Annotated in this window: 31 protein-coding genes and 1 pseudogene (1 of these 32 cut by a window edge); 10 read left to right on the forward strand and 22 right to left on the reverse strand. The window is 73.5% G+C overall.

Features of this window, described 5'->3' with window-relative positions; all coding sequences use genetic code 11:
* Both AB0B33_RS41145 and AB0B33_RS41150 read right to left on the reverse strand, forming a co-directional pair.
* A protein-coding gene (locus AB0B33_RS41145; RefSeq protein WP_360782194.1) for a type I polyketide synthase crosses the window boundary here: on the reverse strand, positions 1-10,416 show its start. The gene continues 16,251 nt to the left of window position 1, outside the view; 10,416 of the gene's 26,667 nt are visible here — the first part of the coding sequence; its start codon is at positions 10,414-10,416; the stop codon falls past the left edge of the window.
* A gap of 136 nt (positions 10,417-10,552) precedes the next feature.
* The gene (locus AB0B33_RS41150; protein WP_247024814.1) at positions 10,553-11,584 is read right to left on the reverse strand and encodes a GDP-mannose 4,6-dehydratase; all 1,032 of its coding nucleotides are present in this window, start codon (positions 11,582-11,584) and stop codon (positions 10,553-10,555) included.
* Between the two features lie 196 nt (positions 11,585-11,780).
* On the opposite strand from AB0B33_RS41150, the gene AB0B33_RS41155 reads away from it, so the two are divergent.
* Positions 11,781-12,836 carry a DegT/DnrJ/EryC1/StrS aminotransferase family protein gene (locus tag AB0B33_RS41155; protein ID WP_360782196.1) on the forward strand — a complete coding sequence of 352 codons (1,056 nt, stop codon included), beginning with the start codon at positions 11,781-11,783 and terminating at the stop codon, positions 12,834-12,836.
* A gap of 261 nt (positions 12,837-13,097) precedes the next feature.
* Here the strand turns inward: AB0B33_RS41155 and AB0B33_RS41160 are convergent, their stop codons facing one another.
* The 11 genes from AB0B33_RS41160 to AB0B33_RS41210 all read right to left on the reverse strand — a co-directional run bounded on the left by AB0B33_RS41160 (position 13,098) and on the right by AB0B33_RS41210 (position 26,299).
* Positions 13,098-13,382: an HPr family phosphocarrier protein gene (locus AB0B33_RS41160; RefSeq protein WP_247024818.1), complete on the reverse strand. Its 285-nt coding sequence runs from the start codon at positions 13,380-13,382 to the stop codon at positions 13,098-13,100.
* Between the two features lie 24 nt (positions 13,383-13,406).
* On the reverse strand, positions 13,407-15,074 hold the full coding sequence (gene ptsP / locus AB0B33_RS41165; protein ID WP_360782198.1) for a phosphoenolpyruvate--protein phosphotransferase: 1,668 nt from the start codon (positions 15,072-15,074) through the stop codon (positions 13,407-13,409).
* 33 nt (positions 15,075-15,107) lie between these two features.
* Entirely contained in the window at positions 15,108-16,163 is a 1,056-nt protein-coding gene (locus AB0B33_RS41170; RefSeq protein ID WP_360782200.1) for a zinc-dependent dehydrogenase, read from the reverse strand.
* Complete coding sequence (locus AB0B33_RS41175) at positions 16,160-16,615, reverse strand: PTS sugar transporter subunit IIA (protein ID WP_360782202.1); 456 nt, start codon at positions 16,613-16,615, stop codon at positions 16,160-16,162. Before AB0B33_RS41175 ends, AB0B33_RS41170 begins: the two co-directional genes overlap by 4 nt.
* Positions 16,605-16,913 (reverse strand): PTS lactose transporter subunit IIB, encoded by a 309-nt coding sequence (locus tag AB0B33_RS41180; protein WP_360782204.1) that lies wholly within the window; start codon positions 16,911-16,913, stop codon positions 16,605-16,607. Before AB0B33_RS41180 ends, AB0B33_RS41175 begins: the two co-directional genes overlap by 11 nt.
* Positions 16,914-16,947: 34 nt before the next feature.
* A complete protein-coding gene (locus tag AB0B33_RS41185; RefSeq protein ID WP_360782206.1) occupies positions 16,948-18,060 on the reverse strand; it encodes a PTS mannitol transporter subunit IICB in 1,113 nt (370 codons plus the stop codon).
* A gap of 79 nt (positions 18,061-18,139) precedes the next feature.
* Positions 18,140-19,075 carry a 1-phosphofructokinase gene (gene pfkB / locus AB0B33_RS41190; RefSeq protein ID WP_247024828.1) on the reverse strand — a complete coding sequence of 312 codons (936 nt, stop codon included), beginning with the start codon at positions 19,073-19,075 and terminating at the stop codon, positions 18,140-18,142.
* A gap of 272 nt (positions 19,076-19,347) precedes the next feature.
* On the reverse strand, positions 19,348-19,617 hold the full coding sequence (locus AB0B33_RS41195; RefSeq protein WP_360782208.1) for a hypothetical protein: 270 nt from the start codon (positions 19,615-19,617) through the stop codon (positions 19,348-19,350).
* A 14-nt stretch (positions 19,618-19,631) separates the two neighbouring features.
* Positions 19,632-20,324 carry a helix-turn-helix transcriptional regulator gene (locus AB0B33_RS41200; RefSeq protein WP_247024832.1) on the reverse strand — a complete coding sequence of 231 codons (693 nt, stop codon included), beginning with the start codon at positions 20,322-20,324 and terminating at the stop codon, positions 19,632-19,634.
* Positions 20,325-20,695: 371 nt separating this feature from the next.
* Entirely contained in the window at positions 20,696-23,506 is a 2,811-nt protein-coding gene (locus AB0B33_RS41205; RefSeq protein WP_360782209.1) for a LuxR family transcriptional regulator, read from the reverse strand.
* Positions 23,507-23,512: 6 nt separating this feature from the next.
* A complete protein-coding gene (locus AB0B33_RS41210; protein ID WP_360782211.1) occupies positions 23,513-26,299 on the reverse strand; it encodes an AAA family ATPase in 2,787 nt (928 codons plus the stop codon).
* Positions 26,300-26,669: 370 nt separating this feature from the next.
* Here AB0B33_RS41210 and AB0B33_RS41215 point away from each other — a divergent pair, with 370 nt between their 5' ends.
* Together AB0B33_RS41215 and AB0B33_RS41220 are read left to right on the forward strand one after the other, a co-directional pair.
* Positions 26,670-28,184, forward strand: coding sequence for a DUF742 domain-containing protein (locus tag AB0B33_RS41215; RefSeq protein ID WP_360782213.1), 1,515 nt, complete (start codon positions 26,670-26,672; stop codon positions 28,182-28,184).
* 40 nt (positions 28,185-28,224) lie between these two features.
* A complete protein-coding gene (locus AB0B33_RS41220) occupies positions 28,225-28,890 on the forward strand; it encodes a class I SAM-dependent methyltransferase (protein WP_247024840.1) in 666 nt (221 codons plus the stop codon).
* Positions 28,891-29,001: 111 nt separating this feature from the next.
* Here the strand turns inward: AB0B33_RS41220 and AB0B33_RS41225 are convergent, their stop codons facing one another.
* The 7 genes from AB0B33_RS41225 to AB0B33_RS41255 form a co-directional block, all read right to left on the reverse strand.
* Positions 29,002-30,072: an HAD-IIIC family phosphatase gene (locus tag AB0B33_RS41225; RefSeq protein WP_360782235.1), complete on the reverse strand. Its 1,071-nt coding sequence runs from the start codon at positions 30,070-30,072 to the stop codon at positions 29,002-29,004.
* Between the two features lie 26 nt (positions 30,073-30,098).
* Positions 30,099-31,220, reverse strand: a complete 1,122-nt coding sequence (locus AB0B33_RS41230; protein ID WP_360782215.1) for an acyl-CoA dehydrogenase family protein — start codon at positions 31,218-31,220, stop codon at positions 30,099-30,101.
* Entirely contained in the window at positions 31,213-31,488 is a 276-nt protein-coding gene (locus tag AB0B33_RS41235; RefSeq protein WP_247024843.1) for an acyl carrier protein, read from the reverse strand. Before AB0B33_RS41235 ends, AB0B33_RS41230 begins: the two co-directional genes overlap by 8 nt.
* Positions 31,489-32,346 carry a 3-hydroxyacyl-CoA dehydrogenase family protein gene (locus AB0B33_RS41240; RefSeq protein WP_360782217.1) on the reverse strand — a complete coding sequence of 286 codons (858 nt, stop codon included), beginning with the start codon at positions 32,344-32,346 and terminating at the stop codon, positions 31,489-31,491.
* Between the two features lie 90 nt (positions 32,347-32,436).
* On the reverse strand, positions 32,437-32,715 hold the full coding sequence (locus AB0B33_RS41245; protein WP_360782218.1) for a hypothetical protein: 279 nt from the start codon (positions 32,713-32,715) through the stop codon (positions 32,437-32,439).
* 32 nt (positions 32,716-32,747) lie between these two features.
* Positions 32,748-35,504 (reverse strand): AAA family ATPase, encoded by a 2,757-nt coding sequence (locus AB0B33_RS41250; RefSeq protein ID WP_360782220.1) that lies wholly within the window; start codon positions 35,502-35,504, stop codon positions 32,748-32,750.
* Between the two features lie 13 nt (positions 35,505-35,517).
* Entirely contained in the window at positions 35,518-35,781 is a 264-nt protein-coding gene (locus tag AB0B33_RS41255; RefSeq protein ID WP_247024850.1) for a hypothetical protein, read from the reverse strand.
* A gap of 196 nt (positions 35,782-35,977) precedes the next feature.
* Between AB0B33_RS41255 and AB0B33_RS41260 the strand changes: the two genes are divergently transcribed.
* Entirely contained in the window at positions 35,978-36,775 is a 798-nt protein-coding gene (locus AB0B33_RS41260) for an alpha/beta fold hydrolase (RefSeq protein ID WP_247024852.1), read from the forward strand.
* A gap of 44 nt (positions 36,776-36,819) precedes the next feature.
* The gene (locus AB0B33_RS41265; RefSeq protein WP_086865209.1) at positions 36,820-37,581 is read left to right on the forward strand and encodes a DeoR/GlpR family DNA-binding transcription regulator; all 762 of its coding nucleotides are present in this window, start codon (positions 36,820-36,822) and stop codon (positions 37,579-37,581) included.
* Between the two features lies 1 nt (position 37,582).
* Here the strand turns inward: AB0B33_RS41265 and AB0B33_RS41270 are convergent, their stop codons facing one another.
* Positions 37,583-38,743, reverse strand: coding sequence for a cytochrome P450 (locus AB0B33_RS41270; protein ID WP_360782223.1), 1,161 nt, complete (start codon positions 38,741-38,743; stop codon positions 37,583-37,585).
* A gap of 81 nt (positions 38,744-38,824) precedes the next feature.
* On the opposite strand from AB0B33_RS41270, the gene AB0B33_RS41275 reads away from it, so the two are divergent.
* Positions 38,825-39,229 carry a hypothetical protein gene (locus AB0B33_RS41275; protein ID WP_360782225.1) on the forward strand — a complete coding sequence of 135 codons (405 nt, stop codon included), beginning with the start codon at positions 38,825-38,827 and terminating at the stop codon, positions 39,227-39,229.
* 61 nt (positions 39,230-39,290) lie between these two features.
* Here the strand turns inward: AB0B33_RS41275 and AB0B33_RS41280 are convergent, their stop codons facing one another.
* Complete coding sequence (locus AB0B33_RS41280) at positions 39,291-41,165, reverse strand: Calx-beta domain-containing protein (protein WP_360782227.1); 1,875 nt, start codon at positions 41,163-41,165, stop codon at positions 39,291-39,293.
* 674 nt (positions 41,166-41,839) lie between these two features.
* Here AB0B33_RS41280 and AB0B33_RS41285 point away from each other — a divergent pair.
* From AB0B33_RS41285 to AB0B33_RS41300, 4 genes and pseudogenes are all read left to right on the forward strand, one after another.
* A complete protein-coding gene (locus tag AB0B33_RS41285) occupies positions 41,840-44,506 on the forward strand; it encodes a BTAD domain-containing putative transcriptional regulator (protein WP_360782229.1) in 2,667 nt (888 codons plus the stop codon).
* A gap of 511 nt (positions 44,507-45,017) precedes the next feature.
* On the forward strand, positions 45,018-46,598 hold the full coding sequence (locus tag AB0B33_RS41290) for a fatty acid--CoA ligase family protein (protein WP_360782231.1): 1,581 nt from the start codon (positions 45,018-45,020) through the stop codon (positions 46,596-46,598).
* Positions 46,585-47,937, forward strand: a complete 1,353-nt coding sequence (locus AB0B33_RS41295; protein WP_360782233.1) for an aldehyde dehydrogenase family protein — start codon at positions 46,585-46,587, stop codon at positions 47,935-47,937. The genes AB0B33_RS41290 and AB0B33_RS41295 overlap by 14 nt, the downstream gene beginning before the upstream one ends.
* 30 nt (positions 47,938-47,967) lie before the next feature.
* Positions 47,968-48,063, forward strand: a pseudogene (locus AB0B33_RS41300) (VOC family protein); the annotation flags it as partial.

The raw sequence follows: 48,063 nt of genomic DNA on the forward strand, positions 1-48,063 counted from the left end.
GGCGTGCACCATCTTGATCAGGCTCGCGACCCCGGCGGCCGACTGCGTGTGCCCGATGTTGGACTTCACCGAGCCGATCAGCAGCGGGCGTTCGCGGTCGCGGCCGTAAGTCGCCTGCAGTGCCTGGACTTCGATGGGGTCGCCGAGCGCGGTGCCGGTGCCGTGCGCGTCGAGCGTGTCCACTTCGGACGGTGCGAGACCGGCGTTGGCCAGCGCCTGGCGGATCACGCGCTGCTGCGACGGGCCGTTGGGCGCGGTGAGGCCGTTGGACGCGCCGTCGGAGTTGACCGCCGTGCCGCGCACGACGGCCAGGATCGGGTGCCCGTGGCGCTGGGCCTCGGAAAGCCGTTCCAGCACGAGCATCCCGGCGCCCTCGGCGAGGGACATGCCGTCGCCTTCGTCGGAGAACGCCTTGCAGCGGCCGTCGAAGGCCAGCGCGCGCTGGCGGCTGAACGCGACGAACGGGTCGGGCGAGGCCATCACCGTGACACCGCCCGCGATGGCGAGTTCGGACTCGCCGGAGCGCAGCGACTGGCAGGCCAGGTGCAGCGCGACCAGCGACGACGAGCACGCCGTGTCGACGGTGACCGACGGGCCCTCGAACCCGAACAGGTACGACAACCGTCCGGAAAGGACACTCGGGATGGTGCCGGTGACGAGGTGGCCTTCGGTGCCGTCGCCGGTGGCGACGCCGTAGTCCTGGAAGCTGGAGCCGACGAACACGCCGGTCCGGCTGCCGCGCACGGCCGCCGGGTCGACGCCCGCGCGTTCGAAGGCCTCCCAGGACACTTCGAGCAGCAGCCGCTGCTGGGGGTCCATCGACAGGGCCTCGCGCGGCGAAATGCCGAAGAAGCCGGCGTCGAACTCGGCGGCGTTCTCGAGGAACCCGCCGAGCGTCGAGTAGGTCTTGCCACCGCGTTCGGGATCGGGGTCGAACAGGCCGGCGGCGTCCCAGCCGCGGTCGCCGGGGAACGCCGAGATCGCGTCGACGCCGCCGGTGACCAGGGCCCAGAGCTCTTCGGGCGTGGTGACGCCGCCGGGGAAGCGGCAGCCCATGCCGACGATGGCGATCGGCTCGTCGGTGGCCCCGGTCGCGGCGGCCACGGCGTCGGCGGCGCCCGGGCCGTCGATCTCGGCGCGCAGGAACGCGACCAGCGCGAGCGGGGTCGGGTGGTCGAAGACGAGCGTCGCGGGCAGGGCGAGCCCGGTGGCGTCGGCGAGGTGACGGCGGAATTCGACGGCGGTGAGCGAGTCGAACCCGAGGTCGCGGAAAGCGCGTTCTTCGGCGACGGCGCCGGCGGTGACGTGCCCGAGCACGGCGGCGGCCTCGGTGCGGACGAGGTCGAGCAGCGCGCGGTCGCGTTCGTCCTCGGACATCCCGGCGAAGCGGGCGGCGAAGGCGCTGACGACGGCGCTCACCGGCTCGGCCCGGGTCTCGGCGAAGGCGTCGAAGAGCCGGGTGGCGCGGGTGGCGGTGAAGACGGGCAGGAAGGTGTCCCAGGCGACGTCCGCGACGACGACGGCGGTGTCGTCGCGCACCAGGGCGCGTTCGAGTTCGGCGAGAGCGCTTCCGGTCGGCAGGAAGCCGAGCCCGCGCCGGCTCAGCTGGCCGGCGACGTGCTCGTCGGTGGCCATGCCCTCTTCGGCCCAGGCGCCCCAGGCGATGGAGGTGGCCCGGCGCCCCTTGCCGCGGCGGGCCTCGGCGAGGGCGTCGAGGTAGGCGTTGCCGGCGGCGTAGGCGGCCTGGCCCCCGCTGCCCCAGACGCCCGCGACGGAGCCGAAGAGCAGGAAGAAGTCGAGGTCGTGCCCGGCGAGGAGGGCGTCGAGGTGCGCGGCCCCCTGGGTCTTGGCGGCCATGACGCGGGTGAGTTCGGCGAAGTCCGTGGTGTGGACGGGGTCCATGGCCTGCGCGATGCCGGCGGTGTGGACGACGCCGGAGATGCCGGGGTGCTGCTGGAGGAGCGTCTCGACGGCTTGGCGGTCTCCGATGTCGGCCTTGGCGATGGTGACGCGGGCGCCGGCGGCGGTGAGTTCTTGTTCGAGCGCTTCCGCGCCGGGGGCATCGGGACCGCGGCGGCTGACGAGCACGAGGTGCTCGGCTCCGGCGCCGGCGAGCCACCGGGCGACGGACGCGCCGAGGGCGCCGGTGCCGCCGGTGATCAGGACGGTACCGCGGGCTTGGAAGCGTCCCGGGGTTTCGGCCGGCTGGTAGCGCGTGATGCGGCGGCCGAAGGCGCCTTGCGGCCGGAGGGCGACCTGGTCTTCGCCGTTCGCGCCGGCGAGGACGGCCGCGAGCCGCCTTCCCGCGGCGAGGTCGAGGCCGGCCGGGAGGTCGACGAGGCCACCCCAGAGCGCGGGCTGTTCGAGCGCGACGGTGCGGCCGAACCCCCAGAGCCGGGCGGCCCGGGGGTCGGGCCCGCGGTCACCGGGGGTGGCGACGGCGCCGGTGGTGAGGCACCAGAGCCGCAGCCCGAGGTCGGCGTCGCCGAGGGCTTGGACGAGGGTGAGGAGGTCTTCGAGGCCCCGGTCACCGGTGGCGGGGAGGTGGATGACGCCCTCGGCCGGCCCGGCGGCGGTGAGCGCGGCGGCAAGAGCGGCGCGGTCAGCGTCTCCAGGCCCATCGACCTGGTCGGCGACCGCGAGATCCGCCGTGGCGATGCGGGTCACCGTTGCGCCGTGGGCCACCAGCGCCGACTCGACCTCCGCTCCCTCCCCCGCGGCGGCCGTCACGAGCAGCCAGCGGCCGGTCAGCGCCGGGGTCTCCGCCGTGCGGAACGAGGTCCACTCCGTCCGGTACCGCCAGGACTTCGCCGTCTCCTCGGCCGCTCGGCGGTCGCGCCAGCCGGTCAGGGCCGGGAGCAGCGTCTCCAGGGACGACCGCTGGTCCTCCCCCAGGTCCAGCAGCCCGGCCAGCTCCGCCGCGTCGCCCCGGCCGATGGCCTCCCAAAGGGGGCCCTCCGACTGCTGTTCCGGGGCCCGCCGAACCGGGGTCGCCCAGTAGTGCTCGCGCTGGAACGGGTACGTCGGCAGATCCACCGTCCGGCCGCCGCCCAGGTACGTGCGCCAGTCGACCGCACACCCGCGGGTGTGCAACGTCGCCAGCGCCCAGACCGCCGACTCCGGCTCCGGGCGGTCCTTGCGCAGCAGCGGCACCGTGCCCGGCCGGTCCAGCAACGCCGACAGCGTGCCGTCCGGGCCCAGCTCCAGGTACGTCGACGCCGCGTCCGCGACCGTCTCCGTGAAGCGGACCGTCGCGCGCACGTGCTCGACCCAGTACTCGGGCGAGCACACGTCCCCGTGCGAGACGAAAGACAGAGCCGGCGCGGCGAAGTCCAGGGTGGAAACCACCGCACGGAACTCGTCCAGCATCGGGTCCATCAGGTGCGAGTGGAACGCGTGCGACACCGCAAGCCGCGTGGTCTTCCCGAACCGCGCCGCGACCGCCAGCACCGCCTCTTCGACGCCCGACAGCACCACCGACTCCGGCCCGTTCACGGCCGCCAGGTCGACACCGTCCACAAGGGCCGCCCGGACATCCTCTTCGGACGCCCGGACCGCCACCATCGCCCCGCCCGCGGGCAGCGCCTCCATCAAGCGGGCACGGGCCGACACCAGCGTGCACGCGTCAGCCAGCGACAACACGCCCGACACGTGCGCGGCCGCGATCTCGCCGACCGAATGGCCCGCGACGACGTCCGGGCGCACGCCCCACGACTCCAGCAGCCGGAACGCCGCCACGCCGAACGCGAACAGCGCCGGCTGCGCGTTCCCGGTCCGCTCCAGCGCGGCCGCGTCCGTACCCCACACGACGTCGCGCAGGGCCGGGTCGCACCGGTCGAGCACGTCGGTGAACACGCCGGCGAACACCGGGAACCGCGAAGCCAGCTCACGTCCCATGCCGAGCCGTTGCGCGCCCTGGCCCGGGAAGACGAACGCCAGCCCACCGCCGGTGACCGACCCGGTCACCACGCCGGGAGCCGGGCCGCCGGCGGCCAGCGCGGCGAGTGCCGCAGGAGTGTCCGGGCCGAGCACCACGGCCCGGTGTTCGAACGCCGTCCGCGTCGTCGCCAAGGACCACGCCAGGTCGCCGCGCGGGAAGTCGAGCCGGGCCAGGTTCGCGGCCTGGGCGCGCAACCCCTCGGCGGTCCGCGCCGAAAGCAGCAGCGGTGCGTCCTCGAGAGTCTCGACGGGGCCGGACACGACCGCGGGGCCCGCTTCGAGCACCACGTGCGCGTTCGTCCCGCTGATGCCGAACGAGGACACACCCGCCCGGCGCGGCCGGTCGGCAGCGGGCCACGGCGTCGAGGAGGACGCCAGCGACACGGCTCCGGCGGTCCAGTCCACATGGGACGAAGGCGTGCCCGCGTGCGGGGAACCCGGCACCGTGCCGTGCTCCATCGCCAGGACCATCTTGATGATCCCCGCGACACCCGCCGCGGCCTGGGTGTGCCCGATGTTCGACTTCACCGAACCCAGCAGCAGCGGCGTCTCACGGTCTTGGCCGTACGTCGCCAGCAGCGCCTGCGCCTCGATCGGATCGCCCAACGTCGTCCCGGTGCCGTGCCCTTCGACGACGTCGACGTCCGAAGTGGACAGACCCGACACCGCCAGCGCCGACCGGATCACGCGCTGCTGCGAGGGACCGTTCGGCGCGGTCAGGCCGTTGGACGCGCCGTCGGAGTTCACCGCCGAACCGCGCACCACGGCGAGCACGCGGTGCCCGTGCCGGCGCGCGTCCGACAGCCGCTCCAGCACCAGCACGCCGACACCTTCGGACCAGCCGACCCCGTCGGCCTCGTCCGCGTAGGACCGGCACCGGCCGTCCGGGGAAAGCCCGCGCTGCCGGGAAAACTCGACGAACGAGTTCGGCGTGGACATCACCGTCACGCCGCCGGCCAGTGCCAGCGAGCACTCCCCCGACCGCAGCGCGTGCGCCGCCCAGTGCAGCGCCACCAGCGACGACGAACACGCCGTGTCCACCGTCACCGCGGGGCCTTCGAGACCGAGCGCGTAGGCGACCCGGCCGGACACCACGCTCGACGCCGTCCCGCTGCCCTGGAAGCCTTCGAAGCCGCCGCCGGCCAAGACCAGGCCGTAGTCGTTGTACATCACGCCGGCGAACACGCCGGTCGCGCTGCCGCGCAGGGTCCGCGGGTCGATCCCGGCGCGCTCGATCGCCGTCCAGGACGCCTCCAGCAGCAGGCGCTGCTGCGGGTCCGTGGCCTCGGCCTCGCGCGGGCTCATGCCGAAGAACGCGGCGTCGAATTCGCCCGCGTCGTGCAGGAAACCGCCCTCGCGGGTGTAGGACGTGCCGGTGTGGTCGGGGTCCGGGTGGTACAGCGCGCCGAGGTCCCAGCCGCGGTTGACCGGGAACGGCGACGTCGTGTCGCGGCCCTCGGCCACCGCCGCCCAGAGGTCCTCCGGCGACGCGATCCCGCCCGGGAAGCGGCAGCTCATGCCGACGATCACGACCGGGTCGTCGTCGGCGACCGCGGTCCGGGTGACGGCCGGTCCGCCGGTTTCGGCGCCCAGCAGCCGGTCGCGGAGGTGGCCGGCGAGCGCGGCCGGGGTCGGGTAGTCGAACGCGGTCGTGGCGGGCAGCCGCAGGCCGGTGGCCGCGTCCAGCCGGTTGCGCAGCTCCACCGCCGTCAGCGAATCGAAGCCCAGCTCGGCGAACGAGCGCGCCGGGTCGACCGCGCCCGCGCCGGCGTGCCCGAGCACGGCGGCGACTTCGCGGCGCACCAGGTCGGTCACCCGTGCGGCACGCCCGGCGTCGTCCAACGTGGACAGCTGCTGGGCCAGCCGGCCGGCACCGCCGGCGGTGCGCACCGCGCGGCGGGTGCCGACCAGCGAACGCAGCACGGCCGGGGGTTCCGGCTGCGCGGCGAGCACCGGGAGGTCGAAGCGGACCGGTACGACGGCCGGTTCGCCGGTCGTCAACGCGGCGTCGAACAGGGCGAGGCCCTCGGCCTCGGTCAGCGCCGGGATGCCCAGCCGCGCGAACCGGCCGCCGGCGGCGCCCGCCATGCCCTCGCCGCCCCAAGGGCCCCACGCCAGCGACACCGCGGGCAGTCCCGCGGAGCGGCGTTCCCGGGCGAGGGCGTCGAGGAACGCGTTGGCCGCGGCGTAGTTGGCCTGCCCGGCCGCGCCGAGGGTGCCCGCCAGCGACGAGAACAGCACGAACGCGTCGAGCTCGAGGTCCCGGGTCAGCTCGTGCAGGTGCCAGGCGGCGTCCGCCTTCGGCGCGAGGACCTTCGCGAGCCGGCCGGCGTCGAGGGTGTCGAGGAGCCCGTCGTCGAGGACGCCGGCGGCGTGCACGACGGCGGTGAGCGGGTGCGCGGCCGGGATCCCGGCCAGCAGCGCGGCGAGCGCGTCGCGGTCGCCCGCGTCGCAGGCGGCGACCGTGACGTCCGCGCCGAGCCCGGCCAGCTCGGTGACCAGCCCCTCGGGCGCGGCGCCGCGGCGGCCGGCCAGGAGCAGGTGCCGGACGCCGTGCTCGCGCACGAGGTGCGCGGCCAGCACCCGGCCCAGCTCGCCGGTGCCGCCGGTGATCAGGACGGTCCCGTCCGGGTTCCACGCGGGCGCCTCGCCGGTCGCCGTGCGCACCAGCCGCGGCGCCAGGACGCGCCCGTCGCGGACCAGGAGCCGGGGCTCGCCGGTCGACAGCGCCGTTTCCAGCACTTCGGCGGGCACGTCCTCGGTGGACTCGATCAGGACGAACCGGCCGGGGTGTTCCTGCTGCGCGGCCAGGACCAGGCCGCGCACGGCGGCGGCGGGGAGCGCGGCCGGGACGACCAGCGCCAGCCGGCGCGCGTCCTCGGTCAGCCGCTCCCGCAGCAACTCCAGGGCCTCCCCCGCGAGCGCCCGGGCGGCCTCGGGCGGGGTTCCGTCCGGAATGGACAGGGTGACGACGTCGGCGTCGTGACCGGTGACGCCGGTGACCGGTTCGGTCCAGTCCACCCGGTAGACGCCCCCGCCGGTCACCGGGGCCTCGGTCGAGATCGGCCGCACGGTGAGCGAGGCGGCCGTCGCGACGACGTCGCCTTCGGGCGTGGTCAACGACAAAGCCAAGGTGTCGTCGCCGGTTTTGCGCAACGCGACGCGCAGGGCGGTCGCGCCGACCGCGCGCACGGCGACGTCCTGCCACGAGAACGGCACCCCGCCCGGGCCGGCGAAGCAGGCCGCGGCGTGCAGGGCCGCGTCGAACAGCGCGGGGTGCAGGTCGAACGTCTCGGCCTCGACGTCGTCGGGCAGGGCCACTTCCGCGAACACGTCGTCGCCGCGCTGCCAGGCCGCGCGCAGCCCCTGGAACGCCGGGCCGTACTCGCGCTCGTCGTAGAAGCCGGTGAGGTCGACGGCGGTGGCGTCCGCCGGCGGCCAGGCGCCGGGGACGTCCACAGTGGATCCGATCCGCTCGGCCAGCCGGCCGACCGCGTGCGAGGTCCAGCTGACCTCGCCGTCGGGTCGCGAATGGACGGCCACCGGGCGGCGGCCCCGCTCGTCCGGCGCACCGACCCAGACCTGCACGACCACGCGCTCGCCGGCCGCGCCGAGCACCAGCGGGCGGGTCAGCGTCAGGTCTTCGACGTCCGGGCAGCCGGTCTCGGCACCGGCCCGGACGGCCAGTTCCAGCAGCGCGGTGCCGGGCACGACGACCACGCCGCCGACGCGGTGGTCGGCGAGCCAGGCGTGGGTGCCCGGGTCCAGCCGGCCGGTCAGCAGCAGGCCGCTGGCGTCGGCGACCTCGACCGCCGTGCCCAGCAGCGGGTGGTCGACGCTGCGCAGCCCGGCGGAACGCAGGTCGCCGCGGGCGCGGCCGGTGTCGCGCGGCCAGAACCGCTGCCGCTGGAAGGCGTACGTCGGCAAGTCGACCCGGGTCCCCGAGCCGTCGAAGAACGCGGTCCAGTCCACGCCGACGCCGTCGCCGTGCAGCCGGCCGAGCGCTTCGGCGGCCGACGTGGCCTCATCGCGGTCCTTGCGCAGCACCGGCACGGCGAGCGCGCCGGGGACGTCGACCAGCGGCGTCAGCGCGGCTTCCGGGCCCACCTCGACGAAGCGCCGCACACCGGCGTCGGCCAGCCGGGCGAGGGCGTCGCCGAAGCGGACGGTCTCGCGGACGTGCCGCACCCAGAACTCCGGGTCGGTGACGTCGCCCGCGGTGACCAGCGGCACCGCCGGCTCGGCGAAGGTCAAGCCCGAGACGACCTCGCGGAACGCGGGCAGCATCGGGTCCATCAGGGGCGAGTGGAACGCGTGGGACGCGCGCAGGCGGGTTGTGCGCTCGAACCGCGCGGCGACGGCGAGGACGGCCTCCTCCACACCGGACACCACCACGGCCGAAGGCCCGTTGACGGCGGCGATGTCGGCACCGTCCACCAGGGCCGCCCGGACGTCCTCTTCGGACGCGCGCACGGCGGCCATGGCCCCACCGGCGGGCAGCGCGCCCATCAGGCGGGCGCGGGCCGAGACCAGCGCGCAGGCGTCGTCGAGCGTGAGCACCCCGGCGCAGTGCGCGGCGGCGATCTCGCCGGCCGAGTGTCCCGCCAGGACGTCCGGGTGGACACCCCACGACGCCAGGAGCCGGAAGAGCGCGACTTCGACGGCGAAGATGGCCGGCTGGGCCTGCGCGGTGTCGGCGAGGCGGTCCGCGTCGGCGCCCCACACGACGTCCCGCAGCTCGGGCCCGAAACGGGCGAGGACCTCGTCGAACGCGGCCGCGAACACCGGGTAGGCACGGTGCAGCGCCCGGCCCATCCCGAGGTGCTGGGAACCCTGGCCGGTGAACAGGAACGCGGTCTTGCCCTTGACCCGCGGAGACGCGAAACCCGTCAAGTCACGCAGGGCCGCAACGACCTCGGCGACGTCCGAACCGACCACAGTGGACCGGACGTCGAACGCCGTCCGCGCGGTGGCCGCGGTGAAGGCCACATCGGCGAGCGGAGTCCCCCGCTCGAGCACGTCGGCCAGCCGGGCGGCCTGCGCCCGAACGGCGTCTTCGTTCTTGCCCGACACCAGGATCGGCAGCGGCCGCGCGACCCGCTCGGAGACCGGCTCCTCGACGGCCGGCGCCTGCTCGACGATCACGTGCGCGTTCGTGCCGCTCAGCCCGAACGACGAGACGCCGGCGCGCCGCGGTTCGCCGGTCTCCGGCCACGGCGTCGCCGCGGTCGCCAGCTCGACGCGTCCCGCGGTCCAGTCCACATGGGACGACGGCGTGTCCACGTGCAACGTCGGCGGGACGACGCCGTTGCGCATCGCCAGCACGACCTTGATCACCCCGGCGACACCAGCCGCCGCCTGGGTGTGCCCGAAGTTCGACTTGACCGAGCCGAGCAGCAGCGGCGCCGGCCGGTCCTGCCCGTAGGTCGCCATCAGCGCCTGCGCCTCGACCGGGTCGCCCAGCGTGGTCCCGGTGCCGTGCGCTTCGACGACGTCGACCTGCGCGGGCGCGAGCCCGGACGTCTTCAGCGCCTCGCGGATCACGCGCTGCTGCGACGGGCCGTTCGGCGCGGTGAGCCCGTTGGTGGCGCCGTCCTGGTTGACCGCGCTGCCGCGGACCACCGCGAGCACCGGGTGCCCGTGGCGGCGCGCGTCGGACAGCCGTTCCAGCACCAGCACGCCCGCGCCCTCGGCCCAGCCGGTGCCGGCGGCGGAGTCGGCGAAGGAGCGGCAGCGGCCGTCCGGGGACAGGCCGCCCTGGCGGCTGAACTCGACGAACGTCGTCGGCGCGGACATCACCGTGACGCCACCGGCGAGCGCCAGTTCGGACTCGCCCGAGCGCAGCGACTGCGCGGCCAGGTGGAGTGCGACCAGCGAAGACGAGCACGCGGTGTCCACGGTGACGGCCGGGCCGACCAGCCCGAGGACGTAGGCGAGCCGACCGGACAGCACGCTGTTCGTGTTGCCGGTCAGCAGGAAGCCTTCGGACGGGCCCGCCGCGCCGGTCAGGTACTCCTGCGCCATCGCGCCGACGAACACGCCGGTGCGGGTGCCCTTCAAGGCGGACGGCACGATGCCGGCGCGTTCGATCGCCTCCCACGCCGTCTCGAGCAGGATCCGCTGCTGCGGGTCCATTTCGGCCGCTTCCCGCGGCGAGATGCCGAAGAAGCCCGCGTCGAACTCGGCCGCGTCGAGCAGGAAGCCGCCGGACATCGCCGCTTCGCCGCCGTCCGCGGCGAGCGCGCCGAGGTCCCAGCCGCGGTCGGCCGGCAGCCCGGTGACGCCGTCACGCCCGGAGCTCAGCAGCTCCCAGAAGTCCTCGGGGCCGGCGACGCCGCCGGGGTAGCGGCAGCCGAGCCCGACGATCGCGATCGGCTCGGCGGCGCGGCTCTCCAGCTCCGCCAGCTTCTGCTGGGTGCGCACGAGGTCCGCGCTCGCCCGCTTGAGGTAGCTCCGCAGCTTCTGTTCGTTGTCCATGAATCAGCAACCCATCCCGACACGACGGCGAGCGGTGCGCCCCGGTGACGGCTGCTGCTCCGGCAACCCGGCGCCCGGCGGTGTGGCCGCCCGGGGCGCGAATGTCTTTTGGTTTCCCTCGCGGGAGGGAAAGCGGCTACCAGACGGCGGCGGTCAGCGCCTCGCCGAGGTCCAGCTCACGGCTGGTCTGGGTCAGGTCGGACTCGACCATCATCCGCATCAGCTCCTCGAAGGTCACGACCGGCTTCCAGCCGAGCTCGGTGCGGGCGCGCGTCGCGTCGGCGCAGAGCACCTCGACCTCGGCCGGGCGCACCAGGCTCGGGTCGATGACGACGTGGTCCCGCCAGTCGAGCCCGACGGAGGCGAACGCGATCTCGGCGGCCTCGCGGACGGTGTGCATCCGGCCGGTGCCGATCACGTAGTCGACGGCTTCGTCCTGCTGGAGCATGAGGTGCATCGCGCGCACGTAGTCGCCGGCGAAACCCCAGTCGCGGACCGCGTCGAGGTTGCCGAGGCGCAGCTCGTCCTGCACGCCGAGCTTGATCCGCGCGACCGCGCTGGAGATCTTGCGGGTGACGAACTCCATCCCGCGCCGCGGCGACTCGTGGTTGAACAGGATGCCGGAGACGCCGTACATCCCGTACGACTCGCGGTAGTTGCGGGTGATGTAGTGGCCGTAGGCCTTCGCGACGCCGTACGGGCTGCGCGGGTGCAGGATCGTCCGCTCGTTCTGCGGCGTCTCCGCGGCCTTGCCGAACATCTCCGACGAGGAGGCCTGGTAGAAGCGGATGCCGCCGCCGGTGGTGGGCCGCGACTTGTCGAGCCCGCACACCATCCGGATCGCTTCGAGCACCCGCAGCGCGCCCATGCCGTTGACGTCGGAGGTGAGTTCGGCCTGCTGCCACGACATCGGGACGAAGGAGATCGCGCCGAGGTTGTAGACCTCGTCCGGCTGCACCAGGTCCACCGCCGCGACCAGGCTCGCCTGGTCCAGCAGGTCGCCGTTGACGAAGCTCAGCTCCGTGGCCAGCTTGCTGATGCGCAGCTTGCGCGGGTTGGCCTGGCCGCGCACCAGTCCCCACACCTGGTAGCCGAGACCCAGCAGGTACTCGGCGAGGTAGGAGCCGTCCTGCCCCGTGATGCCCGTGATCAATGCTCGTTTCGTCATGGTTCTCCCACGTCCACCGGCCGGCTGCGCCCACGGCTTCCCGAGACTGCCGCTGATCGGATCCCATTGGACGCCCGGCCGACTCGGGAAATCATTGGAGAATCGGGGTGTCCGGCCGCGATCACTGGTGTTTTCCAGTCACCGGCGGACCCATCCTGGAGCTTTCCTCCCATCCGGCGAACCAAGCGAGGAACCGATGGCCTTTGCCCACCCCGTGTCCCAGCCGTACCTGACCGGGCGGGAGAGCGACTACGTCACCGAAGCGGTCGGCACGGGCTGGATCTCCGCGCAGGGACCGTTCGTCACGCGGTTCGAAGCCGCTTTCGCCGAGTGGAACGGCGTCGCGCACGGCGTCGCGTGCTCCTCGGGCACGGCGGCGCTGACGCTCGCGCTGCGGGCGCTCGGCATCGGCCCGGGCGACGAGGTGCTGGTGCCCGAGTTCACCTTCGTGGCTTCGGCGTGGGCGGTCACCTACACCGGCGCGACGCCCGTGTTCGTGGACTGCCGCGACGACCTGACGATCGACCCGGCGCTGGCCGAGGCGGCGATCACGCCGCGCACCAAGGCGATCATGCCGGTCCACGTGCACGGCCGGCGCTGCGACATGGACGCCGTCATGGAGCTGGCCTTCGAGTACAACCTGCGGGTCGTCGAGGACACCGCGGAGGCGCACGGCGTCCGTCCGGTCGGTGACATCGCGTGCTTTTCGCTGTACGCCAACAAGATCGTGACGGCGGGCGAGGGTGGGATCTGCCTGACCGACGACCCGCGCCTGGCCGCCCAGATGGCGCACCTGCGCGGTTTCGCGACCGGCAAGGCCCACGACTTCGTGCACAAGAACCTGGCCTACAACTTCCGGATGACCAACCTGCAGGCGGCCGTGGCGCTGGCGCAGGTCGAGCGGCTGGACGAGATCCTGGAGCTGCGGTCGCAGATCGAGAAGCGCTACGACGAGCGCCTGGACTTCCCCGGGATCACGCGCATGCCGGGCCGCGACGTGCTGTGGATGTACGACGTGCTGGCCGAGGACCGCGACGAGCTGAAGGCCCACCTGGCGGCGGCGGGCGTCGAGACGCGGGTGTTCTTCCCGCCGATGAGCCGCCAGCCGATGTACCTCACTCCCACGTGGACGGAGCTGAACGCGGCGAAGTTCGCCGCCGGCGGCCTGTGCCTGCCGACGCACACGGGACTGTCCGAAGCGGACCAGGACTTCATCGCGGCCCGGGTCGCGGAGTTCTACGGCGCCCGCTGACCCCGCACTTTCACGTGAAAGTGCCGTCCTGGGGGCCGCACTTTCACGTGAAAGTGCGGCCTCCGTGACGTGAAGAACCGCCCACCGGGGTTCCGGTGGGCGGTTCTTGTTTCGTGGGGCTCCGGCGAGCCGCCCGCACAGTGGGGCAGACGGCCCGCCGGAAGCACAGGGTCCGGCGGGGTACCCGGCCTGGGGGTCACCGGGCGCCCCGCCGGAGCGGGCCGGGTGAGTCCACGAAGCTCCCCGGCCGCACTGGGGGCGTCAGCTCGCCGGCTGCTCCGCCGAGTCGAGGTCGCGGGCCAGCAGCTCGCACACCTCCGCCACCGCCTCTTCGGCGCCTTCGCCTTCCGCCGTCACCAGGACCTCTTCGCCGCCGCGGACGCCGAGGGCCATCAGGGCGAGGATGCTGGCCGCGTCGACCAGCTGGTTCTCGTCGCGGCCGAGCTTCACCGGGACCGGCAGGCGGCCCGCCAGTTCGACGAGCAGCTTCGCCGGGCGCGCGTGCAGCCCGACGGGCGAGCCGATCACCACTTTCCTACTGGACATCAGGATTTCCCCATCTCGTGAACGCTAGTCGACCGACCGGGCCGAGAACTCTTCGACGACCGTGCGCGCCGACGGCACGTCCGGTGCCCCCAGCACCTCCCCGGCCAGGATCTGGCACTGCTCCAACGTGTAGTCCTTCAACGCGGCCCGCACCGCCGGGACCGCGGACACCGACATCGACAGGCTGGTGATGCCCAGCCCGGCGAACACCGGTACCAGCCCGGGATCGCTCGCCGCCTCGCCGCAGATGCCGGCGGGCTTGCCCGCTTCCTTCGCCGCCGCGGCGACGTTGGCCACCAGCGCCAGCAGCGCCGGCTGCCACGGGTCCAGCAGCTCGCCCAGCTCGCCGAGCATGCGGTCGGCGGCGTAGGTGTACTGCGAGAGGTCGTTGGTGCCGATGCTGACGAAGTCGACCTCCGCCAGGATGTCCCGCGCCCGGATGGCCGCGGCCGGCACCTCGATCATCACGCCGACCTTGCCGATCCCGTGTTCCCGCGCCAGGTCCCGGAACGCCGCCGCTTCCGCCGGGGTGGCGATCATCGGCGCCATCACGCGCACGTCGGCGTCGTGGTCGGCCGCCGCCAGGCTGATCGCCTTCAGCTGCGCGGTGAGCAGACCGGGGTTGCGGACGCCGACGCGGTAGCCGCGCACACCGAGAGCCGGGTTCGGCTCGTCCTCGGTGTTGGCGAACGGGATGTACTTGTCGGCACCGGCGTCGAGCGTGCGGATCACGACCTGGCGGCCGGAGAACCCGCGCAGCACTTCGCCGTACGCCGCCCGCTGCTCCTCGATCGTCGGGGCTTCCGTGCGGTCCAGGAACAGGAACTCGGTGCGGAACAGCCCGACCCCTTCGGCGTCGGCCGCGGCGTCCGACTCCGCCCCGCCGGCACTGCCGACGTTGAGCAGGAGCTTGACCGGGTGACCGTCCGCCGTGGCGCCGGGACCGCTGTGCGCCGCGAGCTTTTCCTTCAGTGACGCCGCTTCCGCCTCGATCCGGTGCACGTACTCGTCGTCCGGGTCGACGGCGACCGTGCCGCGGGTGCCGTCGACGGCGATGCGCTGCCCGTCGGCCAGGCCCGCGGCGCCGGCGCAGCCGACCACCGCGGGGATCCCCAGCGCCCGGGCGACGATCGCCGTGTGGCTGGTCGGCCCGCCCTTCTCGGTGACGATGCCGAGCACCTTCGCCGGGTCGAGCAGGACCGTGTCGGCCGGCGCGATGTCCTGTCCCACCAGGACGAACGCGCCGTCGACCGCCGGGATGCCCGGCTGGGCCAGGCCCAGCGCGGCGGCGATCGCCCGGTCGCGGATGTCGATCAGGTCGGCCGCCCGCTCGCCGAGGTAGCCGCCGATGGCCTCGAGCGCGGCCACGTGCTTGCCGAACGCGTCGCGGATCGCCCACGCCGCGGGGCGGCCGTTGGCCACCGCGTCGGCGATGCCGGTCCGCAGCGACGGGTCCTGCGCCATCATGATCTGGGTGTCCATGATGGACTTCGACTCGCCCGACACCGAAGCCGCGCGCTTCTCCAGGTCCGCCACCGCCGCGTCGAGCGCTTCGGTCGCCGCCGCCAGCTCCGCTTCGGGAGCCGCCGGGGCGTCCCAGTGCTCCGGCAGCACCGGGGGCGGCGTCAGCCGCACCACCGGGCCGGCGGCCGCGCCCGGGCTCGCCGGGTTGCCGCGCAGTTCGTCAACCACCGTTGGTCGCCTCCTCAGGTCCGCACGCACCGCTTACGCGGAGACGGTGCCCGGCTCGATCGTCACCTTGATCGCCTCGCCACTGCTGACGATGTCGATCGCCTTCAGCACGTCCGACAGCGGCAGGTGGTGGGTGATCAGGTCGTCGACCGGGACCTTGCCCGAGGAGATCAGCTCCAGCGCCTGGCGGTTGTGGTCCGGGCTGGACCCGTTGGCGCCGTAGATGGTCAGCTCCCGGTAGTGCACCAGGTTCGAGTCGCACGCGATGATCGGGTTGTCCTTCGGCAGGCCGCCGAAGAAGCTGATCCGGCCGCGGCGCGCGGTCATCTTCAGCGCGTCCTCCTGGGCCTTGCCCGCCGCCGCGGCCGTGATGACCACGTCGGCGCCGTCGCCGCCGGTGAGCTCGAGGACCTTCTCGACCACGTCGACCTCGCTGCCGCAGATCGCGGCGTCCGGCTTGACGAGGTCGGCGGCCAGGTCCAGCCGGTTGCGGTTGAGCTCGACCAGGTAGACCGCGGCCGCGCCCTTCGCACGGGCCAGCCGCACGTGCAGGCAGCCGATCGGGCCGGCGCCGACGACCACGACGACGTCGCCCTCGCCGACCTGCGCGAAGTTCTGTCCGTTGAGGACGCACGCGAGCGGCTCGGCGACCGAAGCCTCGGCGTAGCTGACGCCGTCGGGGATCCGGTTGACGCCGTCGACCTTCAGGACCTGCTTCGGCACGATCATGTACTCGGCGAACCCGCCGTCGAAGTGGTAGCCCATCGACAGCTGGTTCGGGCAGACCTGCTGCAGCCCCTTGCGGCACTGCTTGCACTCGCCGCACGGGATGGCCGCGATGACCTGCACGCGGTCGCCGGCCGACCAGCCCGACACCCCGGCACCGGTTTCCACGACCTCGCCGGCGATCTCGTGGCCGATCACGCGCGGCGGGTCGATGTGGTGGTGCCCGTGCCGGAAGATCTTCAGGTCGGTACCGCACGTCGACGTGTTGTGCACGCGGATCTTGATCTCGTCCGGGCCGGGGTTCGGCTCGTCCGCTTCTTCGACCCGCAGGTCACCGGGCGCGTAGAAACGTGCCACCTTCATCGGGAAAACTCCTCGTCCACTTCGTTCAACAGTCGCAGGATCGTCTCGGCGTCCGGTGCTTCGCGCAGCTGCTTGACCTGCTCGGAGTCCATCAGGATCCGGGCCAGCGAGGACAGGATCCCGACCTGCTCCGAACCCTTGGCCGCGATGCCGACGCAGAGCCGGACGTCGTTGCCGTCCCAGTCGACCCCGTCGGGGAACTGGAGGATCGCCAGCGCGGTGCGCTTGACGAACTTGCGGGATTCGTCGGTGCCGTGCGGGATCGCGACGCCCTCGCCGAGGTAGGTCGACACGGACTTCTCGCGTTCGTGCATCGCGTCGAGGTACCCCGGCTCCACCGCCCCCAGTTCGAGGAGCTTCCGCCCGACCTGGGCGATCGCGTCCGCCTGGTCGGGGGCGGTGCAGCCGATGAGCACGGACTCGGCGCCGAGGATGGTGGCGTCAGTCGGCAAGGGAACCGCCGTCCCGGATCGCCTGCTCGACGCGGTCGAAGACCGGGTCGCCGAGGAAGCTCTGGAAGCCCAGGATCACCGCGCCGGTGTTGGCCTTGCGCGCGCGGCTGACCAAAGTGGACTGGCAGAGCACGACCTGCGCGTCGCCCGGGATCTCGTTGACCGGGGTGTGCTCGACCTTGACCGAGTACGGCTTCAGCCGCTTGGCCAGCTGGGAGGCGACCATCACGCTGCTGCCCATACCGGCGTCGCAGGCGATGATGACCTTCTTGACTTCCTTGCCTTCGATGCTGCTCATCCTCGTGGTTCCTTCCTTCGATCGACGGTGATCGTCACGCCACCGAGCCACCGGCGGCGATCGCCGCGGCACGTTCTTCCTTGCGGGCGTCGCGCCCGAACTTCAACAGCACCGCCGCGACGATGAACGACACGGCCGCCGCGATCACGACCCCGGCGATCACGCCCAGGTAGCCGCCCTTCGGCGTCACCGCGAGGACCGCGATGATGCTGCCCGGCGACGGCGTGGCGGTCAGGCCGGCGTCGAAGATGCTGAACGTCGCGACACCCGCCGCGCCACCGGCGATCGCGGCCAGGATGAGCCGCGGGGTCGCCAGGATGTACGGGAAGTAGATCTCGTGGATGCCGCCCAGGAACTGGATGACGATCGCGCCCGGCGCGGTGGCCCGCGCGCTGCGGGCGCCGAAGAACGTCAGCGCCAGCAGGATCCCGAGGCCGGGGCCGGGGTTCGGCTCGATCAGGAACTCGATCGCCTTGCCGTCCTTCAGCGCGTCGGCCACCCCCAGCGGGCTCAGCACGCCGTGGTTGATCGCGTTGTTGAGGAAGAGCACCTTGGCCGGCTCGACGATGATGGAGACCAGCGGCAGCAGGTGCGCGTCGATCAGGCCCTGCACGCCGTTGCCGAGCGCCTTGGTGATGCCCTGCACGACCGGGCCGATGCCCAGCAGGCCCAGCACCGCCATGGTGCCGCCGATGATGCCGGCGCTGAAGTTGTCGACCAGCATCTTGAAGCCCGGCGCGGTCTTGCTGCCGACCTTCTCGTCCCACAGCTTGATCAGGAAGCCGCCCAGCGGGCCCACGATCATCGCGCCGAGGAACATCGGGATCGACGCGCCGACCGCGATGCCGACCGTCGCGACCGCACCGACGACCGCACCGCGCTGGCCGTGGACCATCCGGCCACCGGTGTACCCGATCAGGACCGGCAGCAGGAAGTTGATCATCGGGTCGACGAGCTCGGCGATGTGCGCGTTGGGCGCCCAGCCGCTGGGGATGAACAGCGCGGTGATCAGACCCCAGGCGATGAACGCGCCGATGTTCGGCATGACCATGCCGGCGAGGTGCCCGCCGAACCGCTGGATGGTGACCCGCGCGCGTTCCGCCCTCGACGGAGTGGCTTCCTCTTCGCGCTCCGCAGTGGTAGTCATCGTTGGCTTCCTTTTCTGGGAAAGGGGTTGGGGAGGGATCGCCATCCGGCGATGGCGGTGAGCGGTCCGGTCCGGCGCACTATTCGCGCACCTTCTCGTCCCACTCCGGACGCGGGTCCACCCGCACTCGACGTGCCCCCACGTCTTCGGGACCCGGCATCGTGCTCCCGGGCAGCGACACGGCAGCCGCTCCCCAGGCGACGGCTGTGGCCAGCGCTTGCGGGCCACTCCCCCCTGCCGCCAGGAAACCGGCGAGCATCGCGTCGCCGGCACCGACCGAGCTCCGCGGTTCGGCCGATGCGTTGGCGCACCAGACTCCCGCGTCTTCCACCAGCACGGCGCCCTTGCTGCCGAGACTGGCGAGAACCGTGCCCGCGCCGAGGGCGCGGAGTTCCTGTGCGGCGTCGACGACGTCCCGCACGGTGTCCAGCTGCCGGCCGACCGCTTCCTCGAGCTCGTCGAGGTTCGGCTTGACCAAGGCCGGTCCGGCCTTGACCGACGTGCGGAACGCCGGGCCGCTGGTGTCCACGACGACCTTGGCGCCGGTTGTCGCCAGGCGCGCGATCAGGTCGGCGTAGAAGTCTTCGCCGGCGCCGGGCGGCAGGCTTCCCGCCGCCACCACCCATTCCGCGTCGGCCACGTGGGACATCAGGGTGTCGCACAGGGTTTCCAGTTCCGCACCGGAAAGGTGCGGTCCGCTCTCGTTCACCTTGGTGACGGTCGCGTCCGGTTCGACCACGCTGATGTTGCTGCGCACGGGTTCCGCGGTCCGCACGCGGACCACGTCGATGTTGTAGTCGTGCAGCAGGCTGATCAGGTGGTCGCCGTCGGCACCGCCGGCCGGGACCACTGCCCTGGCCTTGAGACCGTTGCGCACGAGCGCGCGTGCGACGTTGATGCCCTTGCCTCCCGGCTGGACACGCGCACCCGTAGCCCGGTGCAGCTCGCCCCGGATGAGCCGGTCGACCTCGATCGTCCGGTCGACGCTCGGGTTCGCCGTCAGGGTCACGAACACTTCAGCACACCTCCGCCGGGGTCCTCGTTGGTTTGGTTGATATTGCCTGTGTTCATCTGCGTTTGCAAGACCCAACTTCACCGGAAGTTCAACCGTTATCTTCGGAAGTCGCTGATCTTTGCACTGTGGCCAGGAAGAACGTCGACCACGCCGCGTGGCAACAAACCAACACAAAGCCAGATCTTCGGACCGCGCGCCGAACACGACAAGGCGGGCCGGGTGGCCCTCCGATTCCCGGAAGGACACCCGGCCCGCCAAGCTGTTTTCCCTCGTCACGCCGCTTCGCCCACCGTCCCGAGCGCCGCGGCTCCCGCCGGGGTCAGCCGGGCGCGCACCCGCTGCCCCACCCGGCCCGGCCGCGCCGGGGCCAGCAGGCCGCGGTGCGCGAGCTCGTGGGCGGTGTACTGGTCGCAGCACACCAGCCCGTCGATGTAGAGGTCGGGCTCGCAGCTGCAAGCGATTTCCGCCCGGCCGGCCGCGACCGCGCGCAGCATCGCCCGCGCCCGGTGGTTCAGTTCGTCCGGGAGCCCCGTCGCACCCATCGCGGCCACCGGAGTCACCGCACGAAGTCCGGCAGCGCACGCGGAGGCCACGACCCGACCCCGAAGATGCCCATGGAGTAGGCCTTCGAGATCAGCGCCGGCCGGTTCTTCACCTTCATCTTCCGCAGCAGCGTCGTCACGTGGTACTCCACGCCGCCGCGGCTCATGTAGAGGTTGGCCGCCAGCTGGATCGTGGAGACGCCGGAGGCGACCCCCTCGAGGATCCGGGCGTCGATCTCGGACAGGATCTTCTTCTTGCTGCAGGCCACCTGGTTGCCGCGCTCGTTCTTGTCCGGCCGGAACACGACCGTCAGGCTGTCGAGGCGGTCGCCGACACCGTGCACCGTGGAGCCGATGAACTCACCGGACAACGTCGTGCCGTTCTCGCGCATCACCAGGATCCGCTCGACGAACCGGCTGCGCTCACCGCGCGCCAGCAGCCGCAGCTGGTTCTCGACCTTGCTCCGCACGCTGGGGTGCAGCAGGTCGCAGAGACCGGTGCCGGTGACCGCGTCCGAGCTGCGCTCGAAGACGCGGAAGAACTCCATGCTGGCGGAGACGATCCGCAGCCGGTGGTCCAGGTTCACCATGCACATCTCGGGGGTGATGGCGCGCAGCGCGGGCTTTCGGGTGGCCGTCCGGACCGCCTGGTCCGCGACCCCGGCCACCCCGATACCCACAGCCAGATCCGCAACGTCCGCACTCATGAAGGCATTCCTTTCTCCGGCTGGAAGCTGAAGCCCCGGGGGCGAGAAGGCCGACGGCTGCGAGTCACTGTGTGAGCCGTGTCTCCGGGGTGATGCAGATCATGTTATGCACGCTTGATTATCCCGGGCAACACAATCCGGACACCCGTTCTTAACACTGTGGTGCGGAGGCGGTGGGGGTACGGAGGTACGGAGCGCCGTGCGGTGCGGTGCGGTACCGAACCCCGGGCGGACGGGCACCGGCGCTGCCCTTTTGGCTCCTGACCTGGGAAACCTGGAGAAAAGGGGGTCCGTACCCCCGCACCCCGCACCGCACGGGCGTACCGAACCTGGGGTGCGGACCCTCGCGGTGCGGGGTGCGGCAAGGGGAATCAGCTCTCCTGCTCGAGCGCGCCGAAGCGCTCGATGAGCTCGGCCCGGCCGCTGACTTCGAGCTTGCGGTAGGTGCCGGTGAGGTTCTTCTCGACCGCGCGCCGCGTGACGCCGAGGGAATCGGCGATCCGCTGGTTCGTCCAGCCCTGGACGACGAGCCGCGCGACCGCGGCTTCGGTCTTCGTGAGGTTCCCCAGGCTGTCGCCGGAAAACCGCAGCACGGGACCGTTCAGCTCGGTTTCGCCGCTGCCGTCCAACCAGGACGCGCCGATCGCCTTGACCAGTTCCCGGCCCTCGGCCAGCAGGTCTTCGGCTTCGGGCAGCCCGGCGTCGAGCAGCCGGGCACCCAGTACGACGGCGGTGCGGGCGCGCTCGACGACGTTCTCCGACTCGCGCAGGATGCCGGCCGCCTCCTGCAGCAGCGCGATGCCGTCCGCGCCGCCGGTCAGCATCCCTTGCAGGCGCAGGGAACGCCCGACGCTCAGCGGAGTCCCCCAGTGCTGCGCGAACTGGTCCTCTTCGGCCGCGTGCGCTTGGGCCGCGGCGAGGTCGCCGAGCCGTTGCTGCACCAGCGCCGCCCAGATCCGCCACGGGTACTGGGGTGTGTTGACCCACCCCTCGCGCTCCAGGCGCCGCCCGCAGTCGAGGAACCGGCCCAGCGCGGTCGCCGGGTCGCCGCGGACCAGGTCGATCATCCCCCGCGTCAGCCGCCGCGCCGCGAACACGCGGTGGTCGGTGCCGTCCATCGGCGTACCCAGCAGGCGTTCGCCGAGCTCGGGATCCTGGGTCTCCAGGGCGATCTGGGCGAGGGTGGTGACCGACCGCGCGAGCGCGTCCGGCCAGGCTTCGTGGTCGGTGCCTTCCAGCACGCCGAGCGCGATCCGCCGCGCCTTGGCCAGCTCCCCTTGCGCCAGCTTGACTTCCGCGAGTTCGGCGGCGATCAGCGGCGCGGTGTCCGGCCAGTGCTCCTGCGCCGCCTGCGCGGCCGCGGTCAGCGCGGGCTCGAGCACGGCGGCGTTGTCGGCGAGGACCGAGGTGGACACCAGCAGCGGCAGCGACGTGTAGGCGTGCCGCGGGTCGAGCGGCTCTTCGCTGACCAGTCGCTTGAGGACGGTCTCGACGTCGTCGACCGGCACGCTGCCGGAGAGCACCGCGGTGTGCAGCAGCACCACCGCGAGCTCCCGGCCGGCCGGGGCGTCCAGGCGTCCGGTGTGCTCGAGTTCGGCGAGGCGGGCCAGCGCGGCCTCGCCGCGGCCCGGCTGCCCGATCCCCGGGTACCAGGTCCGGGCTTCGGCCCGCAGCGCCAGTTCCGCCGGTTCCCCGGCGCGCAGCACGGGTTCGACGGCGGCGCGCACGGCCGCGCCGAGGTTCGGTGCCGCGGCGGCGTACGCGGGCGGGATCCACAGCGCCGCTTCCGCCTGCTGCGGACCGGGTGGCAGCAGCGACAGCGCCTGCGACAGGTGCCGGGCCGCGGCGACCAGGTCGAAACCCCGTTCCGCGGCGGCGAGTTCGACGAGCAGCCGGCCGCGTTCTTCGCTGTCGGGCGCGGTGTTGAGCAGGGCCCGGCGCAGGTAGCGCGCCGCGAGTTCGCCGGCGCCGCGTTCCAGCACGCTGCCCGCGGCCGAGCTGAGGATCCGCACTTCCCAGGGGTCTTCGGCGATGCCGACCTTCATCAGCGTCTCGGCCACCCGCTCCGCCGGGCGGCCGTGCTCGTAGAGCAGCCGCGCCGCGCGCCGGTAGAGGTCCTCGCGCAGTTCGACCGGGATCGCGGACTCGATGCCGTCCCGCACGCTCGTGGTGACGAACCCGATCCGCCCGTCCTCGCGGTCGACCAGGCCCAGCCGCTCCAGGTGCTGCACCGCCGAGGAGTACTCGACGTCGTCGAGCCCGACGAGGTCGGCGGCGAGCCCCGGTTCGGCGAGGTCGCCGAGCACCGCGACCGCGCGGGCCAGCGCGAGCACCGCGGGCGGCTGCGAGCTCAGCGACATCAGGACGCGGTGGTCGAGCAGCCGCACGGCTTCGGTTTCCGCGGCCGCGGTCTGCGCGGCGACCGGCCGCAGCCCTTCGGCGACCAGTCCGGTGAGGACGGTCGCGACGTCGGCCGGGTTGCCGCCGGAGACTTCGTGCAGCATCGCGGTGAACGGCTCCTCGGCGCGTTCGCCGAACGCGACCTCGGCCATCGAAGCGACGCCCGACCGCGAAAGCGGTGCGGGCACGACGATCCGCGCGGCCGCCGTCACCAGTTCGTGCACCAGCGGGTACTTCGGCGCCTCGCATTCGTCGGCCAGCGCCAGCGCCAGCAGGATCCGCGATCCGCTCAGCCGCTTGGCCAGGTAGCCCAGCAGGCGCAGCGATCCCTGGTCGGCCCACTGCAGGTCGTCGACGATCACCACGACGAGGTCGTCGTGCGACATCGCGTGCACGACCGTGTGCAGTCCATAGAGGACGGCTTCGGTCGGCAGGTAGTGCTCGTGGCCGTCGGTGATCAGCCGTTCTTCGGTCAGGGCACGCAGGATCTGCTCGGACGCACCCTGGAACCACCGGTCCCGCTCGGCTTCGCCGGCCGCGACGAGCACCGGGCGGCACAGCTGCTGGGCGATACCGAAGGCGAAGTCCTCTTCGAGCCGGGTGGCGTCCGCGCGCAGCACCCGGGCGCCCGCGCCGAGCGCCGCCGCCATGGTGTCGCGCAGCAGCGCGGACTTCCCGCTGCCGGCCGGCCCGCTGATCAGCAGCAGGGAGCCGTCGCCGCCCGCGGCCGCGTTCAACGCGGTCGCGATGGCGGCCCGCTCGGTGTCACGCTCCAGCAGCACCGGCCATCAACTCGCTGCGGAGCCGGGGCTCATCAGCTCGGCGAGCTGCCCCCGGCCGGTCACGGTCAGTTTGCGGTAGATCCGGGTCAGGCGCAGCTCCACCAAGCGGCTGCTCAGCTGCAACGCCCGCGCGATCTCGGGGTTCGTGCGGCCCGCGGCGGCGAGTGCGGCGATCCGGGCCTCCTGTTCGGACAGTGCGCCGGCGGGGTCGCCGGGCGCGGGACGGGCGGCGGTGTCGTGCCCGCGGCGGGCCAATCGGCCGGAGACGTCGCGGATCTTCTCCGCGAGCCCGGCCGGCAGCAGCTGCGGCCGCAGGGTCGCGACCCGCCCGATCAAGGCGGTGGCTTCGGCGACGTCCCCGTCGTCGAGCCGCGCGGCGGCGAGTTCGGTGACGGCGGTGAGGAAGTCGACGCGCCGGGCCGTCCCCTCCAGCAGCTCGACCGCGCGTTCCAGGTGCGCCCGGCGTTCGGTGCCGGTGAAGACGTCGGCCAGGCGCAGGCTCGTGGCGCCGCGCGCGCCCGGCACGCCCCAGGTTTCCGCGCGTGCCAACGCTTCCCGGGCCAGTTCGACGGCGCCGTCGGCGCCGGAGCGGGCCAGTGCCAGCGCCGCGCCGGTCCGCCACGGCAGGTCGACGGGGTTGCCTTCGCGCCGCCCGGTGGTGCCGCGCCCGGCCGCGCGGAACGCTTCGAGCGCGGCTCGCGCGTCCCCCTTCGCCAGGTGGACGCGGCCGCGTTGCAGCAGCAGGTACCCGGCGGCCAGGCCGTCGTCCGCACCGGCCGGCAGCACCGGGCTCACCGCGCGCTCGGCGTCGTCGAGCCGCATCGCGGCCAGTGCCGCTTCCGCGCGCACGGCCCGCAGCCCGGGCAGCGCCCGCGGGTGCCAGGCGCGTTCGGGCAGCCGGGCCACCGCGGCTTCGAGATCGGCCTGGGCCTGGCCGAGGTTGCCGCGGCGCAGTTCGCAGCGGGCCCGCAGCAGCACCGCGTTCGCCGCGACCGCGCGGGCCCCGGCGCGGACCGCGTCCTGGTGGACGTCGGTGAGGCCGAGCACGGCCTCGGAAAGCTCGTCGGTGCACAACAGCACCCACGCGGCCCGCAGGCGCAGGGTGTGCGGCAGGTTCGCGCGCGGTTCGAGCGCGAGCCGGGCGAGTTCCCGGGCCCGGCCGGGCTCGCGGCCGCGGCGGGCGAGCTCGACCGCGGTCGTCGCCGCGCGCACCGGGTCGGTGTCGCCCGGCTCCGGGTGCGGCGCGTCGAACGCGGGGGCCGGGACGACCGGGCCGGCCGCGCAGTCTTCCTGCGCCAGCCTGCCCAGCGCGGCCAGCGCGGACGTGCCGGCCTCGAACCCGCTGCGGCGGCGGCAGGTCGCGGCGATCACGCGGTGCGCGGTGCGGGTGTCGCCGCGGGCGAGCAGGTGGTCGGCCGCTTCGAGCAGGACCGCGCCGGAGACCTCGGGGCCGGTGTCGAGCAGGACGCGCTGCAGGCGCTGGTCGCTCAGCTCCGGTTCGTCGGCGACCTCGGCCAGCGCGAGCCCGAGCATCAGCTTCCGGCGTTCGGCCGGGCTGACCGGTTCGCGCAGCGCCCGGCCGAGCAGCCGCGCCGCGCCCGCGTCGTCCCCGAGCACCCGGCGCCGTTCCGCGGCCCGGCGCAGGGTCGCCACCGCCCACGAGGCACCGACCGGGCGGACGGCGGAGAGCAGTTCGGCGAGCTGGTCGTCCGGGACCGCGGCGCGGTAGGCGAGTTCGGCGCACCGGTTCGCGAGCTCGCCGCGTTCGGCGGCGCTCAGCGTGCCGAGCGCGGCGTCGGCGGTGGTGCCGTCGGCGATGCGCGTCGGCGCGCCTTCGCGGACCAGGCCGAACCCGATCAGCTGGCGCAGGGCGTCGCCGACGCGGCCGGCGAGCGGGCCGGCCAGGTTCGTCACGAGGTCGAAGTCGAGCAGCCCGCGGCAGACCGCGATGGCGCGCAACAGGTTCAAGGCGTCGGCGGGCAGCGCCGCGATCGAGACGGCCAGCTCGGCGGCGCGGACGTCGGCGAGGTGCGCGGTGACGGCGGGCAGGTGCTCGGCCACGGGGTCGCCCCCGGCGGCGGCGAGCCGTTCGAGCACCGGCGCGACCAGCGCGGGCCGTCCGCCGGTGGCCCGGTGCAGGCCGGCGGTGAAGCGGGGGTCGGGCAGGCTGCCGGGGAATCGGTCGGCGACCAGCTCGCGCAGGCCGTCCTCGGTGAGCAGCCGAACGGCGGCGGTGTCCCCGCCCGGCACGGCCGCGTGCTCACCGGTGGCGAGCACGGACCGGACGAGCAGCATCGGCGCCTGCTGCAGCCGGTGCTCCATGGCTTCGAGCCAGGCCTTCGAGCCGGGGTCCGCCCACTGGGCGTCGTCGACGGCGATCAGCAGCGGACCCTGGCTCGCGACGCCCACGAAGTCGCCGCAGAGGGTCGGGATGGACCGCTCGGCCGAGGTGCGGCCGCAGGAGCGCGGCCCGCCGTCGAGCCGGCAGTCGGCGTCGGCGATGTCGGCGAAGAGCCGGTTGATGACGCCGCGGTGCACGGCCGATTCCCCGGGCGAGCAGGAGGCGAAGGCGGTGATGACGCCGGCGACCCTGGCTTCCCGGACGGCGGCGGCGAGCAGCGCGCTGCGCCCGGCCCCGCGCGGGCCGACGACGGTCACCTGGCCCGACCGCCCGGCCAGCACCCCGCGAATCCCCCGCCGCAGCACGGCGATCTCGTCCTCCCGTTCGACCAGCCGCGTTTCGGCGGTGCGGCGGGAACGGTCGTCGCGTTCCCCGAGCCAGGGAACGGTCAAAACGGGCGCGGCAACGGGCCCTGCGCTCCGCGCGACGGTGTCCACGGAGAGCAGGGCAGGCGCGACCGGCCACGCCGATCCGGCTCTACCTGATCCGGGCACCACCATCACCCTCCGCCCCACAGCGGCTGCTTTCCGTCACTCCCCCGGCGGTGTACCGGTGGGTGACGTGGCTCTCCAGCCTAAGACGACCAATGTTGGTTTAACAAGTCCAGCACCTTCGTTTTGTCTGCGGTTGACCCCTGCCGACAACGCACTACCCACGAAGACCCAGAAATCCCTACATTAAGGCAAAGCGACTTGACACCCCGCCAGGGCCGTGGGTGAAGGTGGCTCGACACCCCGTCCGACCGGTTTCGAGGCCGCGAACATGAAAAACTCCCACGATCGCCGCCCCGCGAAGATCGGCTCGGCATCCCTGTCCTTCGGCGGCTGGGGCGACTACGAGGTGTGGGCGGCGCATGGATTCACACCCAAACCCAACTCCGACCCGGCTCACGCGCCGGAGCCGCAGGTGGAGGCCGTCGAAGAGGCGAGTAAGGGTACCGGTGAGCGGGACTCGCGGCCGGGGAAGGCGGCTGGCGGTGCCCGGCCGGCCGCGGGGCGGGGCAGGCGGGGCGGGAAGGCGACGGAGGCGGGCGCTGGGGGTGCGACCCGCACCGGCGATCGCGACTCGGGCACCGCGACCCGCACCGGCAAGGGCGGCCGCGGCTCCGGTGCCGCCGCCGCGACCGGTACCGGCACGACCGCCGGCGCCGCGGACCACGCGCCCACTGGCGATCGTGACTCGGGCTCCGCGACCCGCTCCGGTAAGACCGCCCACGACTCCGCCGCCGGGACCGGCGCGCGCCCCGGCAAGGCCAAAGACGCCACCCGGGGCAAGCGCGGCACCCGCTCCGGGAAAGCCGCGGGCCCGGCCGCGGGCGGTGCCGGCCACGACGCCGGTCCCGGCGCCGCCGCCGGCGACGCCACCCACGGCCCCGGCAAGAGCGGCCGCAACTCCGGCCCGCGCCGAACCGGCCGTGGCGAGTCCGCCGCACCGGCCCACGCCGACCGCGAACCCGGCCCGGGCGACGCGACCCGCGAGCGCGGCCCACGAGGCGAGCGAACCGGACCCGGCGAGCGCGGCACCGGCACGCACCGAACCGGCCCCGCGGAACCCGCCCACGCCGACCACGACCCCGGCCCGGGCGATGCCACCCGCGAGCGCCGCCCGCGCCGAGACGAGCGAACCGGACCCGGCGAGACCGGCGACCCCGCCCGCACCGGCGAGCGTGGCACCGGCACGCACCGAACCGGCCCCGCGGAACCCGCCCACGCCGACCGCGACCCCGGCCCGGGCGATGCCACCCGCGAGCGCGGCCCACGCCGAGCGGAACGAACCGAACCCGCCCGCGGCCGTGACACCGGCGCGGAGCGCAGCGAAGCCGTCCACGAGACCCGCCCCGGCAAGCCCCTCGATCCCGCCGAAGACGACCGCACCCGTGGGCGCCGTGCCGCCAGTCTCGGGACGCACCCCATCCCCGCCCTCGGCGAACACACCACCCGGGAACGCCCCCGCCCCTACGTCCGCGGCAGCACTCCCCCGCCTCCCCGGGCCCGGCACGTCCTGCCGCCGGAAGTCATGCTCTTCGCCACCGGCCGGCACCGCGGCGCCGCCGGCCTCGATCCGGATCTCACCGCCCTGTGCCGGATGTGCCAGATCCCCACCTCGATCGCCGAGGTCTCCGCCTACCTCCGGCAGTCGCTCGACGCCACCCGCGACCTCGTGCAGCACGGGATCGGCCTCGGGCTGCTCGTCGCCGACGTCGCGGAGCTCGGGATCGCGGGCCGGCCGCCGCTCGCGTTGCTGCACCGCGTGCACCAGGGACTGCTCCGCCTGTGAACTAGACACTTCCAGGATCCGGCGAACCTAGGCTTCCGCCATGGCGACCCAACTACTGGCGTCCTCCGACGTGCTCGGCTACGTGAGCGAGCATTCGCAAGCCGAGGACGAGATCCTGCGCGAACTGCGCGACGAGACGGCCTCGCTGCCCATGGGCGCGGCGATGCAGGTGTCCGCGGAAGAAGGCCGGCTGCTCGCGCTGCTGGTCAAGCTCACCCGGGCGCGGCTGGTGGTGGAGGTCGGCACCTTCACCGGCTACAGCTCCCTCTGCATGGCCCGGGCGCTGCCCGCCACCGGGCTGCTCATCACCTGCGACGTCACCGACCGCTGGCCGGCGTTCGGGCGGCCCTACTGGCGGCGGGCCGGCGTCGAAGACCGGATCGACCTGCGGATCGATCCCGCGACCCAGGTGCTCGACACACTCTTCTACGAGTACGGGCCGGGCACCGTCGACCTGGTCTTCATCGACGCCGACAAGGTCGGGTACGCCGCCTACTACGAGGCCGCGCTCGGGCTGCTGGCGCCCGACGGGCTCATCGTCGTCGACAACACGCTCTTCTTCGGCCGCGTCACCGATCCCGAAGCCCAGGACCCCGACACCGTCGCCATCCGCGAGTTCAACCGCTTCGTGCGCGACGACCCGCGCGTGGAGATGTCGCTGCTGCCGATGGCCGACGGCATCACGCTCATCCGCAAAGCCGGCTGAAACACCCGCGGAAAGGCCGCCACGGACCCACCGTGGCGGCCTTTCTCCGTGCCCGGCAACGGGAAAGGGCCCACCCCCGAAACCGGGAGCGGGCCCTTCCTCGGATCAACCTCAGCGCACGCCGACCGGCTCGGTGAGGTCGGGCGCCACCAGGGACACCGTCGTGGGCTCCTCCTGCGGCACCGGCTCCAGGTGCAGCCGCTGCAGGCCCGGGACCTCGCCGGAGGGCAGCACGGCCGTGCACGCGCACGCGTCGTCGGCGAACCCGGCGAAGCGGTAGGCGATCTCCATCATCCGGTTGCGGTCGGTCGCCCGGAAGTCGGCGACCAGGTGCGCGTCGGCGCTCGCGGCCTGGTTGGCCAGCCAGCGCAGGATGATCGAGCCCGCGCCGAACGACACGACCCGGCACGACGTCGCCAGCAGCTTGAGGTGCCAGAACTCCTCGAACATCTCCAGCAGGATCACCCCGACCGCGCCGTGCGGCCCGAAGCGGTCGCGCATGCTGACCACCAGCACCCGGTGCGACGGGTCGTCCAGCAGGCCGCGCAGCTTCTCGTCGGAGTAGTGGATGCCGGTGGCGTTCATCTGGCTGGTGCGCCGGGTCAGCTCCTCCACCCGGGACAGCTCGGTGTCGGTGGCCGGCAGGATCGTCATCCGCAGGTCGAGCGAGCGCAAGAAGTCCTCGTCCGGGCCGGCGAACCCGGCCTGGGCCTCCTGGCGGCGGAAGGACGCCTGGTACATCTGACGCCGCCGCCGCGAGTCGACGGTGACCGTCTCCGGGCTGAACTCCGGCAGGTCCGCCAGTTCCAGCACGTCCTCCGCGCGGTAGGTGCGCACCTGCGGGTGGTGGTAGGTCACCTCGGCCAGTTCGCTGTCGCGGTCGTCGACGAACGCGATCGTCTCGAGGGCGAACTTCAGCTCGTCGGCGATCGCCTTGACCGACTGGGACTTCGCGTGCCAGCCGATCTGCGGCAGCACGAAGTACTCCGCGAGGCCGAGCTCCTCCAGCCGCGCCCAGGCGTGTTCGTGGTCGTTCTTGCTCGCCACCGACTGCAGGATGCCGCGCGCGTCGAGGGTCTTCACGAGCTGCCGGATCTCTTCGGAAACCTCGACGGTGCCGTCTTCGAGCAACGTGCCGTTCCACAGGGTTTCGTCGAGGTCCCACACCAGGCACTTGACCATGGTCGTGCTAGCCACCGGAATCCTCCTCAGTCGCCGGTATTCACGAGGACACGGGTGTGCCCCGCCAGGATGAGCTGGCAGATCTCGTTGCTGCCTTCGATGAGTTCCATCAGCTTCGCGTCGCGGTGCGCCCGGGCGACCACGTGGCCGTCCTGGGCCGCGGCCGAGGCCAGCACCTGCACCGCCGTGCCCGACCCGCGGGCCGCCGCCGTCGAGCTGACGTACTTGGCCAGCACGGTCGCGACCACCATCTCGGGTGAACGGTCGTCCCAGGCCCGGCTGGCGTGTTCGCACACGCGGGTCGCGGCCTGCTCGTCGGCGTAGAGGTCGGCCAGGTGCCGGGCCACGAGCTGGCGGTCGGCCAGCGGGACCCCGCCCTGGTGCCGGTTCGCCGCGTGCTCGCCGGCCGCGGCCAGGCAGGCCCGCAGGATGCCGACGCAGCCCCAGGCCACCGAGATCCGGCCGTAGGCGAGCGCGGTGGTGATGAGCATGGACAGCTCGACCCCGCCGCCGCCGAGCACCGCCGAGCGCGGCAGCCGGACGTCGTGGAGCCGGACGGTCGAGTGACCGGCCGCGCGGCACCCGCTGGGGTGCGGGACTCGCTCGATCGTGACGCCCTCGGCGTTCGAGGGCACCACGACCGCCGTGCCGAGGCCGTCGAGCTCGCCGACGACCACGATCAGGTCCGCGTACGCCGCCGCGGTGATCCAGACCTTTTCGCCGTTGACCACGACGTCGTCGCCGTCGGCGCGGACGGTGGTGGCCACCGACGACAGGTCGCTGCCCGCCGCGGGTTCGCTGAAGGCCACCGCGGCCAGGTCGCCGGAGGTGAGCCGGCCCAGGTAGTCCGCCCGCTGGGCGCGGTCGCCGAAGCGCTGGATGGTCCAGGCCGCCATGCCCTGCGAGGTCATCACGCTGCGCAGCGAGCTGCACAGCGAGCCGGCGTGCGCGGTGAACCATCCACTGTGGAGACTGCTGACGCCGAGCCCGCCGAATTCGGCGGGCACCTCGGCGCACAGCAGGCCCCGCGCGCCGAGCGCGCGCAACAGGTCTTCGGGCAGCCGTCCCTCGACGTCCCAGGCCGCCGCCCGGTCACCGACCCGGGCGGTCAGCTCGGCGGCGGCCGCCGCGAGGGGGTGCTCACTCATCGAGCAGGCGCCCCACGAGCGCCGTCATGCTTTCGACGGTGCGGAAGTTGTCGAGCTTGAGGTCCGGCCCGACGATGGCGATGCCGTAGGTCTGCTCGAGGAACACGACCAGCTCCATGGCGAACATCGAGGAGACCAGGCCGGTGCGGAAGAGGTCCTGGTCGTCCGGGACGTCCTGCTTGACGCGTCCGGTCAGGAACTCCCGGATCTCCCGCGTGACGGCCTCCGGCGTGCGCGCCGGGGTTGCGGTGGTGGAGACGTCGTTCACTCAGAACACCTTCCCGTACTCGTAAAAGCCCCGTCCGGTCTTCCGGCCGAGGTGGCCGTCGGCCACTTTGGACTGCAGCAGGGCGCACGGCGCGTGCCGCGGGTCGCCGGTGCGTTCGGCGAGCGCCCGCAGCGCGTCCGCGAGGTTGTCCAGGCCGATCAGGTCGGCGGTGCGCAGCGGGCCGGTCGGGTGGCCGAGGCAGCCCTGCATGAGCTCGTCCACGGCTTCCACCGACGCGGTGCCTTCCTCGACCAGCCGCGCGGCGTCGTTGATCATGGGGTGCAGCAGCCGGCTGGTGACGAACCCCGGCGAGTCCCGCACGACGATCGGCTTGCGGCTCAGCCGTTCCAGCAGGCCCAGCACCGCGTCCAGAGTGGACTGATCGGTGCGGGGACCGCGGACGACCTCGACGTTCGGGATGAGGTAGGCCGGGTTCATGAAGTGCGTCGCCAGCAGGTCCGCGGGCCGTTCGACCGCTTCGGCCAGTTCGTCGACCGGGATGCCGGAAGTGTTGCTGATCAAGGGGGTCCCCGGGGCGACCAGCGCCGCGAGCTCACCGAGCACGGTGGCCTTGACCTTGTCGTCTTCGATGATCGCTTCGATGACCGCCGTCGCGTCCTTCGCCGCGCCCAGGTCGGTCGTCGCGGTCAGCTCGCCTTCGGCGACGTCGGGGAACGCGCCCATCAGCCGGCCGTGCCGCAGCTGCTGGGCCACGCGCCGCTTCGCGAGTTCCACCGCCTCGCCGTCGATTTCGACCAGGGTGACCGGAACTCCGTGTCCCAGTGCCATCGCCGTGATGGCCGAGCCCATCACCCCGCCGCCGATCACGGCCGGCCGATCCTGCGCCTGCCCGCCCACCGCGCCTCCCTGAGTCTTCGGGGACTTTTCCTCCGTGCGTGGGGAGCGTCGGTCACGGCGGGTCCGCCGGTCAACGAAAACCGCGCAACTCTAGGGTTTTCCGTCGGCCGGATCGGTGCTCAGCACGCCCAGCGCCGCCAGGTCGCCCATCCACGCGCGCAGGGAACCGGTCAGCTCGGCCGGTTCGAGGTCGCAGGTGGGCGCCAGCGCGAGCGCCGCGGCGGCGGGATCCCAGTCGTGCTGGGCCAGCGCGATCCACATCGCCGCGCCGAGGCCGCTGGCGAGCACGCGGTGTTCGCCGGACGGCAGCACCATTTCGAGCACGCCGGTGTCGTCGACGATCACGGCCAGTCCGGGCACCGGGCGCATGGCACTCCCCCGCGTTCTCCGCGCGTCACCGGTCACAGCGCGGGTTCCGGTGCGAGCAGGCCGCCGGGGAACCGCTCCTGCAGCTGGGTGCGGCCGGTGACGCCCAGCTTGCGGTAGACGCTCGTCAGGTGGATTTCGACGGTCCGCACGGCGAGCTGGAGCGCGTCGGCGATGGTCCGGTTGGTGGCGCCGGTCGCGGCGAGCTCACCGACCCGCCGCTCCCCCAGCGTCAGCACGTCGGTCACGCTGCCGGTGACCGGGTAGTTGCGGCCGCCGGCCGCGGTGACCCCGGCCTGGGCCTCCTCGGCCCGGCTCCAGAACCCCGCCCGCACCGAGAGGTCCACGGCGGCGCGGAACGCCCGGCGCGCGCCCTGGTGGTCACCGGCGCGCAGAAGTGCTTTCCCCAGCGCGGTTTCCGCTTCGGCGAGGTACCAGGACGCCGCCGTCCCGCCGAGCACTTCGGCGGCCGCGGTGAGCCCGTCGACGGCGGCGTCGCCTTCGGCCACGAGGCCGCGGCCGAGCAGCGCCAGCCCTCGCGCCGACGCGGATCCCCAGGCCCGGGCCAGTTCTTCGCCGTGCGCCACGAGGTCGGCCGCTTCCGCCCGCCGGCCGAGCCGCACGAGCACCCGGGCGCCGTCGAGCCACCACGGGGCGAACAGCGGGTGGGCACCGCCTTCCGCGCGCAGCCCGGCACCACACCGGCGCAGGTGCGCCAGCGCCCCTTCCAGGTCCCCGCGGGCCTCGGCGAGCCGTCCCCTGGCCAGCAGGTGGGCCGGGAAGCGGAGCACGGACCCGTCGGGCCCGGCCTCGTCGGCGCGGGCCATCGCCGCGGCCGCGCCGTCGACGTCGCCCTGCTGCAGCAGGACCAGCGCCTGGGCGACCAGGGGTGCGGTAGCGAGCTCGGCGCGGTCGTCGCGCTCGGCGGCGCGCACGGCCGCCGCCGCGTCCGAGAGCGCCCGGGACAGGTCGCCCGCGCCGCACGTGAGCCACGAATGCGCGGTCAGGGCCACGACTTCCGCCCAGCCGGTGCCGTCGCGCTCCGGCCCGGGCGACAGGCCGCCCAGCGCGTGCAGTGCTTCGTCGACCTCGTCGGCGGCGAACAGGACGTAGGCGGCCAGCGAACAGGCCCACCGCACCGAGGGTTCCGGGCGTTCGAGGGCCCGCCGCGCGCAGGAGACGGCGAGGTCGCGGTCGGTGCCGCGGATCATGTGCGCGACCGCGGCCAGCGCCAGCACGCCGACCTCGGCCGGGGTCTGGCCGGTCAGCGCGGACATCGCGGGCAGGCGCCCGCCGACGAGGTCCAGCGAGCCGGGCTGTTCGAAGGCGACGGCCAGCAGCGCGGCCTCCAGCTCGGTCCGCAGGCCGCGGTCGGCGTCCCCGGGGTGCTCGCCGTGGTCGCCGTCGAGCTGGTCGAGCGCGCCGGTGAGCAGCCGCGTCGCTTCCTGGGGTTCACGGGCCGACAGCGCGGCGATCGCCAGCTGCAGGGAGATCCGGGCCCGGCTGCGGGTGTCTTCGGCCAGTTCGGCCATCCCGGCGAGCGTCGCGTAGGCCGCCAGCGGGTCGCGCACGCCGACCAGGCGGGCGAACTCGATCCGCACCGGCATGTCCTGGGGCCGGTCGGCGACGAGCACCCCGAGGTAGCGGGCGGCGTCGTGCGGGCGGCCCGACCGTTCCGCGGTGCGCGCGGCCTCGGCGAGCACGTCCCGCATCCAGCGTTCGGGCAGCAGGCGCCGGCCGAGCAGGTGCGCGCCGACGTCCTCGGGCGGGCGGCCACGGTCGTTGAGCAGCCGGGCCGCGGTCAGCCGCAGCGGGCCGAGCCGCCGCTCCGGTACGCCGGCCAGCACCGCGTCGCGGACCGCGGGCGAGGCGAGCTCCTCGCCGTCGCCGCGCAGCAGCCCTTCCGCGGCCAGGACGGCCAGCGCGCCGGCGGCGAGCGGTTCGGGCACGCCGCCGAGCAGGGCGACGAGCTCGACGTCGGGGGCGCCGAACACCGCGATCGCCTCGGCGACGCGGCGCACGTGTTCCGGGCGGCCGGCGAGGACGCGCTCGACCAGCCGGGCGCGAGCGCCCGGGACGAGCACGCGGGCCCGCGCCAGCGCCGTCCCGTCCGGGGCGAGCCCCTCCAGGTGCAGGGCCGCGCAGACCTCGCCGAGCAGCGCGGGGTTGCCGCCGGTCAGCCCGGCCAGCTCGCCGGCGAACCCTGGTTCGGGCGCTTCGGGCCACCACGCGGCGGCGACGTCGGCGACCTCGAGCTCGGCGAAGGCCGCCAGGTCGACGGTGGCGACGTCGCCGGGCGGCAGCGTCATCGGCGGCCACAGCGGGTGGCCGGCGGGCCGCTGCGCGACGACGACGAGCAGGGGCTGTTCCGCGCCCCGGTGCGCCTGGTGGGCCAGCACCCGGACGGAGGCCTCGTCGCAGTGGTGGAAGTCGTCGAGCAGGACGACGACGGGACCGGCGACGGTGAGGTCGGCCAGCCGGCGGCCCAGCCGCCGCGAGAGCACCGGCACCGGCATGCCGTACCGGCTCCCGGCGTCCGGGAGCAGCCCTTCGGCGGCCCGGCCGGCGCTCCCGCCGCCCGGCCGGCGGCAGGTCTCCGACAGCACGACGGCGCGGTCGGAAACCGACCGCGCGAACTCCGCCAGCAACGCCGTCTTGCCGGTACCGGTGGCCCCGCGCACCCGCACCAGGGTCGCCGAACCGGCCCGCGCGTTCGCGAACGCCGAGCCGAGGACCTCCAGCTCCCGCCGCCGGCCGACCACGCGCCCGGCGACGCCCGTCACCTCCGCCATCCTCACCCTGCTTTCACGGAAGGCGGCGGCCGCCCAGCCCCTCGTCGTCGGCACCGTGCCACATTTCGCGCGCGTACGGCGTGTCCGGCACGAGCACCCGTTCGTCGGCCGCGCGCGGCGTCGAGGGCAGCTCCCCGAGCCCGCTCTCGATCCAGCCGAGGTCGCTCATCAGGCGCCGCATCGGCGGGCTGTCCCCGTGGATCCGGTGCAGCGACTGGATGGCACGGCGCAGCTCGGTCGCCTTGCGCCGGGCGGCGGTGAGCGCGTCAGCGGTCATCAGGACTCCTCCCGTCGGGCACGGCCGGATCGCGTGCCCCGCCGACGTTAGGTCGTCCCCGACCCGGAAAACCCCGAACCTCGGCGGATTCCGCGGTGCCCGATATCGCCGGGTGTGAGCGGCAACACTAAGGAATCCGTTGGCCGGAACGGGGTTGACTGGCGGACCAGAAACCGCGTCGAAGGGAAACGCTCTCGTGAACATCGCGGACAACGCCACGACGTCGTGGATCCGCCGTTACCACCCGGCACCCGGCGCGGGCACCCGGCTCGTCTGTTTCCCCCACGCCGGCGGTTCGGCCAGCTACTTCCACCCGGTCTCGGCCCGGTTCGCGCCGGCCGTCGACGTCGTTTCGCTGCAGTACCCGGGGCGCCAGGACCGGCGCCGGGAGCCGAACGTGGACTCGATCGCCGGGCTCGCCGACCTGATCGCCGACGAGCTGGCCGCCCTCTCCGACAAGCCCGCTGTGTTCTTCGGGCACAGCATGGGCGCGGTCCTCGCCTTCGAAACCGCCTGGCGGCTGGAACTGCGCGGGCTGCGGGCGCCCGGTGCCATCGTCGCTTCGGGGCGGCGCGGGCCCTCGACGTTCCGCGACGAGCGGATCCACGAGCGCACCGACGACGGCGTGCTCGACGAGGTCCGCGAGCTCAACCGGGTGGACCGGACGGTCATCGGCGACGACGAGATCCTGCGGATGGCGCTGCCCGCGATCCGCGCCGACTACCGGGCGATCGAGACCTACGCCTGCCCGGCCGGGCGCCGCGTCCGCTGCCCGGTCACCGTGCTGATCGGCGACCAGGACCCGAAGGTGACCGCCGAGGAGGCCGGGAACTGGGGCGAGCACACCGAAGGCGGCTTCCGCCTGGAGGTCTTCCCCGGCGGCCACTTCTTCCTCGCCCGGCACCAGAGCGCGGTGAACGCCGAACTGGAGCGCGAGCTGCAGGCCCTCGCCGCCCCCGCGGCGGCATTGCACTCCGGGCGTGATTCAACATAAAGTAACATCATCAACAACACAGAACGACATGGACGGGGGTCGCGGTGTACGCGGAAGAGCGTCAGCAGCTGATCCTCGAGCAGGCCCGGTCGCGTGGCCGGGTCGACGTCGCCGAGCTCGCCGGCGAGTTCGCGGTCACGACGGAGACGATCCGCCGCGACCTCACCACGCTCGAACGCCACGGGTCGCTCCGCCGGGTGCACGGCGGGGCGATCCCGATCGAGCGCCTGGGTTTCGAACCGGCGTTGAACACGCGTGAAAGCGTGATGACGGCGGAGAAGAAGCGCATCGGCAAGGCCGCCCTCGCCGAGCTGCCCGCGGAGGGCGCGATCCTGCTCGACGCGGGCACGACCACCGCCCACCTCGCGGAAGCGCTTCCCATCGACTGCAACCTCACCGTGGTCACCAACTCCGTGAACATCGCGCTGACGCTGTCCAAGCGCCCCAACCTCACGGTGATGCTGGTGGGCGGTCGCCTCCGGGCGCGCACGCTCGCGTCGGTCGACTCGTGGGCGTTGCACTCGCTCAGCGAAACGTTCGTCGAAGTGGCGTTCATGGCGACCAACGGCCTGTCGGTCGAGCGCGGCCTCACCACCCCGGACCCGGCGGAGGCGATGGTCAAGCGCGCCTCCATCGCCGGTGCCCGCCGCGTCGTGCTGCTGGCCGACCACACGAAGGTGGGCAACGACCACTTCGCCCGCTTCGCCGAACTGTCCGAAGTGGACACGTTCATCACCGACGGCGGCATCGATTCCACGGTGGCCGCGGAAATCGAGCGCGAAGGCGTGAACGTCCTGACCGCGTGAGCTACCAGCGCACCGGCAGCTCGTAGAGTCCGAAGAGGACTCCGTCGTGCTTGAACTCGAGCTCGTCGGCCGGCACCGCCAGCCGCAGCCGCGGCACCCGCTCGAACAACGTCGTCAGCGCGACCTCCATCTCCAGCCGGGCCAGGTGCTGCCCGATGCACTGGTGGATGCCGTAGCCGAAGGCGACGTGGTGGCGCGCCGACCGGGCCGGGCAGAACTCTCCGGCGTCCTCGAACACGGTCCCGTCGTGCCCCGCCGCCAGCCCGAGCGGCGCGACCCCTTCGCCGCGGCGGATCAGCTGCCCCGAGATCTCGAGGTCCTCGGTGGCGACGCGCAGGCTGACGACGTCGGAGATGGAGAAGAACCGCAGCAGTTCCTCGACGACGCCCTCGTGCCCGATCCACTGCGGGTTCTCCAGGAGCGTCACGACGCCGAGCGACAGCATGTTGGCGGTGGTTTCGTGCCCGGCGACCAGCAGCAACATGGCCACGCCGAGCAGTTCGGCGTCGTCGAGCACCCCGCCGTCGATGAGCCGGCTGATCAGGTCCTCGCCGGGCTGCGCGCGCTTCGCGGCGATGAGTTCGGTGAGGTAGGTGTTGATCTCCCCGAGCGCGACTTCCCGCTGCCGGGCCGTCGACGCGAGGCTGACCAGCACGCGGGTGCGGGACTCGAAGTGCTCGTGGTCCTCGTAGGGCACGCCGAGCAGCTGGCAGATGACGAGCGAAGGCAGCACGAGGCAGAAGGCGGCGACGAGGTCCGCGGAGTTCCCGGCGGCGAGCATGGCGTCGATCCGCTCGTCGACGACCTGCTGGATGCCGGGCCGCAGCTCCCGCACCTTCCGCACGGTGAATTCGGGGATGAGCAGCTTCCGGTACCGCGTGTGCTCGGGCGCGTCCATGGCGACGAACCACCCGGGAAGCGCTTCCGGTGCTCCGCCGGTGGCGGGGAACCCGGGCTTCGAGGGATCGGAGCTGAGCCGCGGGTCGGTGAGCGCGGCCCGCACGTCCTCGTGCCGCGCGACGAGCCAGACGGGCGTACCGCCGGGCAGGACGGTCCGGCAGAGACCGGGCCGGGCCCGGAGGTCGGCGTAGCCGTCGGGCGGAGTGACCTGACCGGGCGACCGCCGAGGAAAGGCGACGACCCCGGGTTCCGTGCTCACCATGCCCCGGTTCTACCCCGCCGCGACGCCGGAAACCCTGGGCGGCGGGGAAGTCTGGAAGAACCCCTAGAGAAGCCGCTCCGAATGATCGAACCCCTGACGACCGGGACGATGGAAGCACTCGTGGGAAAGCACGGGATCGAGAAATACCACGTCGAGCAGCCGATTCACACCGCCGCCGTTTCCATCGACCAATGCAGTTCCCAACCCGGCCCAGACTATGCTCCCGGCTTCATCAGCGTTTCTTGCGGCGCCATCGCCACCACCACCTACGCCGACTGGCTCCAGCCGAGCAAGGGAAGCCGCCCACCCGGCAGCGACCCGGCTCGGACGTACGGCTTCGGCGGAACCACGTCCCACGGGTTCGTCTACCAGGAACCCGCAGCCACAGGCAGGGGTCGCTTGATCGAAGTCGGGAGCCTGGGAAACCGTGACGACGACGCGCTCATGCACGCGCTCGGCGAGGTTTACCGCACCACGAACTCCTGACCGCCCGAGCAGGGAGCCGGGACGGGCGGGGTCTCCGCCCGCCCCGGCTCACTTCACCGGATCACCGGCGGCAGGGGTTGCCCGCCGGGTGCGCGGTGGTTCCGTGCACGTCCGCCTGGGACTCCGCCAGCACGATCTTCGCCAGCGCCGTGTCCAGCGCCACCGCCTGCTGCTTCACCACGCCGCCGGTCACCGTCTGGCCGTTCAGCTTCAGCGAGCCGATGACCAGCGGGATGGTCAGCGGGGCCGAACCGACCGTGACCGCGACGCCGTTGATCTTCAGCGAGGCGATGTTCGAGCTGCCGGTCAGGGCCGGGGCGAGGCCGCCCGTCGTCGGCTGGCAGGTCGCCGCCGCCTGGGACTGGATCACGCCCAGCTCGATCGTCAGGCCGACCGTGCTGATCACCGTCTTGTCGATCTTGGCCGTCGCCTGCGCGTGGTCGCCGGCCGCCGGTGCCGCGGACTGGTTGTCCGGGGTCAGGTCGGTCGAGGAGGTCAGCGCGTGGGTCTGCACCTTGATCAGGCCCGCGTTGAGCGTCGCGTCGAGGACGGTCTCGCTGTCGTCGGCGCACGGCAGGTTCTGCGGGTTGGCCACGGCGGCCGTGATGCCGATGACGTTCGCCGCGGTGCCGGTGCAGGAGAAGGCGCCGTCGCGGTCGTCGTCGACGATCGTGCCGACCCCCGTCGGGTCCACCAGCCCGGCGCCGGCCGGGGCGGAGAGGTTCACGGTGAACGTCTCGTCCGGCTCGTCGACGGTGTCCGGGTTGACCAGGACCGTGACCGGCTTGGCCGTCTCACCCGGTGCGAAGGTGACGTCGCCGCTGGTGGCGGCGTAGTCCGCCGGCGCGGTGGCGGTGCCGTTCGCGGTGGCGTAGTGGACGCTCACCGGGTCGGGACTCGCCCCGCCGAGCAGGGACACGGTGAACGTGGCCGGCACCGGCGCGCCACCCGAGCCTTCGGCCACGGTGACGTCGTCGATGCTCAACCCGAGCACGCGCACGGTCGTCGTCTCGACGAAGCCGCGGGACACGCCGTCGACCAGGTAGTCGACCGAGCAGTGGTACGTGCCGGGCGCCGCGTTCGCCGCCGCCGCGATCGTCTCGGTGAACGTCGCGACGTCGCCGCTGGCCACCGTGGCGCTCGCCGGGGCGTTGGTGAGCGTCAGCTGCGGGTCACAGCTGGTGACGTGCGGGGCCACCGTGACCTCGATGGACTTGATGCCGGCCAGGATGGCCTGCGACACCTGGTTCGAGGGCACGTTGTTGAGCAGCACCCCACCGGTGGCGTCGGTGATGGCCGTGGCCTGCCCCTCGGCGTCCAGCGCCCCGACGTTGACGGCGACCACGCGGATGTTCGCCGCCTTGAGCGCGGCGATCGTGTCGGCCAGCGTGTGCCCGCCGCTGGGGTCGTGCGACGGCGCGTCGCCGAACCAGGCGACGATGCGGGTGCCGTCGGGCCGGAAGGTGACGGCGCCGGTGGCCAGTTCGTACAGCGCGTTCAGGTCGGCTTCGGGGAAGTCCCCGCCGCCGGAGGCCGTCCACTGGTTCGTGCCCGCCTGGACCGCGGCGGTGTCCCCGGTGATGCCCTGGTTGACCTTGAACGGCACGGTGTCGCTGAAGTCCTTGTACTCGGCGACGCCGAACTGCGCGGTCGGCTGCGCGGCGAGCACGTCCCCGGTGATGGCGTTGGCGTTGGTCCGGACGTTCGAGATCGCGCTGCCCATGCTGCCGGTGGTGTCGGCCAGCAGGACGAGGTCGGGGTTCGGGGGCACGGCGGAGGTGGTGACGTGCTTGGTGACGGTCGTGCTCTGCCCGGCGGCGAGCGTCAGGTCGACGGTGGCCGGATCCACCCCCGGCGGCGCGGCGGATGCCACTGCCGTCGGGGCCAGCAGCGCGCCGACCGCGGTCAGAGCGACGAAAATCGATCTTCGCGACATGGGACATCCCTTTCGAGCACCGGCGGGAAGCCGGATTCGGTGTGGGGTTCGTGTGAAAGACGGCGGGCGCGCGGATTTGTTAGCCGCGGCCGCCGACGTCACCCGGAACGCCCTGCGCCCAGGGCTCAACGGGTTAACCGCCTGCGTACAGGCCTACGCAGGCGATGCCGGGAATGGGCCGAACGATCGGAATCCACCGGGTTTTCCTCACACTTCGGAGCGACGGGAGGCGCGTATTCCGGAACCGTGCGTGGCACCTTTCACCGGGCGCACGACGGTTTCTGCCACTCGGCGCCGGAACTACCACCCGGATGTCGTAACGCCGGAAAGGGCCGAACAATCGAATCCGATTTGTCCTTTTCCCACCTGCGGGCCGATCGGGCGACAGAAAAGACCGCCGGGCCTGCCCGGTCAGCGGGACGCGCCGAACCCCCTGCGGCGGACGGACTTGCCCGGGATCAGCACAATGGCGGTGTCCGTACCGCCCGCTGCCCGTAAGTGCCCGCGGATGTGCACGGAAGGCCCGCTCAGCCGACCTCGGAGCGGCCGATCACCTAAGATCATCGGCAAAGCCCACACGGTTCCCGATGCCCTGGGGGAATTCGCCTGCGAACCGACTTCCACGATCGATGTGAATTGGTACCGGCCCGGCTGCGACCACCTGGAGCGAATTCATGGAGTTTTCCCTGCTCGGCCCGCTCGAAGTCACTTCGCAGGGACGCCGGGTTCCGCTGGGCGGCGTGAAGCAGCGCCTGACCCTCGCGCTCCTCCTGCTGCGGCACAACTCGCTGATCTCGGTCAACCAGCTCATGGACGCGCTTTGGCCGGACGAAGCTCCGGTGTCCGCACGCAAGATGCTGCACAACGCCGTCTCCGGTCTCCGGAAACTGCTCGCCTCGGACGACAGCGCGGAACCGCCGCTGCTGCTCACCCGCTCCCCCGGCTACCTGCTGCGCATCCGGCCGCAGGACATCGACCTCGTGCGCTTCAACGAAGTCGCCGTGCAGGGGCACGCGGCGCTCGCCGGCGGGTGCTGGGAGCAGGCGTCCGAGCTGCTGGGCGAGGCGACGGCCATGTGGCGGGGCCCGATCCTGGCCGACCTGACCGACCAAGCCCTCGACTGGCCCGAGATCGGCATCGTCGGCAACGCGCGGCTGATGGCGCTGGAAGACCGGATGGAGGCGGACTTCCACCTCGGGCGGCACCGCGAGGTGCTGACCGAGCTGGAGGTGCTCGTCGAGCAGGAACCGTTGCGGGAACGCCTGTGCGGCCTGCTCATGCGGGTGCTCTACCAGCGCGGCAGGCAGGCCGACGCGCTCGCCGTCTACAGCCGCACCCGTAGCGCGCTCGTGGAGAAGCTGGGCCTGGACCCCAGCCCCGAGCTGCAGCAGCTGGAGCACGCGATCCTCACCCAGGACAGCTCGCTGGGGCAGGTGGCCGAGCCGGTCGTCGCCGGGCAGCGAGCGCCGGAGCCGCCGTCCGGCGGGCCCGGCGCCGAAGTTCCGGAACCGCGGACGGCGGGCACCGAGGGCGCGCACGTCCCGCTGGAAGAGCTCAAGCGCATCAGCACGGTGGTGATCGCCGCCGGGCCCGCGCCCGGACTGTCCGCGGGGCCGCAGGACCTCGCCGCCATCCGCGGCTACCTCGACGACGTCGTCCGCGCCGAAGCCCGGTCGCGCCGGACCCGCGTGATCGGGCCGGACGGGACCGGCGACGGTGACTGCGCCGCGCTGCTCGGTCCCGCGCACCGCGTCTGGCGCGACGTCACGGGAGCGCCGTCGGCCCCGGTGTGGCTGGTCACCGCCGGGCACGGGGCGGCGGGCGAAGCCGAACCGTGGCAGGCACTGCAGCTGGCGCACGCGCTCAACGGCAGGCTGACGGCCGAGCCGCGGTGCCGCACCGCCGACGGGCAGCAGCTGCCGTTCGAGGTGCGCGTCGTCGTCGCCACCGGCCCGGCCGTGGTGCGCCACGGCGACCCGGCGCGGTCCTGGCCCCGGCCGTCCGACGACCTCGTCGAGCTCTGCCTGCGCCTGCTGGAGGACGACGCCGCGGGCCCGGTGCGGGTCTGCCCGACCACGGCCGAGGCGGTGCGGCTGCTGAACCGGCCGGACGACCTCCCGTTCGTCGGCCGCGAGCGCGAGCTCGCCGCCCTCGACGCCGCGCTGGAAGGCGCCCGCACGCTGCGGCAGCCGCACCTGCTGACCCTGTTCGGCGAGGCCGGTTCCGGCCGCACCCGCCTGCTGGAGGAATGGCGCCGCCGCGGCCCGGGCGACGCCGGGACCCGCACCACGGTGCTGGTCGGCCGCACGCCGTCGGCGATCAGCGTGGGCAGCCGCGTCACGGCGCTGGCCGAGCTGGTCCGCGCGGCGGCGGGCATCGGCGCGGCCGACGCCATGCCGTTCGCGCTGGCGCGGCTGGGCGACGTCGTGAACGGCGTCGTCGACGAACGCCGGGCGCCGTGGATCCTCTCCCACCTGAGTGTGCTGCTGGAGGCCGACCACGGCGACCGCGCCTGGACCGCGGACACGTTCGACGCGTGGACCCAGTTCTTCGAGGCGCTGGCCGCGCGGACGCCGGTGGCGCTGGTGGTGGAGAACCTGCAGTGGAGCGACGACGTCGTCCTCGACTTCCTCGACCACCTCCTCGAACGGTCGGGCGGCGTGCCGCTGCTCGTGGTCGCGAGCGCCCGCCCGGACCTGCTGACCCGCCGCCGGTCGTGGGGCGGGGGCAAGCTGCACAGCACGTCGGTCTGCCTGCACCCGCTCGCCGACGACGAAGCCGCGCGCCTGATGTGGGAGGCGTACAAGGCCACGCGCATCCCGGCCGGCCACGCGGTCCCGGACGAGCACCCGGAGTCCCTCGTCCCGCTCGCGGGCGCCCTCGGCGGCAACCCGCTGTTCGCGATCGAGTACGGCCGGCGGCTGTCCGGCGCGGATCCGGCGAGCCTCCCGGACCCGATCCCGTACTCGGTGCGTTCCCGGCTGGAGGTCGCCCTCGACCTGCTGCCCACGGAGGCGCGGGCGGTGCTCTACGACGTGGCGGTGTGCGGCGACGACGTCACCGAGACGGTGGTGGCCACGCTGGCGGCCGAGGACGGCTACCACGCCAGCGGACGGTGGCTGCGCCTGCTGGTGAACCGCGGAATCCTGCGCTGCGTCCGGCGGCCGGGTGATCTGGCTTGGACGCGCTATGCGTTCACGAACACCCGGCTGCGGGAGGTCGCGTTGTCGCGGGTGCCGTCGCCGGTGCGGGCGCGGAAGGAACAGCTGATCGACGCGGCCCGCGCGCCGCGGGCGAGCGTGGAGAGCACGGCGGTGGCCACCCGCGCCTCGGTCGGCTGACCCCGGGGCCTGGCAGCTCCCGCACGCCGGTGGCCGGGCCGGAGCATCGCGCGCGAGCGTGGTCACCAGGTCGGCGGAGCCCAGGCCCGGCTTCCGAGGTTTCCACCCCTGCCCTGGGGCGGGCAGCCCGGCCGCAACGGAGCACCGCGCACGAGCGGAGAGCACGGCGGTCCCCGACCGCGCCTCGGTCGGCTGAGCCCGGGCCCGGCTCCGGCAGACGCGGCCCGCGCGCCGCGGGCGAGCGTGGAGAGCACGGCGGTCCCCACCCGCGCCTCGGTCGTCTGAGCCCCGGGGGCCAAGCAGCTCCCGCACGTCGGCTGAGCCCGGTCCCCGCTCGGGCAGCCGGGCCCGCGCGTCGGCCGCCGTGCACCGGCCAGGCGGCACCGCAAACCGCGCGATTACTCCGCCGTTTCCGGGCCGGTTTCCGGATTACCGCCCTCCGGGGCCGCCCGGCCTAGGCTCGTTCGGCAAGGCGGAACGGACGGTGCGCCGGAGGAAAGGGTTACGTTCGATGACGGTTGCGGATCACGTACTCGCGCGCCGCTACGGCGATGCCGGGCCGGCGGTGCCCTCCTCGCCGTGGCGCACCCCGCTGGACGCGCTCGACTGGTTCGCCGTGAGCCAGGGGGACGCGCCCTTCGTCACCGCCGTCGCGCCCGATGGCAGCGCGACCACCCTGGACTACCGCACGGCCGCCGTCGCGAGCCGGGCGCTCGCGGGGTGGCTGTGCGCCGAGTTCGGGACCGCGCGGCCCGCCGTGCTCGGCTTCGCGCCGGCGAACGACATTCCGTCGGTTCTCACCGTGCTGGCCGTGCTCCGGGCCGGGTTCGGGCTGCTGATGCTCGGGCCGTCGGACCCGCCGGAGCGGCGCGCCCGGCAGCTCGAAGCGGCCGGTGCGCTCGCCACCGTCCACCTGCCCGGCACCGATGCCCCGGACTCGCGGCTCCTCCCGCACTGGACCGAGCTGCCGGAGCCCACCGCGGCCCTTCCGGCGATCGACCCCGCGGCTGACGCGCTCTACTTCGCGACGTCCGGTTCCACGGCCGCGTCCAAGCTCGTCGCCCAGACGCACCTCAACGCGGTGGCCAACGCCGAAGCCGTGCGCCGCCACCACGGGCTCGTCCGGGGTGACCGGGTGCTCGCCTGCCTGCCCATCCACCACGTCAACGGCCTGCACTTCACCGTGCTCGGCACGATGGCGGCCGGCGCGCACACGGTGCTGTGCGACTCCTTCTCCCCGCTCGCCTACCCCGGCACCCTGCGGACCTACCGCCCGCGCATCGCGAGCGTCGTGCCCGGCATCCTCGAAGCGCTCGTCGAGACGTGGCGCCGTCCCGAACTCCCCGACGGCTTCGGCTACTTCGTCTCCGCCGCGGCGCCGCTGACCAGCCGCACCGCGCGGTCGGTCGCCGAGCGCCTCGGGGCTCGCGTGCTGCAGGGCTACGGCCTTTCCGAGACCACCAACTTCTCCTGCACGATGCCGCCCGGCCTGTCCGACGACACCTACCGGCGGCTGATGCTCGACGCCGAAATCCCCTCCGTCGGGGTCGCGGTCTACGGCAACGAGGTCGCCGTGCTGGACCCGGCCGGTGCGCCGCTGCCCCCGGGCGAGGTGGGCGAGGTCTGCATGCGCGGCTTCAACGTCATGTCGCGGTACGTGCGCAACGCCGGCGCGACGCGCGAAGCGTTCCGCGACGGCTGGTTCCACTCCCAGGACCTCGGCTACCGGGTCGAGCGGGACGGGCGCGGCTTCTTCGTCCTCACCGGACGGCTCAAGAACATCGCCAAGGTCGCCGGGGAGACCGTCTCCCTCGACGAGATGGACCGCGTGCTGCGTGCCCTGCCCCAGGTCCGGGACGCCGCGTGCGTCACGGTGCCGGACCGCTTCGCCGGGGAGAAGATCATCGCCGCCGTCGTGCTGTCCGGGGGCGAGACCGACGTCGCGACGCTGACCGAGCCGCTGCGGGCCACCTTCGCCGAGGGGGTGCTGCCGTCACGGGTGATCACGCTGGCGGAGATCCCCCGCACCGCGACCGGGAAGGTGCTGCGCCCGCAGCTGAGGGACGACCTGAGCGCGCGTGTTCGGGACTGAGCACCGGACGCCGGGAGACGAACCGGCCGTCACCGGCGGGCCCGCGACCCTGCTGCTCGACCCGCGCACCGGGCAGGTGCGCGGGATGGCGCCGATCGGCGACGAGTACGCCGTGTCCGCCGCGGTCGCGGCCGCGCGGGACGCGGCGAAGACGTGGTCGCGGCTGAGCGGCCCGGATCGCGCGGAGCGGCTGGACGCGCTCGCCGGCCACCTCGAAGACCGCGCCGACCGGTACGTGGAGCTGGAGTGCGCGGGCACCGGCAAGCCGGACGCCGACGCGCGGCTCGAGGTGGCGGCCGGCGTGCGGCACCTGCGTTCCTGCGCCGCCGTGGCCGGTGCGCCGTTGCCGGGCAGCTCCGCTCCGCTCGGCGTCGTCGGGGTGCTCGTGCACTGGGCGTTCCCGCTGCTCTCGGCGTTGCACCAGGCCGGGCCCGCGCTGGTCGCGGGCAACGCCGTGGTGGTGAAACCGGCCGAGAGCACGCCCGACTCGGTGCAGTTCCTGGCCGAAAGCGCCGTTCCGGTGCTGGGTGCCGATGTGCTGGGCGTGGTCACCGGCGACCGCCGGACCGGGCGCAGCCTGGTGGCCGGCCAGGTGGACGCGCTGTCCTTCGCCGGGAACACCGGGGGCGCGATCGACGTCGCCCACCGCGCCGGGCTGCGGCCGGCGCACCTGAGGTGGGGCGGCAACAGCGCCGCGGTCGTGCTGCCCGGCGCACCCGGGTCGACGTTCCGGGCCTTGGCCAGGGCGCGCACGCACAACGCCGGGCAGAACTTCGCGCCGGCGCGCGTGATCACGTTGCGGCAGAACTACGAGCAGGTGGTGCACGGCCTCGCCGACGCCGTCGCCGAGTGCCGCGCGGGCGTGGATTTCGGGCCGCTGAACAACCTCGACCAGCTCAGCCTGTTCGACACTGCGGTGGCCACCAGCGACGCCGGGTTCTGCTTCGAGGCCGAAACCCGCCTGGGGCCGGAGGAACAGCACGGCTTCTGGCGGGGTGCGCGCGTGCTGGCCGATCTCGCGCCGGACGCCCCGGCCGTGCTGCAGGAGGTGCCCGGGCCGTTGCTGACGGTCCAGGCCGCGCCGGATCCCGAGGCGGCGGCACGGCTGGCCGGGTCCGCCGCGGCGGCCGCCCACGCCGCGAGCGTGTGGGGACCGCCGGAGGAGGCCTTCGAGGTGGCGCACCTGCTGCGCGCCAAGGAGATTTCGGTCAACTGGGTGCCGGGCGCCGCGGGCGCGCTCGGCGGCGGCGGGTTCCCGTGCCGCCCGGAGCACCTCGCGGCGGCGGTCGAGGACTACCGGGTCAAGCGGACGATCTGGCCGCTGCCGCCCACCGGATAACGCCGGCCCCGAGCGCCCCGATGTGGCGTTGCCCAGGCGTTCTACGAGAAGTACCTCGGCCTCGTCCGCTCACCCGCCGGACCGCCGCACGCCGTCGTCTTCGAGACGAAGCCGATCGCCTTCGCG

Origin of the sequence: Amycolatopsis sp. NPDC049159, from assembly GCF_040648295.1 — a bacterium.
GTDB lineage: Bacteria > Actinomycetota > Actinomycetes > Mycobacteriales > Pseudonocardiaceae > Amycolatopsis > Amycolatopsis pretoriensis_A.

Bases quoted from the DNA above. Each gene is read 5' to 3' on its own strand.
- AB0B33_RS41150 (WP_247024814.1), bottom strand. From the start codon at position 11,584: ATGACGAAACGAGCATTGATCACGGGCATCACGGGGCAGGACGGCTCC.
- AB0B33_RS41155 (WP_360782196.1), top strand. From the start codon at position 11,781: ATGGCCTTTGCCCACCCCGTGTCCCAGCCGTACCTGACCGGGCGGGAG.
- AB0B33_RS41160 (WP_247024818.1), bottom strand. From the start codon at position 13,382: ATGTCCAGTAGGAAAGTGGTGATCGGCTCGCCCGTCGGGCTGCACGCG.
- AB0B33_RS41170 (WP_360782200.1), bottom strand. From the start codon at position 16,163: ATGAAGGTGGCACGTTTCTACGCGCCCGGTGACCTGCGGGTCGAAGAA.
- AB0B33_RS41180 (WP_360782204.1), bottom strand. From the start codon at position 16,913: ATGAGCAGCATCGAAGGCAAGGAAGTCAAGAAGGTCATCATCGCCTGC.
- AB0B33_RS41185 (WP_360782206.1), bottom strand. From the start codon at position 18,060: ATGACTACCACTGCGGAGCGCGAAGAGGAAGCCACTCCGTCGAGGGCG.
- AB0B33_RS41195 (WP_360782208.1), bottom strand. From the start codon at position 19,617: ATGGGTGCGACGGGGCTCCCGGACGAACTGAACCACCGGGCGCGGGCG.
- AB0B33_RS41200 (WP_247024832.1), bottom strand. From the start codon at position 20,324: ATGAGTGCGGACGTTGCGGATCTGGCTGTGGGTATCGGGGTGGCCGGG.
- AB0B33_RS41215 (WP_360782213.1), top strand. From the start codon at position 26,670: ATGAAAAACTCCCACGATCGCCGCCCCGCGAAGATCGGCTCGGCATCC.
- AB0B33_RS41220 (WP_247024840.1), top strand. From the start codon at position 28,225: ATGGCGACCCAACTACTGGCGTCCTCCGACGTGCTCGGCTACGTGAGC.
- AB0B33_RS41225 (WP_360782235.1), bottom strand. From the start codon at position 30,072: ATGGTCAAGTGCCTGGTGTGGGACCTCGACGAAACCCTGTGGAACGGC.
- AB0B33_RS41230 (WP_360782215.1), bottom strand. From the start codon at position 31,220: ATGAGTGAGCACCCCCTCGCGGCGGCCGCCGCCGAGCTGACCGCCCGG.
- AB0B33_RS41245 (WP_360782218.1), bottom strand. From the start codon at position 32,715: ATGCGCCCGGTGCCCGGACTGGCCGTGATCGTCGACGACACCGGCGTG.
- AB0B33_RS41250 (WP_360782220.1), bottom strand. From the start codon at position 35,504: ATGGCGGAGGTGACGGGCGTCGCCGGGCGCGTGGTCGGCCGGCGGCGG.
- AB0B33_RS41255 (WP_247024850.1), bottom strand. From the start codon at position 35,781: ATGACCGCTGACGCGCTCACCGCCGCCCGGCGCAAGGCGACCGAGCTG.
- AB0B33_RS41270 (WP_360782223.1), bottom strand. From the start codon at position 38,743: ATGGTGAGCACGGAACCCGGGGTCGTCGCCTTTCCTCGGCGGTCGCCC.
- AB0B33_RS41275 (WP_360782225.1), top strand. From the start codon at position 38,825: ATGATCGAACCCCTGACGACCGGGACGATGGAAGCACTCGTGGGAAAG.
- AB0B33_RS41280 (WP_360782227.1), bottom strand. From the start codon at position 41,165: ATGTCGCGAAGATCGATTTTCGTCGCTCTGACCGCGGTCGGCGCGCTG.
- AB0B33_RS41285 (WP_360782229.1), top strand. From the start codon at position 41,840: ATGGAGTTTTCCCTGCTCGGCCCGCTCGAAGTCACTTCGCAGGGACGC.
- AB0B33_RS41290 (WP_360782231.1), top strand. From the start codon at position 45,018: ATGACGGTTGCGGATCACGTACTCGCGCGCCGCTACGGCGATGCCGGG.